56 protein-coding genes and 1 pseudogene (2 of these 57 only partly in view) are annotated in these 57,295 nt (G+C 58.2%); 12 read left to right on the top strand and 45 right to left on the bottom strand.

From position 1 onward, the window contains the following. The 4 genes from aceF to ampD form a co-directional block, all read right to left on the bottom strand. A protein-coding gene (aceF, locus tag ACW5XD_RS11110; protein ID WP_456494934.1) for a pyruvate dehydrogenase complex dihydrolipoyllysine-residue acetyltransferase crosses the window boundary here: on the bottom strand, positions 1 to 1,863 show its 5' portion. 21 nt of this gene lie to the left of the window's left edge; the window shows 1,863 of its 1,884 coding nt (coding positions 1-1,863); it begins with the start codon at positions 1,861 to 1,863; its stop codon lies off the left edge, out of view. A gap of 85 nt (positions 1,864 to 1,948) precedes the next feature. Next, on the bottom strand, positions 1,949 to 4,609 hold the full coding sequence (gene aceE, locus ACW5XD_RS11105) for a pyruvate dehydrogenase (acetyl-transferring), homodimeric type (RefSeq protein WP_042868032.1): 2,661 nt from the start codon (positions 4,607 to 4,609) through the stop codon (positions 1,949 to 1,951). Positions 4,610 to 4,677: 68 nt separating this feature from the next. Then, on the bottom strand, positions 4,678 to 5,442 hold the full coding sequence (gene pdhR, locus ACW5XD_RS11100; RefSeq protein ID WP_456494933.1) for a pyruvate dehydrogenase complex transcriptional repressor PdhR: 765 nt from the start codon (positions 5,440 to 5,442) through the stop codon (positions 4,678 to 4,680). Positions 5,443 to 5,718: 276 nt separating this feature from the next. Beyond that, positions 5,719 to 6,291 carry a 1,6-anhydro-N-acetylmuramyl-L-alanine amidase AmpD gene (gene ampD, locus ACW5XD_RS11095; protein WP_456494932.1) on the bottom strand — a complete coding sequence of 191 codons (573 nt, stop codon included), beginning with the start codon at positions 6,289 to 6,291 and terminating at the stop codon, positions 5,719 to 5,721. Between the two features lie 148 nt (positions 6,292 to 6,439). Here ampD and ACW5XD_RS11090 point away from each other — a divergent pair, with 148 nt between their 5' ends. From ACW5XD_RS11090 to yacG, 9 genes are all read left to right on the top strand, one after another. Then, complete coding sequence (locus ACW5XD_RS11090) at positions 6,440 to 6,910, top strand: retropepsin-like aspartic protease family protein (RefSeq protein ID WP_181003660.1); 471 nt, start codon at positions 6,440 to 6,442, stop codon at positions 6,908 to 6,910. 5 nt (positions 6,911 to 6,915) lie between these two features. Beyond that, complete coding sequence (gene nadC / locus ACW5XD_RS11085) at positions 6,916 to 7,773, top strand: carboxylating nicotinate-nucleotide diphosphorylase (protein ID WP_456494931.1); 858 nt, start codon at positions 6,916 to 6,918, stop codon at positions 7,771 to 7,773. Between the two features lie 321 nt (positions 7,774 to 8,094). Next, the gene (locus ACW5XD_RS11080) at positions 8,095 to 8,529 is read left to right on the top strand and encodes a pilin (RefSeq protein WP_456494930.1); all 435 of its coding nucleotides are present in this window, start codon (positions 8,095 to 8,097) and stop codon (positions 8,527 to 8,529) included. Between the two features lie 6 nt (positions 8,530 to 8,535). Beyond that, entirely contained in the window at positions 8,536 to 10,242 is a 1,707-nt protein-coding gene (tapB, locus tag ACW5XD_RS11075) for a PilB family type IVa pilus assembly ATPase TapB (protein ID WP_456494929.1), read from the top strand. 132 nt (positions 10,243 to 10,374) lie between these two features. Beyond that, positions 10,375 to 11,616, top strand: a complete 1,242-nt coding sequence (locus ACW5XD_RS11070) for a type II secretion system F family protein (protein ID WP_456494928.1) — start codon at positions 10,375 to 10,377, stop codon at positions 11,614 to 11,616. Positions 11,617 to 11,710: 94 nt separating this feature from the next. After that, complete coding sequence (tapD, locus tag ACW5XD_RS11065) at positions 11,711 to 12,511, top strand: type IVa prepilin peptidase/methyltransferase TapD (protein ID WP_456494994.1); 801 nt, start codon at positions 11,711 to 11,713, stop codon at positions 12,509 to 12,511. A gap of 17 nt (positions 12,512 to 12,528) precedes the next feature. Further along, entirely contained in the window at positions 12,529 to 13,143 is a 615-nt protein-coding gene (coaE, locus tag ACW5XD_RS11060) for a dephospho-CoA kinase (RefSeq protein WP_456494927.1), read from the top strand. Positions 13,144 to 13,180: 37 nt separating this feature from the next. Beyond that, positions 13,181 to 13,903: a cell division protein ZapD gene (gene zapD / locus ACW5XD_RS11055; RefSeq protein WP_456494926.1), complete on the top strand. Its 723-nt coding sequence runs from the start codon at positions 13,181 to 13,183 to the stop codon at positions 13,901 to 13,903. Between the two features lie 9 nt (positions 13,904 to 13,912). Further along, on the top strand, positions 13,913 to 14,107 hold the full coding sequence (gene yacG / locus ACW5XD_RS11050) for a DNA gyrase inhibitor YacG (protein ID WP_042039030.1): 195 nt from the start codon (positions 13,913 to 13,915) through the stop codon (positions 14,105 to 14,107). Positions 14,108 to 14,178: 71 nt separating this feature from the next. Here yacG and mutT read toward each other — a convergent pair whose 3' ends face one another. The 20 genes and pseudogenes from mutT to ACW5XD_RS10950 form a co-directional block, all read right to left on the bottom strand. Next, the gene (gene mutT / locus ACW5XD_RS11045) at positions 14,179 to 14,586 is read right to left on the bottom strand and encodes an 8-oxo-dGTP diphosphatase MutT (protein ID WP_456494925.1); all 408 of its coding nucleotides are present in this window, start codon (positions 14,584 to 14,586) and stop codon (positions 14,179 to 14,181) included. 8 nt (positions 14,587 to 14,594) lie between these two features. Continuing rightward, a pseudogene (locus ACW5XD_RS11040) lies at positions 14,595 to 15,780 on the bottom strand (tetratricopeptide repeat protein). A 67-nt stretch (positions 15,781 to 15,847) separates the two neighbouring features. Beyond that, the gene (secA, locus tag ACW5XD_RS11035; protein ID WP_456494924.1) at positions 15,848 to 18,571 is read right to left on the bottom strand and encodes a preprotein translocase subunit SecA; all 2,724 of its coding nucleotides are present in this window, start codon (positions 18,569 to 18,571) and stop codon (positions 15,848 to 15,850) included. A 59-nt stretch (positions 18,572 to 18,630) separates the two neighbouring features. Next, complete coding sequence (locus tag ACW5XD_RS11030) at positions 18,631 to 19,536, bottom strand: peptidoglycan DD-metalloendopeptidase family protein (RefSeq protein ID WP_456494923.1); 906 nt, start codon at positions 19,534 to 19,536, stop codon at positions 18,631 to 18,633. A gap of 140 nt (positions 19,537 to 19,676) precedes the next feature. Beyond that, positions 19,677 to 20,600 carry a UDP-3-O-acyl-N-acetylglucosamine deacetylase gene (gene lpxC / locus ACW5XD_RS11025; protein ID WP_456494922.1) on the bottom strand — a complete coding sequence of 308 codons (924 nt, stop codon included), beginning with the start codon at positions 20,598 to 20,600 and terminating at the stop codon, positions 19,677 to 19,679. Positions 20,601 to 20,701: 101 nt separating this feature from the next. Further along, positions 20,702 to 21,853, bottom strand: a complete 1,152-nt coding sequence (gene ftsZ / locus ACW5XD_RS11020) for a cell division protein FtsZ (RefSeq protein ID WP_005305686.1) — start codon at positions 21,851 to 21,853, stop codon at positions 20,702 to 20,704. Positions 21,854 to 21,893: 40 nt separating this feature from the next. Next, positions 21,894 to 23,153 carry a cell division protein FtsA gene (gene ftsA / locus ACW5XD_RS11015; protein WP_005314183.1) on the bottom strand — a complete coding sequence of 420 codons (1,260 nt, stop codon included), beginning with the start codon at positions 23,151 to 23,153 and terminating at the stop codon, positions 21,894 to 21,896. Further along, positions 23,134 to 23,886, bottom strand: a complete 753-nt coding sequence (locus tag ACW5XD_RS11010; RefSeq protein ID WP_456494921.1) for a cell division protein FtsQ/DivIB — start codon at positions 23,884 to 23,886, stop codon at positions 23,134 to 23,136. The genes ftsA and ACW5XD_RS11010 overlap by 20 nt, the downstream gene beginning before the upstream one ends. Before the next feature lie 97 nt (positions 23,887 to 23,983). Next, positions 23,984 to 25,438, bottom strand: a complete 1,455-nt coding sequence (gene murC, locus ACW5XD_RS11005; protein ID WP_456494920.1) for a UDP-N-acetylmuramate--L-alanine ligase — start codon at positions 25,436 to 25,438, stop codon at positions 23,984 to 23,986. Then, positions 25,435 to 26,520, bottom strand: coding sequence for an undecaprenyldiphospho-muramoylpentapeptide beta-N-acetylglucosaminyltransferase (gene murG / locus ACW5XD_RS11000; RefSeq protein WP_456494919.1), 1,086 nt, complete (start codon positions 26,518 to 26,520; stop codon positions 25,435 to 25,437). Before murG ends, murC begins: the two co-directional genes overlap by 4 nt. After that, entirely contained in the window at positions 26,517 to 27,701 is a 1,185-nt protein-coding gene (ftsW, locus tag ACW5XD_RS10995; RefSeq protein ID WP_456494918.1) for a cell division protein FtsW, read from the bottom strand. Before ftsW ends, murG begins: the two co-directional genes overlap by 4 nt. Beyond that, positions 27,698 to 28,981 (bottom strand): UDP-N-acetylmuramoyl-L-alanine--D-glutamate ligase, encoded by a 1,284-nt coding sequence (gene murD, locus ACW5XD_RS10990; protein WP_456494917.1) that lies wholly within the window; start codon positions 28,979 to 28,981, stop codon positions 27,698 to 27,700. The genes ftsW and murD overlap by 4 nt, the downstream gene beginning before the upstream one ends. A 3-nt stretch (positions 28,982 to 28,984) precedes the next feature. Then, on the bottom strand, positions 28,985 to 30,067 hold the full coding sequence (gene mraY, locus ACW5XD_RS10985; RefSeq protein ID WP_319918954.1) for a phospho-N-acetylmuramoyl-pentapeptide-transferase: 1,083 nt from the start codon (positions 30,065 to 30,067) through the stop codon (positions 28,985 to 28,987). Next, positions 30,061 to 31,416 (bottom strand): UDP-N-acetylmuramoyl-tripeptide--D-alanyl-D-alanine ligase, encoded by a 1,356-nt coding sequence (murF, locus tag ACW5XD_RS10980; protein ID WP_456494916.1) that lies wholly within the window; start codon positions 31,414 to 31,416, stop codon positions 30,061 to 30,063. Before murF ends, mraY begins: the two co-directional genes overlap by 7 nt. Beyond that, the gene (gene murE / locus ACW5XD_RS10975; protein WP_456494915.1) at positions 31,413 to 32,897 is read right to left on the bottom strand and encodes a UDP-N-acetylmuramoyl-L-alanyl-D-glutamate--2,6-diaminopimelate ligase; all 1,485 of its coding nucleotides are present in this window, start codon (positions 32,895 to 32,897) and stop codon (positions 31,413 to 31,415) included. Before murE ends, murF begins: the two co-directional genes overlap by 4 nt. 198 nt (positions 32,898 to 33,095) lie before the next feature. Next, the gene (locus ACW5XD_RS10970; RefSeq protein WP_456494914.1) at positions 33,096 to 34,847 is read right to left on the bottom strand and encodes a penicillin-binding transpeptidase domain-containing protein; all 1,752 of its coding nucleotides are present in this window, start codon (positions 34,845 to 34,847) and stop codon (positions 33,096 to 33,098) included. Next, entirely contained in the window at positions 34,844 to 35,158 is a 315-nt protein-coding gene (ftsL, locus tag ACW5XD_RS10965) for a cell division protein FtsL (protein ID WP_456494913.1), read from the bottom strand. Before ftsL ends, ACW5XD_RS10970 begins: the two co-directional genes overlap by 4 nt. Before the next feature lie 3 nt (positions 35,159 to 35,161). After that, entirely contained in the window at positions 35,162 to 36,100 is a 939-nt protein-coding gene (gene rsmH, locus ACW5XD_RS10960; protein ID WP_043139960.1) for a 16S rRNA (cytosine(1402)-N(4))-methyltransferase RsmH, read from the bottom strand. Next, positions 36,101 to 36,559, bottom strand: a complete 459-nt coding sequence (mraZ, locus tag ACW5XD_RS10955; RefSeq protein WP_043139962.1) for a division/cell wall cluster transcriptional repressor MraZ — start codon at positions 36,557 to 36,559, stop codon at positions 36,101 to 36,103. A gap of 239 nt (positions 36,560 to 36,798) precedes the next feature. After that, a complete protein-coding gene (locus ACW5XD_RS10950) occupies positions 36,799 to 37,095 on the bottom strand; it encodes a hypothetical protein (RefSeq protein WP_456494912.1) in 297 nt (98 codons plus the stop codon). A 257-nt stretch (positions 37,096 to 37,352) separates the two neighbouring features. Here ACW5XD_RS10950 and ACW5XD_RS10945 point away from each other — a divergent pair, with 257 nt between their 5' ends. Beyond that, the gene (locus ACW5XD_RS10945; protein WP_456494993.1) at positions 37,353 to 38,207 is read left to right on the top strand and encodes a lytic transglycosylase domain-containing protein; all 855 of its coding nucleotides are present in this window, start codon (positions 37,353 to 37,355) and stop codon (positions 38,205 to 38,207) included. 380 nt (positions 38,208 to 38,587) lie between these two features. Here the strand turns inward: ACW5XD_RS10945 and lafU are convergent, their stop codons facing one another. The 21 genes from lafU to lfgB form a co-directional block, all read right to left on the bottom strand. Next, positions 38,588 to 39,535, bottom strand: coding sequence for a lateral flagellar motor protein LafU (gene lafU, locus ACW5XD_RS10940; RefSeq protein ID WP_456494992.1), 948 nt, complete (start codon positions 39,533 to 39,535; stop codon positions 38,588 to 38,590). After that, on the bottom strand, positions 39,535 to 40,392 hold the full coding sequence (lafT, locus tag ACW5XD_RS10935) for a lateral flagellar motor stator protein LafT (RefSeq protein ID WP_374993763.1): 858 nt from the start codon (positions 40,390 to 40,392) through the stop codon (positions 39,535 to 39,537). The genes lafU and lafT overlap by 1 nt, the downstream gene beginning before the upstream one ends. A 47-nt stretch (positions 40,393 to 40,439) precedes the next feature. Further along, the gene (gene lafS, locus ACW5XD_RS10930) at positions 40,440 to 41,153 is read right to left on the bottom strand and encodes a lateral flagellar system RNA polymerase sigma factor LafS (RefSeq protein WP_456494911.1); all 714 of its coding nucleotides are present in this window, start codon (positions 41,151 to 41,153) and stop codon (positions 40,440 to 40,442) included. 7 nt (positions 41,154 to 41,160) lie between these two features. Beyond that, entirely contained in the window at positions 41,161 to 41,619 is a 459-nt protein-coding gene (gene lafF, locus ACW5XD_RS10925; RefSeq protein WP_456494910.1) for a lateral flagellar basal body-associated protein LafF, read from the bottom strand. 38 nt (positions 41,620 to 41,657) lie between these two features. Continuing rightward, on the bottom strand, positions 41,658 to 42,743 hold the full coding sequence (gene lafE / locus ACW5XD_RS10920) for a lateral flagellar hook-length control protein LafE (RefSeq protein WP_456494909.1): 1,086 nt from the start codon (positions 42,741 to 42,743) through the stop codon (positions 41,658 to 41,660). Then, positions 42,734 to 43,072, bottom strand: a complete 339-nt coding sequence (locus ACW5XD_RS10915; RefSeq protein WP_456494908.1) for a LafX — start codon at positions 43,070 to 43,072, stop codon at positions 42,734 to 42,736. The genes lafE and ACW5XD_RS10915 overlap by 10 nt, the downstream gene beginning before the upstream one ends. Positions 43,073 to 43,196: 124 nt before the next feature. After that, on the bottom strand, positions 43,197 to 43,589 hold the full coding sequence (gene lafC, locus ACW5XD_RS10910) for a lateral flagellar export chaperone LafC (protein WP_456494907.1): 393 nt from the start codon (positions 43,587 to 43,589) through the stop codon (positions 43,197 to 43,199). Positions 43,590 to 43,639: 50 nt separating this feature from the next. Continuing rightward, positions 43,640 to 44,926 carry a lateral flagellar capping protein LafB gene (gene lafB / locus ACW5XD_RS10905; RefSeq protein ID WP_456494906.1) on the bottom strand — a complete coding sequence of 429 codons (1,287 nt, stop codon included), beginning with the start codon at positions 44,924 to 44,926 and terminating at the stop codon, positions 43,640 to 43,642. 119 nt (positions 44,927 to 45,045) lie between these two features. Then, on the bottom strand, positions 45,046 to 46,161 hold the full coding sequence (locus ACW5XD_RS10900) for a flagellin N-terminal helical domain-containing protein (RefSeq protein WP_456494905.1): 1,116 nt from the start codon (positions 46,159 to 46,161) through the stop codon (positions 45,046 to 45,048). 215 nt (positions 46,162 to 46,376) lie between these two features. Continuing rightward, positions 46,377 to 47,231: a hypothetical protein gene (locus ACW5XD_RS10895; RefSeq protein WP_456494904.1), complete on the bottom strand. Its 855-nt coding sequence runs from the start codon at positions 47,229 to 47,231 to the stop codon at positions 46,377 to 46,379. 169 nt (positions 47,232 to 47,400) lie between these two features. After that, the gene (gene lfgL, locus ACW5XD_RS10890) at positions 47,401 to 48,318 is read right to left on the bottom strand and encodes a lateral flagellar hook-associated protein LfgL (RefSeq protein WP_456494903.1); all 918 of its coding nucleotides are present in this window, start codon (positions 48,316 to 48,318) and stop codon (positions 47,401 to 47,403) included. 11 nt (positions 48,319 to 48,329) lie between these two features. After that, on the bottom strand, positions 48,330 to 49,667 hold the full coding sequence (gene lfgK, locus ACW5XD_RS10885) for a lateral flagellar hook-associated protein LfgK (protein WP_456494902.1): 1,338 nt from the start codon (positions 49,665 to 49,667) through the stop codon (positions 48,330 to 48,332). Next, complete coding sequence (locus tag ACW5XD_RS10880; protein WP_456494901.1) at positions 49,667 to 50,065, bottom strand: rod-binding protein; 399 nt, start codon at positions 50,063 to 50,065, stop codon at positions 49,667 to 49,669. Before ACW5XD_RS10880 ends, lfgK begins: the two co-directional genes overlap by 1 nt. Positions 50,066 to 50,073: 8 nt before the next feature. After that, positions 50,074 to 51,180 carry a lateral flagellar basal body P-ring FlgIL gene (fgIL, locus tag ACW5XD_RS10875; protein ID WP_456494900.1) on the bottom strand — a complete coding sequence of 369 codons (1,107 nt, stop codon included), beginning with the start codon at positions 51,178 to 51,180 and terminating at the stop codon, positions 50,074 to 50,076. An 8-nt stretch (positions 51,181 to 51,188) separates the two neighbouring features. Continuing rightward, positions 51,189 to 51,860, bottom strand: a complete 672-nt coding sequence (gene flgH, locus ACW5XD_RS10870) for a flagellar basal body L-ring protein FlgH (protein WP_005314257.1) — start codon at positions 51,858 to 51,860, stop codon at positions 51,189 to 51,191. Beyond that, entirely contained in the window at positions 51,860 to 52,645 is a 786-nt protein-coding gene (gene lfgG, locus ACW5XD_RS10865) for a lateral flagellar basal-body rod protein LfgG (RefSeq protein ID WP_005314259.1), read from the bottom strand. Before lfgG ends, flgH begins: the two co-directional genes overlap by 1 nt. Before the next feature lie 78 nt (positions 52,646 to 52,723). Beyond that, entirely contained in the window at positions 52,724 to 53,458 is a 735-nt protein-coding gene (gene lfgF / locus ACW5XD_RS10860) for a lateral flagellar basal-body rod protein LfgF (protein ID WP_456494899.1), read from the bottom strand. Between the two features lie 10 nt (positions 53,459 to 53,468). Continuing rightward, a complete protein-coding gene (gene flgEL, locus ACW5XD_RS10855; RefSeq protein WP_456494898.1) occupies positions 53,469 to 54,668 on the bottom strand; it encodes a lateral flagellar hook protein FlgEL in 1,200 nt (399 codons plus the stop codon). A gap of 18 nt (positions 54,669 to 54,686) precedes the next feature. Beyond that, entirely contained in the window at positions 54,687 to 55,382 is a 696-nt protein-coding gene (locus ACW5XD_RS10850) for a flagellar hook assembly protein FlgD (protein WP_456494897.1), read from the bottom strand. A 3-nt stretch (positions 55,383 to 55,385) separates the two neighbouring features. Continuing rightward, on the bottom strand, positions 55,386 to 55,811 hold the full coding sequence (flgCL, locus tag ACW5XD_RS10845) for a lateral flagellar basal body rod protein FlgCL (protein ID WP_042867929.1): 426 nt from the start codon (positions 55,809 to 55,811) through the stop codon (positions 55,386 to 55,388). Positions 55,812 to 55,813: 2 nt separating this feature from the next. Continuing rightward, positions 55,814 to 56,203, bottom strand: a complete 390-nt coding sequence (gene lfgB, locus ACW5XD_RS10840; protein ID WP_456494896.1) for a lateral flagellar basal body rod protein LfgB — start codon at positions 56,201 to 56,203, stop codon at positions 55,814 to 55,816. A 57-nt stretch (positions 56,204 to 56,260) separates the two neighbouring features. Between lfgB and lfgA the strand changes: the two genes are divergently transcribed. Next, positions 56,261 to 57,055, top strand: a complete 795-nt coding sequence (gene lfgA, locus ACW5XD_RS10835) for a lateral flagellar basal body P-ring formation protein LfgA (RefSeq protein ID WP_456494895.1) — start codon at positions 56,261 to 56,263, stop codon at positions 57,053 to 57,055. 76 nt (positions 57,056 to 57,131) lie between these two features. Next, positions 57,132 to 57,295: the 5' portion of a flagellar biosynthesis anti-sigma factor FlgM gene (flgM, locus tag ACW5XD_RS10830; protein WP_456494894.1), read on the top strand. 112 nt of this gene lie beyond the right edge of the window; the window shows 164 of its 276 coding nt (coding positions 1-164); its start codon is at positions 57,132 to 57,134; its stop codon lies off the right edge, out of view.

The following is a 57,295-nucleotide window of genomic DNA, read 5'->3' as shown; positions in this document are numbered from 1 at the left end:
GTCGGACAGCACACCACTCATGGTGGTGATGAAGCGAGCGCCATCGGCACCATCAATGACACGGTGGTCATAGCTCAGGGCCAGCGGCAGCATCAGGCGCGGCACGAACTCCTTGCCATTCCACTTCGGCTTCATCTCGGACTTGGATACGCCCAGGATGGCCACTTCCGGCGCGTTGACGATCGGGGTAAAGCTGGTACCACCGATGCCACCCAGGCTGGAGATGGTGAAGCAACCGCCCTGCATGTCGGCAGCGGTCAGCTTGCCGGCACGGGCCTTCTTGGAGATCTCGGCCAGATCGCGAGACAGCTCGTAGATGCCCTTCTTGTTGACGTCACGCACCACCGGCACTACCAGGCCCCCCGGGGTGTCTACCGCCACACCGATATGGATGTACTTCTTCATGATCAGCTTGCTGCCGTCTTCGGACAGGGCGCTGCAGAAGCGTGGGTGGGCTTCCAGGGCCTTGGCGGCGGCTTTCAGGATGAACACCAGCGGGGTGATCTTCACATCCAGCTTCTGCTTCTCGGCCAGCAGGTTCTGCTCTTTGCGGAACGCTTCCAGATCCGTGGTATCGGCTTCGTCGAACTGGGTGACGTGCGGGATCATGGCCCAGTTGCGATGCAGGGCAGGACCGGAGATCTTCTGGATCCGGGTCAGTTCCAGCTCTTCGACCGGGCCAAACTTGCTGAAGTCAACCTTGGGCCACGGCAGGACGCTCATGCCGTTGCCAGTGCCGGCTGCCGGGGCGGACTCGGCGCGCTTGACCGCATCCTTCACATAGGCCTGTACGTCTTCTTTGACGATGCGACCCTTGCGACCTGAGGCTTTCACCTTGGCCAGGTTGATACCAAACTCACGGGCCAGGCGACGTACGGCCGGGGCGGCGTGCACGTAGGCGTCGTTGGCAACGAAGTCGGAGGAGGCAGCAGCCTGGGCAACCGGAGCCGGAGCCGCGGCAACAGGTGCAGCAGCGACCGGGGCGGCGGCCTGAGCAACCGGAGCGGCAGCGGCCGGAGCGGCGCCAGCCACTTCGAATACCATGATCAGGGAACCGGTGGAGACCTTGTCACCCGCCTTCACCTTGATCTCTTTGACGATGCCGGCGAACGGTGCAGGCACTTCCATGGAGGCCTTGTCGCCTTCCACCGCGATCAGGGACTGGTCGGCGTCGACCTTGTCACCCACGGCGACCATGATCTCGGTCACTTCGACTTCGTCACCGCCGATGTCGGGTACATTGACCTCTTTGGCAGCGGCGGCCACCGGGGCAGCAGCCACGGGAGCGGCAGCCTGAACCGGCGCGGCAACGGCGGCAGGAGCGGCACCGGCCACTTCAAATACCATCACCAGAGAACCGGTGGCAACCTTGGCACCGGCGGCAACCTTGATCTCGACCACGCGGCCCGCGAACGGCGCCGGTACTTCCATGGAGGCCTTGTCACCTTCCACCGCAATGATGGACTGATCAGCTTCAACCATGTCGCCCACGGCAACCATGATCTCGGTCACGTCCACTTCGTCGTCACCTATGTCAGGGACATGGACGTCTTTGCGAGCGGCGGCCACAGGGGCGGCGGGAGCAGCGGCAACCGGGGCGGCAGCCTGAACCGGCGCCGGCGCGGCAGCGCCTTCCGCTTCGAAGATCATGATCTGGGAACCGGTGGCAACCTTGTCGCCCACCTTGATCAGGATCTCTTTGACGATACCGGCAGCCGGTGCCGGGACTTCCATGGAGGCTTTGTCACCTTCCACGGCGATCAGGGACTGGTCGAGCTCGACCTTGTCACCCACGGCCACCATGATCTCGGTGACTTCAACTTCATCGGCGCCGATATCCGGAACCATAATCTGTTTGGACATAGTGCTTTATCCTCTTACGCGTCTGTCGCGTTAACCTTTGCAAGGCAGTGCCGGGCAATGTGTCCCGGCACTGCACTCGATCCTCTTACGCGTACAGCGGGTTAACCTTGTCGGCATCGATGCCGTACTTGGTGATGGCATCGGCCACAACTTGCTTGTCGATCTCGCCGCGCTTGGCCAGTTCGGTCAGGGCAGCAACCACCACGTAGAATTCGTTCACTTCGAAGTGACGACGCAGGTTGGCACGGCTGTCGGAACGGCCGTAACCGTCGGTACCCAGCACGCGGTAGTTCTCGGTCGGTACGAAGGCACGCACCTGATCGGCGAAGGACTTCATGTAGTCGGTCGCGGCTATGGTGGCGTCGGAACCCAGTACGGTGGCGATGTAAGGCACGCGAGCCTCAGCAGTCGGGTGCAGCATGTTCCAGCGATCCACGTCCTGACCATCACGGGCCAGCTCGTTGAAGGAGGTGACGCTGAACACGTCGGAACCCACACCGTATTCGCTGGCCAGGATCTGGGCGGCGGTGCGCACATGACCCAGGATGGAACCACAGCCCAGCAGCTGTACCTTGGCCTTGTTACCGGCCACGGTTTCCAGCTTGTAGATACCCTTGCGGATACCCTCTTCAGCGCCTTGTGGCATGGCTGGCATCGCGTAGTTTTCGTTCAGGGTAGTGATGTAGTAGAAGACGTTCTCCGGCTTCTCACCGTACATGCGACGCAGACCGTCCTGGACGATCACTGCCACTTCATAGGCGTAGGACGGGTCATAGGAGACACAGTTCGGGATGGTGTTCGCCAGGATATGGCTGTGACCATCTTCGTGCTGCAGACCTTCGCCGTTGAGGGTGGTACGACCCGAGGTCGCACCCAGCAGGAAGCCACGGGCTTGCTGGTCACCGGCGGCCCACGCCATGTCGCCGACGCGCTGGAAGCCGAACATGGAGTAGTAGATGTAGAACGGGATCATCGGGCAGTCGTTGGTGCTGTAAGAGGTCGCAGCAGCCAGCCAGGAGGACATGGCGCCCAGCTCGTTGATACCGTCTTGCAGAACCTGACCCTGCTTGTCTTCCTTGTAGTAGGAGACGATGTCGCGGTCTTGCGGGGTGTACTGCTGACCGTGCGGGCTGTAGATGCCGATCTGGCGGAACAGGCCTTCCATACCGAAGGTACGGGCTTCGTCAGCCAGGATCGGGACTATGCGCTTGCCGATGGACTTGTCTTTCAGCAGCACATTCAGGGAACGCACGAACGCCATTGTGGTGGAGATCTCGCGAGCCTGCTCGCCCAGCAGGGGACCAAAGGTCTCCAGCGCCGGGATTTCCAGCTGAGTGGTGGTCTCACGCAGACGGGTCGGTACATAGCCCTTCAGCGCGGCACGGCGGGCGTGCAGGTACTTGTGCTCTTCGGTACCTTCTTCAATCTTCAGGTACGGCAGCGCTTCCAGCTGCTCGTCGGTGACCGGCAGGTTGAAACGATCGCGCAGGTGACGCACGGAGCCCAGATCCATCTTCTTGACCTGGTGAGCGATGTTCTTGCCTTCGGCCGCTTCGCCCATGCCGTAACCCTTGATGGTCTTGGCCAGGATGACAGTCGGCTTGCCCTTGGTTGCTGCGGCCTTGGAGAAAGCGGCGAACAGTTTACGGGGGTCGTGACCACCGCGATTCAGGGCGAAGATCTCCTCGTCGGTCATGTCTTTGACCAGCGCGGCGGTTTCCGGGTAACGGTTGAAGAAGTGCTCACGCACGTAGCCGCCATCGCGGGACTTCATGGTCTGATAGTCGCCGTCCACGGTTTCGTTCATCAGCTGGATCAGCTTGCCGGACGTGTCTTTCTTCAGCAGCTCATCCCACTTGCGACCCCAGATAACCTTGGTGACATCCCAGCCGGCACCTGCGAACAGGCCTTCCAGCTCGTTGATGACCTTGCCGTTACCCACGACCGGACCGTCCAGACGCTGCAGGTTGCAGTTGACCACGAACACCAGGTTGTCGAGCTTTTCACGCACGGCAACGGTCAGGGCGCCCTTGGCTTCCGGCTCGTCCATCTCGCCGTCACCCAGGAAGGCGTAAACGGTCTGCTCGGAGCAATCCTTGATGCCACGGTCGGTCAGGTACTTCAGGAAGCGAGCCTGATAGATGGCGGCGATGGGGCCCAGACCCATGGAGACGGTCGGGAACTGCCAGAAGTCCGGCATCAGTTTCGGGTGCGGATAGGAAGGGATACCCTTGCCGTCCACTTCCTGACGGAAGTTGTCCAGCTGATCTGCGGTCAGACGACCTTCAGCGAACGCACGGGCATAGATGCCCGGAGAGATGTGACCCTGGAAGTAGACCAGATCACCACCGTCCTTCTCGCTGCGAGCGCGGAAGAAGTGGTTGTAGCAGACTTCGTAGATGGTCGCGGAAGAAGCGAAGGAAGACATGTGACCGCCGAGGTCCAGGTCTTTCTTGGAGGCGCGCAGCACTATCATCATGGCGTTCCAGCGGATGATGGCGCGGATGCGACGTTCCATCTCCAGATCGCCCGGGTAAGCCGGTTCGTCACTGGACGGGATGGTATTGATGTAGTCGCGATTCGCCTTGGCAGCCACGTCCACGCCGCTTACGCGGGCTTTTTCGGCAAGCTGTTCAAGAATGAACTGAGCGCGTTGTGGACCCTCTTCACGCAGCAGGGATTCCAGAGAGGCAAGCCACTCCAGCGTTTCTATCGGGTCCACATCGTTCTTCAGGATATCAGACATGGCTGGTTCCTATTGTTATTGCACGGCGGTTAAGATGCGCAAGAATTCGACAATAAAGCCTTGTGGGATTAGTTTTCCTGCTGACGGATCCGACGCATGGATCGCTGGATCCGGCTGTCTTCCCTCTGCATATCCAACAAGGTGTCCTCGATAAAGGCCAGGTGCTCATGACAAGCAGCCCTGGCCCGCTCCGGAGCCCCCGACAGGATAGCCTCGATCAGATGCGCGCGATGGCGACGGATCTTGGCGACCACTCCCGGACGGCGATTCAAAATTTCGTTATTGCGTAAAATGTTCTGCTCGAGCATGGGGCCCATGGCCCGCAGCAGGTGCAGCAGCACCACGTTGTGGGACGCCTCGGCCACCGCCAGATAGAACTGGGTCACGGCGGCGGATTCGCTGACCAGCGAACCTTGCTGGCCGGCCTCCTCGATGGCGGACTGCGCCTGACGAATACGCTCGGCATCGGCTTCCGTCCCCCGCAACGCAGCATAGTAGGCACATATGCCTTCCAGCGCGTGACGAAACTCCAGCAGGTCATACTGGGCTTCGGGGTGGGTGCTGAGCAGCTCGAACAGGGGATCTGCGATCCCCTTGCTCAAGGCATTTTGTACATAAGTGCCACCGCCCTGACGGCGATACAAGAGTCCTCTGGCTTCCAGGCGCTGGATGGCTTCGCGCAGGGAGGGGCGCGATACCTGAAACTGGATGGCGAGTTCCCGCTCGGGCGGCAACTTCTGGCCCGGTTGCAAACTGCCTTCCAGAATCATGCTTTCCAGCTCGGCGACGATGGCGTCAGCCAGCTTGGGTTGAGTTATCTTGAGATAGGGCATGAGGCTACTTTGTTAAATTGGTATTACCAATTTCATGAATGGGGCGAAAATTAGCAGAGGACTTGGGAAAAGTCCACCCAAAATATGATCTGAATCAAGGTTCAACCTTGCCACTTAAGGGGTAAAGAGAGGGATTTATGATTTAGCTCATAGAAAATGGTCTGACCAATATTTTTGAGATGGCTCACAGGCAACATTTGATCAACAGCAGGAAAAAATGGCCTGCCATAAAGACAAGCCATTGATTTTAAAAACACTAACTTATTTTTAGACTATTTACTTAAAGTTGAGCATTTTCCGATATCGCTGCCATTCGAAACTACCCCCCGGATCTGTCTTGCGCCCTGGCGCTATATCGCAATGGCCGACAATTCGTTGCGCAGTAATGGCCGGATAATGACGGGATATGGTTCGGCTGAGCCCTGCCAGCACCTCATATTGCGCATCGCTGTAGGGCAGCTCATCGGTCCCCTCCAGCTCGATGCCGATGGAAAAATCGTTGCAGGCCTCCCTCCCCTCCCAGCGCGATATCCCGGCATGCCAGGCTCGTGCGCCAAACGGCACGTATTGCACCAGCTCGCCATCACGCCGGATCAGGCAGTGGGCCGAGACCCGCAGCTGATGAATGCCGGCGAAGTAAGGGTGCGCCTCGGGGTCCAGCCGTCCCATGAAGAGATCGTCGATCCAAGGCCCGCCGAACTCCCCCGGCGGCAGGCTGATGCCGTGTACCACCAGCAGGGAGATATCGTCCAAACTGGCCCGCTCGTTGTGGTGCGGTGACGGCACCTTGCGGGCCTGTACACACCAACCGTCTGAATCAATGGAAAAAACTGTTTTAGGCTGGGTCATCATCTACTCGATCTGCAATGGAATGACGCATGTGATAGAGCCGGATGGGCAACAAGGCGATCCGCCTCTCAGGCTCATCGCAATCGTCTCAATCCACCCAGGCAACTGTGATAGGCTGAGCCATCTTCTGCTCAATTCTGGAAAGGATATGCACCCGATGGCGCGCCGCTTCTGGTTGCTGGCCTGGCTCTCTCTGATGGGGCTGCTGACCCTCTACTTTCACGCCCGCTCGCAACCCACAGTCACCGCCAGCGGTGAACTGCTGCTCAAGGCTGATGCCAGCGGCCACTATCGACTGGAGGGTGCCATCAACGGCCAACCGGTGCAACTGCTGCTGGACACGGGGGCAACCCGGGTCACGGTGCCACGTCAGGTGGCCGAGCGCATCGGGCTGAGCCCCAACGGCAACAGCCTGGTCAACACGGCAGCAGGTACTATTCAGGTACAGACCGGCCAGATTGAAACGCTGGTGATGGGTCCGCTGACCTTGTACGATTTGCCCATCTATATCAATCCGGCGGCCGACGGGGACGAGATCCTGGTGGGCATGAATGCCCTGGGCCGGCTGGAATTGCGCCAGAAAGACAGACAGTTGCTTCTCAGACCCTTGCAGGAATAACAGGCATGTTACAACAGGACATCCGCCGCGCCGTGCGCGCCGCACTACTCGAAGACTTAGGTCAAGCCCTCACCACGCTGGACCAACCGGATGCCAGCGCCGATATCACGGCCCAGCTGATCCCGGCGGATCGCTTGGCCAGCGCCCGGGTCATCACCCGCGAAGCTGGCGTATTCTGTGGCCAACCCTGGGTGGATGAGGTGTTCGTCCAGCTCGGTGGCGAAGTGAAGGTGGAGTGGCTGGTACAGGATGGCGAGCTGCTCTCCCCCAACCAAGAGCTGTTCCGCCTGCATGGCCTGGCCCGCGTGTTGCTGACCGGCGAGCGCAACGCACTGAACTTCGTGCAGACCCTCTCCGGCGTCGCCACCCTCACCGCTCGCTACGTGGCCGAGCTGGCGGGCACTGACTGCCGCCTGCTCGACACCCGCAAGACCTTGCCGGGGCTGCGCGCCGCCCAGAAATATGCCGTGACCTGCGGCGGCGGCAAGAACCATCGAATCGGCCTGTTCGATGCCTACCTCATCAAAGAGAACCATATCCTCGCCTGCGGCGGCATAAGCGAAGCCATCAGCGAAGCGCGCCGCCTCAATCCGGGCAAACCGGTCGAGGTGGAGGTTGAATCCCTGGCCGAACTGGAACAGGCACTGCTTGCCGGCGCCGACATAGTGATGCTGGACAACTTCGATGTGCCCATGATGCGTGAAGCCGTGGCTCTCAATCAGGGCCGTGCCAAGCTGGAGGTCTCCGGCAATGTCACCCTGGACACGCTTGCGGGCTATGCCGCCACCGGCGTCGATTTCATCTCGGTCGGGGCGCTGACCAAGCACGTGCGGGCACTGGATCTCTCTATGCGCTTTATCTAGCCGGGGAGGTGTCACGATCGCAGTATGATGCCGATGACAGATAACAGGATGAAGGACTTGCAAAAGGCGCCACGGGCGCCTTTTCTTTATGCAGGATCCCTCAGCAAAGGAGTGTGATGATGGACCCAGTCCCACCAGTAAAAAAGAGTCGATAGAGGCTCTTTGTCTATGATTTATATCACGTTATCAGCAAATGACAGAAAAGTGTTCAACAAAGGCCACAACCTCTGTTGCCAAGCCGGACAGCTCGGATAAGATATTGACGTGTGGATAGTTTTCCACCGGCACTTCCCAGGAACCAAGGACAAAAGGATATTTGAAATGAAGAAACAATCAGGCTTTACCCTTATCGAATTGATGATCGTGGTCGCGATCGTCGCCATCCTGGCCGCCATTGCGCTGCCGGCGTATCAGACTTACACCAAAAAAGCGAAATTCACCGAAGTAGTTGCTGCAACCGGTGCGGCTAAAACAGCGTTAGAAGTATGTAGTCAAGCAGGCAATGCTCCTGCTACATGTGTAACTTCAGCGACAACAGCTGTCAGTGGCAGCGTTGCAACAACAATCGTAGACAAAGTTGAAGTACGAGCAACTAACTCAACACAAGGCTCAGCAGTCTATGAAGTAAAAGCAACAGGCCTAGCACCAGTAGCAGAAACTTATTACATTATTGGCACAGAAGAGGCTGGCAGAGTTAAATGGGAGGCAAATCCAAGCGGCTCCGTTGGATCTTGCGTAAATGCTGGGATTTGCTAATCCAGCATGACCTCTAGCCCCAATAGCGGCCTGGCGTTAAGCCTGGCCGCTTCTTCCCTGCTCAGTGAGTCCGACTCACAGCGCTACCTGAGCCAAGCCAAGGCCCAGCGCAAGCCCTTTGTGACCTTTCTGATAGAGAACGAGATCCTCGACAGCAAGGCGCTGGCGGATTTCTGCGAGCTGGAGTATGGGGTACCTCTGCTGGATCTTGCCGCCTTCGACCTGGCCGAGATCCCGCAGAAATACCTCAATCAGAAGCTGATTGAGAAACACCATGTGCTGCCCATCTATACCCAGGGCCATACCCTCTATATCGCCATGTCGGATCCGACCAACGTCTCGGCGCTGGAGGATTTCGGCTTCAGCTTCGGGCTGCATACCGAGGCGCTGCTGGTCGAAGAGAACAAGCTGACGACCGCCATTGGCAAGCTGCTGGAAAGTGATCATGATGCCCTCGGCATGGAGGACATCGACGAATCCGAGATCTCAGAGCTGGAAGTCTCGGACGAAAACTCGCGGCTCGATGAGAGCGTCAACACCGCCGATGACGATGCCCCCATAGTCAAATACATCAACAAAATCATGATGGATGCCATCAAGCGTGGCGCATCCGACCTGCACTTCGAACCCTATGAAACCAAATACCGCATCCGCTTTCGGATCGACGGTATATTGCACGAAATCGCAACGCCACCGGTCAATCTGGCCAACCGCTTCTCCGCCCGCCTCAAGGTCATGGCACGGCTCGATATCGCCGAACGGCGGCTGCCGCAGGATGGCCGCATCAAGCTGAAACTGTCCCGCAACAAGTCCATGGACATGCGGGTCAACACCCTGCCCACCATGTGGGGCGAGAAGATCGTCATACGCTTGCTGGACTCTTCGGCGGCGCGGCTCAACATAGAGCAACTCGGCTTTGACGACCGGCAGAAGGCACAATATCTGCGCGCCCTCTCCAAGCCGCAGGGCATGATACTGGTGACCGGTCCCACCGGTTCGGGCAAGACAGTCTCCCTCTATACCGGTCTCAATATTCTCAACACCACTGAGGTGAACATCTCCACCGCCGAAGATCCGGTGGAGATCAACCTGCCCGGCGTCAACCAGGTACAGGTCAACCCCAAGGCGGGGCTGACCTTCGCCAGTGCCCTGCGCTCCTTTCTTCGTCAGGATCCCGACGTGGTCATGGTGGGGGAGATCCGGGATCTGGAAACCGCCGAGATCGCCATCAAGGCTGCTCAGACAGGCCACCTGGTGCTCTCCACACTGCACACCAACTCGGCTGCCGAAACCCTGACCCGCATGATGAACATGGGGGTGCCCGCCTTCAACATTGCCTCCTCGGTGACCCTGATCATGGCCCAGCGACTCGCCCGCAAGTTGTGCGATCACTGCAAGGCACCCGAGGTGGTACCCGAAGCTGAGTTGCTGGAACTGGGATTCACCCAGCAGCAGCTGGCCGCCGGACTGCGCCTGTTCAAACCCGTGGGTTGCAAGGATTGCTCGGGCGGCTACAAAGGGCGGGTCGGTATCTACGAAATCATGCTAATGTCTGAAAACATTGCAAAATTGATCATGCAAGGTGCCAACTCTCTGCAAATTGCAGCCATTGCTCAAAAAGAGGGGATGCGCACTCTGCGTATATCCGGCCTTGAGAAGGCTCGTCTGGGAGTGACCAGCCTGGCAGAAATCAATCGAGTGACCACCAACTGACAGTGCATATCGATCAAGCTGATTCATCCAGGTGTCGCCAAGCTGGTGCGCCTGAGGATTTCCATCAGGCCAAGGCGACCCGCATAGCAAGGTATTGAGCGGGATACCAGAGCCCAATTGCAGGACGCAGTGATGGCAACGCTAACGCAGAAACAGAATGCCCCCAAAAAAGTCTTCGCCTTCCGCTGGAGCGGAGTGAACCGCAAGGGTCAGAAGGTCTCCGGTGAGCTACAGGCCGACAGTATCAACACGGTCAAGGCTGAACTGCGCAAGCAGGGCGTCAACGTCACCAAGGTGAGCAAGAAGAGCCAGGGGTTGTTTTCCAAGGGGGGCGCCAAGATCAAGCCGATGGATATTGCCATCGTCTCCCGTCAAATCACTACCATGCTTTCCGCCGGCGTTCCCCTGGTGCAGAGCCTGCAGATCATCGCCCGCAGCCACGAAAAAACCGCGATGCGTGAACTCATGGGGCAGATAGCCGCCGATGTGGAAACCGGTACTCCCATGTCCGAGGCGCTGCGCCGCCATCCCCGCCACTTTGACGACCTCTACTGCGATCTGGTGGAAGCAGGAGAGCAATCCGGTGCGCTGGAGACCATCTATGACCGCATCGCCACCTATCGGGAAAAGTCGGAAGCACTCAAGTCCAAGATCAAGAAGGCGATGTTCTATCCGACCATGGTCATCTTGGTCGCCATTATCGTCACCTCCATACTGCTGCTGTTCGTCATCCCGCAGTTTGAGGATATCTTCAAGAGCTTCGGCGCCGAGCTGCCCATTTTCACCCAGTTTGTCATCGGTATCTCCCGCTTCATGCAGAACTGGTGGTATGTCATCTTTGGTGGCACCGCGCTCGCCATTTTTCTCTATGTCCGGGCATGGCGCGCCTCCCAGAAGGTCAAAGACAACACCGACAAGTTCATCCTCACCATACCCGTGGTCGGCATGATACTGCACAAGGCGGCCATGGCCCGTTTCGCCCGCACCCTCTCCACCACCTTCTCCGCCGGTATCCCGCTGGTGGATGCACTGATCTCGGCCGCCGGCGCCTCCGGCAACTATGTCTATCGTACCGCCGTCATGGCCATTCGCAACGAGGTGGTCGCCGGCATGCAGATAAACGTGGCCATGCGCACCGTGGATCTCTTCCCCGACATGGTGATCCAGATGGTGATGATCGGCGAGGAGTCCGGCGCCATCGATGATATGCTCTCCAAGGTCGCTACCATCTTCGAGCAGGAGGTGGACGATCTGGTCGACGGCCTCACCAGCTTGCTCGAGCCTCTCATCATGGTGGTGCTGGGGGTACTGGTTGGCGGTATGGTCGTTGCCATGTACTTGCCTATCTTCAAGCTAGGGTCAGTTATTCACTGATCCTTTACAAATTCGAGACCTAACGTTGCAGCTCACCGATATACTCCATAGCCTGCCCTGGCTCTATTTTTCGCTGGTATTTCTCTTTTCCCTGATGATCGGCAGTTTTCTCAACGTGGTGATCCACCGCTTGCCCATCATGCTGGAACGGGAGTGGCAGGCCGAATATCGCAGCTACTTCAACCCTGATGACGAAGTGAGTGACGAACCGCCCTACAACCTGATGGTGCCTCGCTCCTGCTGCCCCCACTGCGATCGCCCCATAACGGCACTGGAGAACATCCCCCTGTTGAGCTGGCTCTGGCTCAAAGGACGCTGCCGAGGCTGCCAGGCTCCCATATCTGCTCGCTATCCGCTGGTCGAGTTGCTGACAGCGCTGCTTTCGGTAGTCGTTGCCATGACACTCACGCCGGGCTGGGGCACGCTGGCCGCACTGCTGCTGACCTGGGTACTGGTGGCCCTCACCTTCATCGATCTCGACAAGATGCTGCTGCCGGACCAGCTCACCTTGCCCCTGCTGTGGGGTGGGCTGTTGTTCAACTTGCTGGGCGGTTTTGTATCGCTTGGCGATGCAGTGATCGGCGCCATGGCCGGTTATCTGGTGCTATGGAGCCTCTATTGGGCCTTCAAGCTGCTCACCGGCAAAGAGGGCATGGGCTATGGCGACTTCAAGCTGCTGGCCGCGCTGGGCGCCTGGCTGGGCTGGCAGGCGCTGCCCATAGTGCTGCTGCTCTCCTCCCTGGTCGGTGCCTTCATGGGCATAGGCCTGATCCTGTTGCGCAATCACCATCAGAGCAAACCCATTCCCTTTGGCCCCTATCTCGCCATCGCAGGCTGGATCGCCCTGCTGTGGGGCGATAACATCACCCGCTGGTATCTCGCTACTGTTCTCTGAAAAGGGTGTTCTGACCCATGTATGTTGTTGCAATCACAGGTGGCATTGGCAGCGGTAAAACCACCATAGCCAACCAATTTGCCGAACTGGGCATAGACGTAGTGGATGCGGACGTCATCGCTCGCGAAGTCGTAGAACCCGGCGCCCCGGCCCTTGCTGCCATCGCGGCCCATTTTGGCCCGGATGTCATCACCCCTGATGACCAGCTCGATCGACGCCGTCTGCGGGAACGAGTGTTCAGCAACCCTGATGCCAAGGCCTGGCTCAATGCCCTGCTCCACCCTCTGATCCGCCAGGAGATGCTGCGCCAGTGTGCCGCCGCCCGCTCCCCCTATTGCCTGCTGGTGGTGCCGCTACTGGTGGAGAACAAGCTAACCGGCCTTGCCAATCGGGTGCTGGTGATCGACGTGGATGAGGCGACCCAGATTGAGCGAACCTGCCGTCGGGACGGCGTCAGCCGGGCCCAAGCGGAGGCCATTCTGGCCGCCCAGGCGAGTCGGGCGGAACGGCTCGCAGTCGCCGATGACGTGCTGGACAACAAAAATGGCGCACCCGAGACCATAAAGCCGCGTATTTTAGCGCTGCACGAGACATATATGGCATTTGCCTCTCAACAAGCCAGCCAAGTGTGAGTACACTAGGCCGGTTTATGGCTGGCCAGGATTAGGCATGATTTACGATTTCCCCCTCAATGAAAAAAGCCGGACCTATCTTCGTCTGGAGTCCTTGTTTTCCCAGATCCGCGACAATCTGGAGAGTGACCAGTCCTGGGCACACATCGCCTTCTTCAAGGGGTTGTTCGATCTGCAGGAGCTGCTGGAACGTGGCGATCTGCGCGCCGATCTCATCAAGGATCTGGAACGTCTAGGACAGCGTCTGAGCCACTGGGCCAGCCTGCCGGATGTCGACCTGGAGCAGATCAAACAGATGCAGCAGGAGAGTACCCAGCTCTCTCGCAACCTGCTCAGCGCCCCGCGTCCCGGCGCCAAACTGAAAGAAGATCGGCTGCTCGGCTCCATCCGCCAGCGCTTCTCCATCCCTGGCGGTCTGTGCGCCTTTGATGTACCGCAGCTGCACCACTGGCTCGGCACCCCGGCTGTTGCTCGCCATCAGCAGATGCAACTGTGGCTCAGCGACATCAACCTGCTGATGAATGCCATCTCCCTGCTGCTGCGGCTGTGGCGCGAATCCGGCAACTTCAGCGATCAGATCGCCACCAACGGTTTCTTCCAGGACACCGCCGAGAGTGCCGAACTGATCCGGATCCGCCTGCCCGGCGCCCAGCAGTGCTATCCGACGCTGAGCGGCCACAAGAACCGTTTCGCCCTGCGCTTCCTGCCAACCACAGAGCAGCAGATTGGCGATGTCCCCTTCCAGCTTGCCTGCTGCTAAGGAGCAAGAATGGTCACCAAGATAAAATGCCCGACCTGTAAAACCGAGCTGGAGTGGGGCCCCCAGAGCCCGTTTCGGCCCTTCTGCTGCAAGCGCTGCCAGCTGATCGATCTGGGCGAGTGGGCCAATGAGGAGAAACGCATCCCGGGCCCCATCAATCCGGATTTGCTACCTTACCCGGAAGAGGGTGAGCAGTGGCAATGAACCGCGCACAAAAAAGGGCCCGCAAGGCCCTTTTTTAATCGTCGTCATACGCACGACCCAGCTACACCGCATCAGGCGGTCAGAGAGGCTTGCAGCCGCGCCACGATAGGACCGTTGGCATCCGGGAACCGGTATTCATGCAGCGACGCCAGCGGGACCCACAGACACTCCTGCCCTTCTTTGCCGAACGGCTCGCCGCTGAAACGGGTCACTTTCCAGATATCCAGCAACACCTGCTTCTCGGGGTAGTCGTGATGCAGCTCCATGAAGGGGGTACAATCCAGCACCCGGATGCCAATCTCTTCCCACAGCTCCCTGTCCAGTGCGGTGAGCAGATCTTCCCCCGACTCCACCTTGCCACCCGGAAACTCCCAGCGATCGCCCTGATGGCGATCTGAAGAGCGCTTGGCGATGAAGATGTCGCCCCGTTCATTCTCGATGACGCCCACCGCCACCCAGAGCCGTTTTTTCTGTTCCATCATTATCCTCAGCGTAAACACGGCAACTTGGTCATCCAGGGGGCCAAGCGGCTAGCCTGGCGCTCCCCTTGTGCCGTAAAGATATCCTGCCCCACATGCTCGTTTCCGGCGGGAGCGGGATGCGGCCAGGGGAGCGCCCCTGGCGGGGTGAAACAGCGATCATGAACCAGACAGCTCTGGGCCAGATAGCCCCAAAGCATGTCGCGCAGAAACCATTGATCTATGTTCGGCGTTTCCATCGCCTCAGGTTGATAGGCATTAAGCAAGGGGGTCAACGGCGGCAGAACGCCAGCGATCCCTCCCCACATGCCCGCCAATACCAGATCGGTATGGCTCCACCAGTCCCGCATGATATGAAACCAGCGGACCGATGCAAGCCAGTCATCGACGGCAACGCGTTCTCGCACGCTCAGCACTGAATCCACATCCCGCACCAGAAAACGGCCCACCCGCGGATCGTTGGCCACCTGGAAGCGCCAGCACAGACGCTGGCGCTGGGATTGACCAGACGCTTGCACCAGCACCTCGGCCCCCAGCTCCCGCAGACAAGCCATCAGTGCCGACGGCACGCTCTCATCCACATAGAAGCGCACACGCCACCCGGGATAGAGATAGGCGGCCGCCAGCACGTTGTCGACAGCCCCTCTCTAAGATAGCGAGGTGCCTTGCCCCACAGGGAGAAGGCAATGACATCTGGCTGGTTTTCGTGGCTCGCCAGCCAGGTTTCCGGCCCATCGCCGGGTAACGACCAGCCACCGGGCTGATATCGGGCCGCGCGCTCTTTCAGGGTCAGTGCCCTGGTGCCTGCCACTGCTGCCTCGGCATGACGTCCCAGCTTGGCCAGCGAGGCACAAAGCGCGTCCAGCGCATGGAAATCCTCCGGAGCTCGCACCAGCAGGATCTGCAACCTCTCGACCGCACGTTCGTATGGTCCCGAGCGCGATAGACTGATGCAGAGATTGCGCAGCACCTCGTCATTCTCGGGTGCCATCTGGTAAGCCATCTCCAGCACTTGTGCGCAGAGGCCGGGTCATCACACAGGAAGAGGTAATAGGCAAACTGCAGCTGCCATTCCACCGATTTGACTGCGGTACCATTCAGTCGCACCAGCAACTACTAGATCGCCGCCTGCCGCTGACCTGCGAGCCAGCACTCATGGGCACCGTTATCCCATCCTGTCGGTATCTTGCTCATGGCACTCCTTCGCCGCCCTTAAATGAATGCACCGCCCGGAGGCGGTGCATGAAGCGTCACTGACAGATCAGGTCAACTGACCGTGGCAGTGCTTGTATTTCTTGCCGGAGCCGCAAGGGCAGGGATCGTTGCGACCGACCTTCTGCTCGTCCCGCACGAAGGTGGTGTGACCCTGTTCGGCCGCAGCCTCTTCATCGGCCAGCTGACTCTCTGCGGCGGCATGGGTATAGGTGTGGGGAGCGGCTTCCGCCTGCTGGCGCTGCTGTTCTTCCAACGCCTCCACGTCATCACGCCCCTGCACCTGCACGCGGCTCAGTATGCTGACCACGTCGCGCTTGAGGGTTTCCAGCATCTGGGTGAACAGATCGAAGGATTCGCGCTTGTACTCCTGCTTGGGATTTTTCTGGGCGTAACCACGCAAATGAATACCCTGACGCAGGTGATCCATGGCCGCCAGATGTTCCTTCCACAGGCCATCCAGGGTTTGCAGCATCACGGCCTTTTCGAAGTTGCGCAGCACCTCTTTGCCGACCAGCTCTTCCTTGTGGACATAGAGCTTGGTGGCTTCTTCCAGAATGCGCTCTCGCAGCTTCTCTTCATACAATTTGTCATCTTCCGCCAGCCACTGCTGCAGCGGCAGATCCAGCGCGAAGTCCGCCTTCAGGCGCGCTTCCAGACCCGGCACATCCCACATCTCTTCCAGAGACTGGGGCGGAATGTATTCGTCGATCACGGCGCCGTAGACGTCGTCACGAATAACGTGAATGGTCTCGGAGATGTCGTTGGTGTCCAGCAGCTCGTTGCGCTGCTCATAGACCACCTTGCGCTGGTCATTGGCCACGTCATCAAACTCGAGCAGGCTCTTGCGGATGTCGAAGTTGCGACCTTCCACCTTGCGCTGGGCGTTTTCGATGGCCTTGGTCACCCAGGGGTGCTCGATGGCTTCGCCCTCTTCCATACCCAGCTTCTTCATCATGCCGGTGACACGATCGGAGGCGAAGATACGCATCAGGGTATCTTCCATGGAGAGATAGAAGCGGGAAGAACCCGGGTCACCCTGACGACCGGAACGACCGCGCAGCTGGTTGTCGATGCGACGGGATTCGTGGCGCTCGGTACCTATGATGTGCAAACCACCGGCGGCCAGCACGGCATCGTGGCGTATCTGCCAGGCGGCCTTGATTTCACTGATCTGCTCGTCGCTCGGATTTTCCAGCTGGGCAATCTCTGCCTGCCAGTTGCCACCCAGCACGATGTCGGTACCACGACCGGCCATGTTGGTGGCGATGGTGACGGCACCGAGTTGACCCGCCTGAGCGACTATCTCCGCTTCCATGGCATGGAACTTGGCGTTCAGTACCTTGTGCGGGATCTCTTCCTTGGTAAGGATGCCGGAGAGCAGCTCCGAGTTTTCGATGGAGACGGTACCGACCAGTACCGGCTGGCCCTTGGCCACGCACTGACGAATATCTTCGATGATGGCGGTGTATTTCTCATTGGCGGTCAGATAGACCAGATCGCCCATGTCTTTGCGCACCATCGGCTTGTTGGTCGGGATAACAACGGTATCCAGGCCATAAATCTGCTGGAATTCAAAGGCTTCGGTATCCGCAGTACCCGTCATGCCCGCCAGCTTGTCATAGAGACGGAAGTAGTTCTGGAAGGTGATGGAGGCCAGCGTCTGGTTCTCGTTCTGGATCTTGACCCCTTCCTTCGCCTCGACGGCCTGGTGCAGACCATCGGACCAGCGACGGCCCGGCATGGTACGACCGGTGTGCTCGTCGACGATGACGATCTCGTCTTTTTGCACTATGTAGTCGACGTTGCGCTCAAACAGGGTATGGGCACGCAAGCCGGCGTTGACGTGGTGCAGCAGGCTGATGTTGGTGGCGGAGAACAGGGAGTCCTCTTCTGCCAGCAAACCTTCCCGCTTTAGCAGCTCTTCCACGAAGATCTGGCCGTTTTCAGTCAACAGGGCCTGACGATTCTTCTCGTCGACCGTGTAGTGGCCTTCACCCGTGTACTCCTCTGTGTCTTCCTTGTCCTGCTTGATCAACTGCGGGATCAGCTTGTTGACCTGGATGTAAAGGGCGGAGCTGTCTTCGGCCGGGCCCGAGATGATGAGCGGGGTACGTGCTTCATCGATGAGCACGGAATCCACCTCATCCACCAGCGCGTAGTTGAGCGGGCGCTGCACGCGCTGTTCCGGCGAAAACGCCATGTTGTCGCGCAGGTAATCGAAACCGAATTCGTTGTTGGTACCGTAGGTGATGTCGGCGGCGTAGGCGTCACGCTTCTGGGACGCATCCATGCCAGGCACGTTGCAATCGACCGTCATGCCAAGGAAGGTGAACAGGGGGCGGTTCGCCTCGGCATCACGCTTGGCCAGATAGTCGTTCACCGTCACCACGTGCACACCACGACCGCTCAGGGCATTCAGATATGCCGGCAAGGTGGCCGTCAGCGTCTTGCCTTCACCGGTTTTCATTTCGGCGATGCGGTTGGAGTTCAGTACCATGCCACCGATCAGCTGCACATCAAAGTGACGCATGCCAAACACCCGGCGAGAGGCTTCACGCACGGTGGCGAACGCTTCCGGCAGCAACTGCTCCAGCGTCTCACCCTGCTCCAGACGCTGACGATATTCAGCTGTCTTGGCCTGCAACTCCTGATCGGAGAGGGCCTCGAACTGAGGCTCCATCGCATTGATCTGTTTTACAATTTTGCGCAAAGCCTTGAGCGTTCTGTCGTTCCGGCTGCCGATAATCTTGGTGAGCAGTGTGCTAATCATGGGTACCAACTATTTCTGGTTATATAAGTGTTCCGTCACTGGAACCTGGAGAAAAAAACCTAACCCCGTCTGGCGTTAAGAAAGCGTGCGGGGTTGACCTGACGACCGTCTTTCAACACTTCGTAATGCAAATGGACCCCGGTCGCGCGACCGGTGCGTCCCATCAAGGCAATCTTCTGGCCCTCATCGACCAGAGTGCCCACTTCGACCAGCAACTTGGAGTTGTGGGCGTAGCGGGTCACCAGACCATTGCCATGGTTGATCTCCACCATGTTGCCAAATTCCGGATGGCGGCCTGCCCAGCTGACGACGCCCGGGCCTGTAGCCAGGATGGGAGTGCCGGACTTGCCACGGAAATCCACTCCTTTATGCATCTTGGCACGACCGTTGAACGGATCGACCCGACCACCGAAGCCAGAGGAGACCCAAACTCGCTCCTGCTTGACCGGCGAACCGGAAATAAAACCGGCATCGGTTATATGGTGATTCATGATGAAAGATTCAAGTACCGACAGCTGCTCTTCACGACTGCTGAGCTGCTGGCTGAGATGCTTCATGGAGTCCTGCAGCTCATTGAGGCTGACTTCCAGATCCGCATCATAGGAAGGACCGCCCATGGGGGGCAACTCCTTGAAATTGAACTCCTCGGGATCGAGGTCTGCCTTTTCGGTCAGCCGCTCGCCGAGCGCATTGAGGCGACCCAGCTGCCCCTGCATGGTGCCCACCTGGGCAGCCAGCATGGCAAGCTGTTCGCGGGCTTCATCGGCCCCTTGCGTGGATTTTTGCTGTTCGGCCATGGCCAGCGCGACTTCCAGCGCCTCCATTTTCTGGTGCCAGCTCTGCCAGAGCCAACCACCACCCAGGGCCAATACAGTGAAGAGGATACCGCCGACCCAGGCCAGACGTTGTTTGGGTAAGTGCAACTTGCGTCGCTGCTTGCCGTTGAGGATCAGGGTAATGCTCATAGAAATCAGTCTGCTCGGTCAGGTGAGGCCAGGAGCCAGCACGGGGAATAAAACCGGGAGATAATCGGTATTAAAGGATGGAGTAAACAAATGACGGAACGTCGGTGCGGAGAGAGGACCGACGTTCCGTTGCACAGCTATCAGGCCAGAACCAGACCGTTATCGTAGTAAGCGATGGGCGCTTTGTCGCCCTCACCCTCGAAGGTCACCAGTTCCCAAGCCTCCTGCTCAGCCAGCAAGGCACGCAGCAGCTTGTTGTTCAGGGCATGACCCGTCTTGTAGGCACGGAATTCGCCAATGATGCTGCGGTTGCACATGTACAAGTCACCGATCGCATCCAACATCTTGTGTTTGACGAATTCGTCCTCATAACGCAGACCATCTTCGTTCAGTACCCGATAGTCATCCAGCACCACGGCATTTTCCAGGCTTCCGCCCAGTGCCAGGTTCTGGGAACGCAGGTACTCGATGTCACGCATGAAACCGAAAGTACGGGCACGACTGATCTCTTTCACGAAAGAGGCACCGGAGAAATCCAGCACACAACGCTGATTGCGTCCTTCAAATACCGGATGCTGGAAATCGATCTCGAGATCCATCTTGAAGCCGTTGCGATAGGGGTGGAATTCCGCCCACTTGTCGCCGTCTTCAACCCGGATGCTCTGCTTGATCCGCACAAACTGCTTGGCCGCATTTTGCTCACGGATACCGACTTCTTGCAGCAGGTAGATAAAGGGGTGCGCACTGCCGTCCATCACCGGGATCTCGGGCGCGTCAACCTCGACATAGAGGTTGTCGATCCCCATCCCGGCCAGCGCGGCAGAGAGGTGCTCAATGGTAGAGACACGGACACCGGCTTCGTTGACCAGAGCGGTACAAAGCACGGTATCGCGCACCTGATCGGCATTGGCTGGCAGCGCGACCACAGGATCAAGATCGGTACGCAAGTAAACGATCCCTGTGTTAACAGGCGCCGGACGGAACGTCATTGTGACTTTCCGGCCCGAATGCAGGCCCACACCGGTGGCCTGGACACTCGTTTTCAAGGTTCTTTGTCTAATCATGGGCGTATCCGCTTAACAGCTCATATTCCGGACCAGATGGTCGTTGGCAGGCCATCTTAGCACATTCCTTAAGCAACAAACAAACTAGTGCCATTGGAGGCTTAGTCGGCTTGCTTGCGCAGGAACGCAGGAATATCGAGATAATCCGGTTCGCGACGAGCTTGCGGCTCGGCGTTGACCACCTTGGCCGGGGCCTCTTCCATCACGCGAGACTGCAGAGCTTCGCTGATCAGGGGCTGACGGGCCGGACGCTCTTGTACCATGTTGTTCTTGACCAGTGTGATGTCGGGCTTGCGCTCGGCACCGATACCGGTGGCAACCACGGTCACACGCAGTTCGTCGTGCATTTCCGGGTCGATTACGGTACCCACCACCACGGTGGCGTTCTCGGAGGCGAAGGCCTTGACCGCGTTACCCACGGTTTCGAACTCTTCGATGGTCATGTCCATGCCGGCGGTGATGTTGACCAGGATGCCACGGGCACCGGCCAGATCCACGTCTTCCAGCAGCGGGCTGGAGATGGCTTTCTCGGCCGCTTCTTCGGCACGGTCATCACCGGAGGCGGAACCGGTACCCATCATAGCGGTACCCATTTCACGCATCACGGTACGCACGTCCGCGAAGTCGACGTTGATCAAGCCCGGACGGGTGATCAGCTCGGCAATACCCTGTACCGCACCCAGCAGCACATCGTTGGCAGCCTTGAAGGCGTCCAGCAGCGAGATGCCACGACCCAGCACCTTCAGCAACTTGTCGTTGGGGATGGTGATCAGGGAGTCGACGTTCTTGGACAGCTCTTCGATACCGTGGGCGGCGAAGCCCATCCGCTTCTTCCCTTCGAAGGAGAACGGCTTGGTTACGACAGCAACTGTCAGTATGCCCATCTCGCGGGCCACTTCGGCCACGATCGGCGCAGCACCGGTACCGGTACCACCACCCATGCCGGCGGCGATGAACACCATGTCGGAACCGGTCAGCAGCTCGCGCAGCGCTTCCCTGTCTTCCATGGCCGCATCACGACCCACTTCCGGATTGGCTCCGGCACCCAGACCCTTGGTGATGCCACCACCGATCTGCAGGGTTGTGTTGGCGCTGGAGTTACGCAGAGCCTGAGCGTCGGTGTTGACGGTAATGAACTCGACACCTTCGATGTTTTGACGAACCATGTGCTCGACTGCGTTGCCGCCGCCGCCACCCACACCAATCACTTTAATGACGGCTTCGTCAGTGTGGCTATCCATAAATTCAAACATGTTGTCTCTCCGCTTTATTTGCCTGACTCAGCAAAATCTTTTAGAACTCGCCACGCAACCAGTTGCTGACCCGTTTGACCAGCCCACCTACGCTTGCCTTGGCGGCATATTCCTTGCTACTACCTGAAGATTGATGGGTGCGGCCGTACTGCAACAACCCGACCGCAGTCGAGTACACAGGCGCCTGCACATAATCACTCAATCCCCGTATATTCATGGGCTCTCCTACCCGGACCTGGCTCTGGAAGATCTGCTCTGCGCACTCCACAATGCCTTCGATCTGGGCAGCGCCGCCGGTCAAGACCACACCGGCTGCAAGCTGATGCTTGACCCCCTGCGCTTTCAATTCGCTTTGTACCCGCACCAGCTCATCATTCACCATGGAGAGCAACTCGGTGTAACGGGGCTCAATCACTTCGGCCAGTGTCTGCCGTTGCAGGCTGCGCGCCGGACGACCGCCGACACTGGGTACTTCAATATTGTCTTCCTTGCTGACCAGACGGCCGAGGGCGCAGCCGTAGCGCACCTTGATCGCTTCTGCGTCCAGCGGCGGGGTGCCGAAGGCGTAGGCAATGTCGCTGGTCACTGTACTGCCGGCGTACGGGATCACCTTGGTGTGGCGCAGGGCACCGCCGGTAAACAGCGACATATCCATGGTACCGCCACCGATGTCCACCACGCAGACACCCAACTCTTTCTCGTCTTCGGTCAGCACCGCATAGCTGGAAGCCAGCGCGGAGAAGATCAGCTGATCCACCCGCAGACCGACCTTCTCCACACATTTCTCGATGTTGCGGGCCATGTCGTTGTGGCAGGTGATCAGGTGCACCTTGGCGGCCATCCGGACCCCGGACAGACCGACCGGGTTCTTGATGCCTTCCTGATAGTCGATGGCAAACTCCTGGGGCAGCACATGCAGCACCCGCAGCTCATCGGACAAGCGCACCGATTTGGCGGTGTGGATGACGTTGTCCACGTCCTCCTGGGTCACCTCCTCATCGGAGATGGGCACCATGCCGGTTTCGTTGCGACAATCGATGTGCTTGCCGGACAACCCCAGATACACGGAGCTGATCTGGCAGTCTGCCATCATCTCGGCCTCTTCCACCGCACGACGCAGGGACTTGACCACGGAATCAAGATCGTTGACCCCGCCCTTGTCCATGCCACGAGAAGCGTGACTGCCCATGCCGATGACATTGAGCTCACCGTCTGGCAGCACTTCGCCAACCAGAACCGCCACCTTGGTTGTGCCGATATCCAGTCCGACAATCAGATTTCTATCTGCGGTTTTGGTCATTCACTTTCTCTTCGTTCTTCTTCCAGCCAACTGCCATTCCGGTGTCATATCGAAGATCCACATAAGCAACCTGCTCACGGGGTTCGATGATCGGAAAAGCATCGATAAACCGCTGCAGTCGAAGCGCGATATCCGCGCGCCCCAAAAACAGCTGAATGTTGCCATCCAGGGTCAGTTCCCAGGCATGGCGGGGAGTCAGATTCACTCCCAGCAGCTTGTATCCCTTGGCCGCCAGCTGCGCCTCGTACTGACGGCTGGCTTCCAGTACCTTGACGGCCTGATCTTCCGGCCCGGATAGCTGCATCAGGGGAGTCTTCACCCTGTCCGGCGCACTGAACACCTCACCCTTGGTGTTGACGAAGCGGTTGCCATTCCAGCGTGCCGCTACCGCCTGCTCGGTGAGATAGACCTTGATCTTGTTGGGCCACTTCTTGCGTACAGAGACTTGGGCCACCCAAGGCAAGGCGTTCAATCGCGCCTGTAATTCGTTTACATCCAACTCGAAGAAGTTACGCAGCTCGGCACCATCCAGCACGGCACTACGCAACTCGTCGGTCTGCAAATACTGGTGTTGCCCCTGCAGCAACAGCTCGCTCATGGGCAACCGATTGGCATCCGTCAGCCAACCTTTAACATCCAGCGCTGTCTGGTAGAAGCCCCACATGACCAGGATGAAAAATGCCACCCCTGCAATGAAGCCACCCTTGGTGCGCCCTTGTGCCCTTGCCTCCACCCGATCTTTCCCCGTTTAACGCGCCATGCCGGCCCTTTGCAGACCGGTCCGCCATTATATAGGCCCCGGCTTGGCGGTCAAAATACTCATTGGGCCCTCAGGCGCCGGATTTCATGCTCTCTACGCTCAATTTCATCTCGCCGAGACGGCGTGCCAGTGCGCCAACGTTCCCTGCACCCTGGGTCAACACCAGATCCCCCTCTCCGACCAGTCCTGCCAGCACGGCGGGAACGTCGTCCGGCGTCGCGACAAAGATGGGTTCCAAGCTGCCACGGGAGCGGATGGAGCGGCACAGGGCACGGCCATCGGCCCCCGGAATGGGTTCCTCACCGGCGGCGTAAACCTCCAGCATTACCAGCACATCTACCTTGGAGAGCACGTCGGCGAAATCTTCATAGAGATCGCGAGTACGGGTGTAGCGGTGCGGCTGGAATACCATGACCAACCGCTTCTCGGGCCAACCGGCGCGAGCAGCATTGATGGTCACCTTCACTTCGCTCGGGTGATGACCGTAGTCGTCCACCAGCATGGCCTTGCCACGGCCGGTCTCGAACTCGCCATATTGCTGGAAGCGGCGACCCACACCTTCAAACTTGGCCAGCGCACGGATGATGGCATCATCGCCGATCCCGTCCTCGGTAGCGACCGCAATCGCTGCGGCCGCATTGAGCGCATTGTGGATACCTGGCAGGTTCAGGGTCACTTCCAGCTCACCGGCGCCCGCGCGACGGACCCGGAAACGGCTGCGATTGCTGGTCTGCACGAAGTCCAACACCTGAACGTCGGCATCATCACTCAGGCCGTAGGTGATGGTGGGGCGGGCGATCTCGGGCAACATGCCACGGATAACGGGATCATCCACACACACCACGGCCAGACCGTAGAAGGGCAGGTTGTGCAAAAAGTCGATGAAGGTGGCCTTCAGGCGGGAGAAGTCACCGCCATAGGTGTCCATGTGATCCGCTTCGATGTTGGTCACTATGGAGACCATCGGCTGCAGATGCAGGAAGGAGGCATCGCTCTCGTCCGCTTCGGCTATCAAATAACGGCTGCTGCCAAGGCGGGCATTGGTGCCGGCACTGTTGAGCAGGCCGCCGATGACGAAGGTCGGATCACGATCGGCTTCGGCATAGATGCTCGCCACCAGACTGGTAGTGGTGGTCTTGCCATGGGTGCCAGCGATGGCGATACCATGGCGGAAACGCATCAGCTCGGCCAGCATCTCGGCACGGCGCACCACAGGAATGCGCAGCTCGCGGGCAGCCAACAGCTCGGGGTTGTCCTGCTTGATGGCGGTAGAGACCACCACCACGCTCGCCTCGCTCACATGCTCGGCGCTGTGGCCTACGAAAATGTGGGCACCCAGGGAGGCCAGCCGCTCGGTCACCGCATTGCGGGCCAGATCCGAGCCGGTTACCTGATACCCTTCGTTGGCAAGCACCTCGGCGATCCCGCCCATGCCGGCGCCACCTATGCCGATAAAGTGGATGCGACGCACGCGGCGCATTTCAGGGATCACGGTACGCAGTTTTGCCAGTTCAACCTTGGTCATAGTTCTCTCTCAGTCTGCCCAACAGCGAGCCGTTTACACTCATCGGCAACCCGCTCGGCGGCATCGGTAATAGCGACGCGACGGGCCGCCTGGGCCATGTTCAATAGGGTTTCCCTGCGCCCGGCAAGCCAGGAGAGACGCGCGGCCAAGGAGGCCGTCGTCAGCTCGGATTGGGGCAGGAATTCAGCACCGCCGCCATCGACCAGAGTCAGGGCATTGCGGGTCTGGTGATCATCCACCGCATGGGGCAGTGGTACAAAAATGGCGGCGACCCCGGCGGCAGCGACTTCGGAGACCGTCAAGGCCCCCGCGCGGCACACCACCAGATCGGCCCAGGCGTAGGCATCGGCCATGTCCCTGATAAATTCGCTCACCTCGGCCTCGAGACCCTGCTCGGCATACGCCTGCGCGACAGCGTCCCGGTTACCCTTGCCGCACTGATGACGCACAGCAATGGGAACCCCGGCAGCGGCAACGGCTGGCGGAACCTGTTCGTTGAGCACGCGAGCCCCCAGGCTGCCACCAACGATCAGCAGGTGCAGCGGCTCTGCGCTGCTGCGCAGTTGCGGATCCGGCAGGGCCACCACTTCGGGGCGCACCGGGTTGCCCACCACGGCGGTACGATGACTCGGTGCAAACGCCCCCGGAAACGCCATCAGCACCCGCTTGGCGAGGCGCGCCAGCAGCTTGTTGGTCAGGCCGGCGGCCGCATTCTGCTCGTGCAACAGCAAGGGAATGCCGGACAGCCAGGCCGCCACACCGCCCGGGCCGGAGGCAAAGCCCCCCATGCCGAGTACCACGTCGGGCCGTATGGTCCTGAGCACACGGCGCGCCTGCAGCACGGATTTGACGATGCGATACGGGGCAGCCAGCAGACGCTTGATGCCATTGCCGCGCACTCCCTGAATGTCGATGAAGGAGATGGGATAACCGTGGGCAGGTACCAGTTCTGCCTCCATCCGGTCGGCGGTGCCGAGCCAGTGAATGGTCCAGCCCTGGGCCTTGAGGCGATCGGCTACGGCCAGGCCGGGGAACACATGGCCCCCGGTACCGCCCGCCATCACCAACAGAGTCTTGCTCACGAAACCTCCCGCACACGCGCCTGGGCACTGGCCTGGCGCAACTCGAAATCGATACGAATCAACATGCTCACCGCCACCATCATGATGATGAGACTGGAACCACCGTAGCTGACCAACGGCAGGGTCAGCCCCTTGGTCGGCATCATGCCGCTGGCGGCACCGACGTTGACGAAGGTCTGGAAGCTGAACCAGATGCCGATGCCAATGGCCAGATAGCCTTCATACAAGCGCTCGGCCACCAGTGCCTGATGCCCCAGCTTGAGCGCCTTGAGTGCCAACGAAAATATGAGGAAGAGCGCGCCCAGCACGCCCACATAACCCAGCTCTTCACCCAGGATGGCAAATACAAAGTCGGTGTGGGCCTCCGGCAGGTACTCCATTTTCTGGATGGAGTTGCCAAGCCCCTCGCCAAACCAGCTGCCACGACCGAATGCCATCAGCGACTGAGTCAGCTGGTAGCCGCTGCCGAACGGATCGGCCCAAGGGTCGAGGAAAGAGGTCACCCGCCGCATCCGGTAAGGCTCGGCAATGATCAAGGTCACCACCGCGCTCACCCCGACCAGGATGAGGCCGATGAACTGCACCAGCCGCGCCCCCGCCAGGAACAGCATCCCCAGTGAAGTGACGAACATTACCACCACGGATCCCAGGTCGGGCTGGGCCAGCAGTAGTACGGCCACCAGGAAGAGCACTGCCATCGGTTTCATGAAGCCGATGAAGCGCTCGCGCACCTCGCTCTGACGGCGCACCAAGTAGCCCGCCAGGTAGACGAACAGTGCCAGCTTGCCGAACTCGGCCGGCTGCAAGTTGAAGGGACCGAGTGGCAACCAGCGAACAGAACCATTGACACTGCGCCCCACCAGCAACACCAGCACCAGCATCAGGATGGCGAGCAGCAGCATGGGGCCGTTGTAGTGCTGCCATCGCGCCATGGGCACCTGCAACACAAACCAGGAGATGCCAAGCGCCATTACCAGAAACAGGCCGTGGCGCTTCACGAACATGAAGGGATCGTTGTTGATGGCGATCCCCTCAGGGATCGAAGCCGAGGCCACGATCACCAGACCCACCGCCATCAGCGCCAGTGCCAGCACCACCAGTTGCCGGTCGTAGAGACCCGCCGGGCGCGCCGGTAACAACCAGCGTTGCAGCAGACCTGCGACGGTGCGAAAGGCGTTCATAACATTTGTACCAGCTCGGTGAAACAATCACCGCGCGCTTCAAAAGACGTGAACTGATCCAGGCTGGCGCAGGCCGGTGCCAGCAGCACCCAGTCACCCGGTCTGGCATCGGCAGCCGCCTTGGCGACTGCGGCATCGAGATCCGCGACCCGTTCGGTCTGCTCGCCCAGCGCCAGCAGCACCTCAGCATCCTGGCCGAAGCAGTACATGTGATCGATCTGGCTGCCGAGCAGTGCCTGCACAGGACCAAAATCCTGGCCCTTGCCCTGGCCACCGGCCAGCAGCAGCAGGCGGCCCTTCACCGATTCACGCACGCCGGCCACGGCGGCCAGGGTCGCCCCCACGTTGGTGGCCTTGGAATCGTTGATCCAGCGCACCCCGTTCACCTCGCGCACGAAGCGGGCGCGATGGGGCAGGCCTTCGAAGCGGCGCAGCACGGCGAGTTGCGGCCCGCGGGGAATGCCCACCGCATCGCACAGGGCCATGGCGGCCAAGGCATTGGCCTGATTATGGGCACCGACAATTTTCATTTCGTCGACTGCGAGCAGTGGCTCCCCGTGCAGAGTCAACCAATGGCGCCCCTCCAGCAGGCAGCGGCCATAGCCGTTGCAATCGAGGCCGAAGCTCTGCCACACCTGACCCACATCGGGCAGGGTCTGGGCATCGTCGCGATTGATCAGGATGTGCTGGGAGTGCTGATGGATCTCCATCTTGGCGGCGCGGTAGTCGGCCATGCCCTGATAGCGATCCATGTGATCTTCACTGAGGTTTAACACCACGGAGGCGGCGGCGCGCAGGCTGTGAGTGGTCTCCAGCTGGAAGCTGGAGAGCTCCAGCACGCAGAGATCCATCGGCTGCTTGAGCAGCGCCAGCGCCGGGGTACCTATATTGCCACCGACCCCGACCTTGAGGCCCGCCTCGGCGATCATCTCACCCACTAGCGTGGTGACTGTGCTCTTGCCATTGGAGCCGGTGATGGCGATGACAGGCACCTGGGTCTCACGCACGAACAGCTCGATATCGCCGACGATACGCACCCCAAACTCGGCGGCGGCTTTCAGCTCGGGGGTCGCCAGGGCAATGCCAGGGCTCGCCACTATCATGTGCGCCTGCTTGAGCAGCTCGCCATCCAGACCATGGATGAGTTCCACCTCGGCAGGCAGTTGATCCTTGCCCGGCGGATTGGCGCGGGTATCCATCACCAGAGGCGTGACGCCACGGCCGAGGAAGTAATCGACGCAGGAGAGTCCGGTTTTTCCGAGTCCTATGATGATGACCATGGCTTACCTCACCTTCAGGGTGGCGAGTCCGAGCAGCACCAGCATGAGGGTGATGATCCAGAAGCGCACTATGACGCGCGGCTCCGGCCAGCCCTTCTTCTCATAATGGTGATGGATCGGGGCCATGCGGAAGATCCGCACGCCGCGCAGCTTGTAGGAACCTACCTGCAGGATCACCGAGACAGTCTCCATCACGAAGACACCACCCATGATCACCAGCAGGAACTCCTGACGCACCAGCACGGCTATGGTGCCGAGCGCGCCGCCGAGGGCCAGGGAGCCTACGTCCCCCATGAACACCTGGGCCGGATAGGTGTTGAACCAGAGAAAGCCCAGACCCGCACCGACGATGGCGGTACAGACGATCACCAGCTCGGAGGTATAGGGCACGTAGGGAATGTGCAGGTAGTTGGCGAAGTTGACGTTGCCGGTCGCCCAGGCGATCAGGGCGAAGCCCCCCGCCACCATCACGGTCGGCATGATGGCCAGCCCATCCAGACCGTCGGTCAGGTTGACCGCGTTGGAGGTGCCGACGATCACGAAGTAGGTCAGCACGATGAACATCAGGCCGAGCTGCGGCATCACATCCTTGAGGAAGGGCACCACCAGCTGGGTCTGACCGTCGTGGGTGGCCGTGGCGTAGAGGAACACGGCCACGCCCAGCGCCACCGCCGACTGCCAGAAGTACTTCCAGCGGGCGATCAGACCGTCGGTATTCTTGCGCACCACCTTGAGGTAGTCATCGGCGAAGCCGATGGCACCGTAAGCTCCGAGCACGAACAGCACCAGCCACACATAGGGGTTGTCGAGGCGGCACCAGAGCAGCACAGAGGTGAAGATGGCGGCGATGATCATCAGGCCGCCCATTGTCGGGGTGCCTTTCTTGCTGAGGTGAGACTCGGGACCGTCGTTGCGGATCACCTGACCGAACTTCATGATCTGCAGACGGCGGATGAGGCGCGGCCCCATCCAGAGCGCTACCACCAGACCCGTGATGATCGACAGGATGGCGCGAAACGTCAGGTAGGAGAAGACGTTGAAGAAGGTGAAGTGCGGGGTGAGCAGTTCCGCCAGCCAGACTAGCATGTGGCCGACTCCTGACGGTCAACGACCATCTTGACGATATCTTCCATGCGGGAGCCGCGGGCACCCTTGACCAGAATCGAAATTTCTTGATGTGTATTTATCATTTGCGCAAGCACTTCAAACAACGACGCCTTGTTATCGAAATGTCGACCAGCCGCGGCATCTGCGGTGTGGCGACTCTGTTCCCCTACTGTCAGCACGGCATCCAGACCGCGCTCACGGGCATGGCGTCCAACCCGGGCGTGTTGCTCGGCGGACTCCTCACCCAACTCCTTCATGTCACCGAACACCAGCACCTTGTAGCCGCTCATGGCGGTCAGGGCATCGATGCCCGCCAGCACGGACTCCACGCTGGCGTTGTAGGTGTCGTCCACCAGGGTGAGGCCACCCCAGCGCTGGACGCAGAAACGGCCCTTGACCGGTGCCATCTGCTCGAGCCCGGCCTTGACCGAGGCGAGCGAGGCGCCGAGCGCCAGCGTGCCAGCGGCGGCGGCCAGGGCGTTCGCCACGTTGTGGCGGCCCGGAATGGCCAGGGTCAGGCTCACTTCGCCCTGCGGGGTCACCATGACGAACTCGGCACAACCCTGCTGGTTGATCACCACATTTCTGGCGTGGAACGGCTGACGCTGATCCTCGATGGAGAAGGCGCAGTGGATCCCGCGCGCCTGCCACTTCGGCCAGAATTCGTTGTCGGCGTTGACGATGGCGCAGCCACCGTCACTCAGCCCCTCGAAGATTTCGCTCTTGGCGTGGAACACCCCTTCCAGCGAGCCGAAGCCCTCCAGGTGGGCGGCCGCCACGTTGTTGATGATGGCGGCATCGGGCTGGGCCAGTGAGGTGGTCCAGGCGATCTCGCCCGGATGGTTGGCACCCAGTTCCATCACTGCAAACTTGTGTTGTGGCTCAAGGCGTAGCAGGGTCAGCGGTACACCCACTTCATTGTTGAAGTTGCCGGCGGTGGCCAGCACCTCGCCTTCGTGACGCAGGATGGCGGTGGCCATCTCTTTGACCGTGGTCTTGCCGCAGCTGCCGGTGATGGCCAGCACCTTGGGGTTGATGCGCTCACGCACCAGCCTGCCGAGGCGACCCAGCCCCTTGAGGCTGTCGGTGACCACCAGCTGGGGAATGGCCAGTGGCAGTTCCCGTTCGACCAGCAGGGCAGAGGCCCCGGCGGCAACCGCCTGCGCGCAGAAATCGTGGGCGTCGAAACGCTCGCCGCGCAGCGCGACAAACAGGGCGCCCGCGCCCAGGGTGCGGGTGTCGGTACTGACAGCCGTGATCTCGCCGTCATTACCGATCAGACGGGCATCGAGTACCTGCGCCAGCTCGGCAAGCCTGAGGGTCATCATGCGAATGACTCCAATAATGTGTGCAAGGCGGCCGCGACGGTTTCCCGGTCGCTGTAGTGCCGCTTGTCGGTTCCAATGATCTGATAATCCTCGTGACCCTTACCGGCCACCAGGATGATGTCCTGTTTGCTCGCCTGACCGAGGGCCAGGGTGATCGCCTTGACCCTGTCGTGCTCGATCTGCACGGCAGCAGGATCGCGAAGGCCCGCCACCATGTCGGCCATGATCTGGGCCGGCTCCTCGGTACGGGGGTTGTCGTCGGTCAGGATCACGTGATCCGCATGCTGCTCTGCCATGGCGGCCATCATGGGACGCTTGCCGCGATCCCGGTCGCCACCACAACCCACCAGACACCAGAGCTTGCCTTCACAGTGCACCCGCAGGGCCTGCAATGCCTTCTCCAGCGCATCCGGGGTATGGGCATAATCAACCACGGCGAGCGGCGCATTGCCGCCCCCGAAGCACTCCATGCGACCGGTGACCGGCTGCAATTGAGGCGCAGTTGCCAGCAACTCCTGAAAGTCATAACCGAGTACCAGCATGGCGCCCATGGCCGCCAGCACATTGCTGACGTTGAAGCGGCCGAGCAAGGGGGCGGATAATACACCATTCCCCCAGCTGGAGTTAATCTGCGTGCGAAAACCTTGCTGGTGGAAATGGGGATCCTGCGCCGTCAGCTGTCGTCCCGGGTGATCGGCCACCGGGCCGTGCACACTGAACGCCACCGCAGCCGGATAGGCGGCCAGCCACTGGCGGCCCAACCTGTCGTCGGCATTGAGCACCGCGCACGGTTCGTCCACCAGTTTCAACAGCTCTTCCTTGGCGGCGCCATAGGCCTCCATGGTGCCGTGATAGTCCAGATGATCCCGGCTCAGGTTGGTGAATACGGCGGCCGCAAACGGCAAGGCCGCCACGCGATGCTGCACCAGACCGTGGCTGGAAACCTCCATCGCTACCAGATCTGCCCCCTGCTGCTGCAGGGCGGCCAGATTGGCCTGCACCTGCACGGCACTGCCGGTGGTGTTTTCGGCTTCAACCAGCTCACCGAACAAGCCATTGCCTATGGTGCCCATCACCCCGGCCCTGCCACCCAGCAGGGTACGCCAGTTGGCGACCAGCAGCGCAGTGGTGCTCTTGCCATTGGTGCCCGTGATGCCGACCAGTTCCAGCCTGTTGGCTGGCTGCTGGTAGAAGTAGCCAGCCAGTTCGGAGAGTCTGGCGGGTAGATTAGGGATACCTATGCAGGGCACAGCCAGCTGAGGCGCGACGAATTCCCCGTCCTCCTCAAACACGATGGCGGTCGCTCCCTGAGCCACCGCCTGTTCCATGAAACGTCTGCCATCCACCTGGTGACCCCGAATGGCCACGAAGAGACAACCGGGCCCGACCCGCCGGCTGTCCAGCTGGATATCGGTGAGGGCGAGCGCCGGGGCTCGGATGCCGAAGGGGCGCAATAATGAATCAAGTGCGCGGTGCAACATGGGAAGCCTCCGTATGGGCAGGAATGCAGACGCTCACACCGCGAAACAGCATGGAATACGCCCCGGAACAGATGGGATGGAGGGCCAGGTCAAGTACGCGGTGCAACATGGGAAGCCTCCGTATGGGCAGGAATGCAGATGCTCACACCGCGAAACAGCATGGAATACGCCCCGGAACAGATGGGATGGAGGGCCAGGTCAGGTGCGCGGTGCAAGGGGGGCCTCCGTACGGGCGAGTTTGGCGGGTACTGCAGGCGGTACCGCATCGGGACGAATATTGAAGAGTTGCAGCACGCCCCCCATGGCTTCGGCAAAAGGCGGAGTCGCAACGGCACCACCGTAGTAGGCATCACCCTTGGGCTCGTTGATCACCACCACCATGACGAAACGGGGGTTGCTGGCCGGAGCGAAACCGGCAAACCAGGCCATATAATCCTTGCCGTAGCCACCCGCGACGGCGACCTTGGCGGTGCCACTCTTGCCGCCAACCCGGTAACCGGGGATCTGCGCTTTCGGGATGGCATTGCTCACCACGTACTCCAGCGCCTGCAACATGGCGGTGGCGTTGTTGTGGTCGATGACCTGCTCACCCTTGGGCGGTGTGGTCACCTTGACGATGGAGAGCGGCACCCGCTTGCCCTTGTTGGCCAGGGTGGCGTAGGCGGAGGCCAGCTGCAGCGGGGTAACCCGCAGGCCATAGCCGAACGACAGAGTCGCCCGCTCGATATCGGACCAGCGCCGGCGCTGGGGCAGCATGCCGCTGCTTTCACCTACCAGACCGCTGCCGGTATCCATGCCGAAACCGACCATGCTGAGGGTGTTGATCATCTCCTGCGCCGGCATCCGCAGTGCAATGCGCGACATGCCGATGTTGGAGGAGTAGCGCAAAATGTCGTACAGGTTGGTCGCCTTGTGAATGCTCACGTCACGAATCTGTTTGGCGCCAATATAGAGAGGCCCACCCGGAATGGTGTCTTTCCAGCTGGTGACCCCCGCCTGCAGAGCACTCAACAGGATCAGGGGCTTGATGGTCGAACCCGGCTCATAGGTATCGGTCACGACCCGGTTGCGTACCCGGAAACTCTGGTACTGACCGCGGTTGTTCGGGTTGTAGGAGGGGGTGTTGACCATGGCGAGCACCTCGCCGGTCTTCACATCCAGCATCACCATGGAGCCCGAGGTCGCCTTGTTCTCGTCAGTAGCTCTTTTGAGGGCGCGGTAGGCCAGCGCCTGGACCCGCTGATCGATGCTCAGTTGCAGATCATTGGAATTCTTGCCCTCCTTGACCAGACCGAGTCGCTCGATGACCCGCCCCTGCCTATCCTTGCGCACCCGCATCTCACCTGGCGTCGCGGTCAACCACTCGTTATAGCTGCGCTCTATCCCTTCGATCCCGCTGCCGTCAATGTTGGTGACCCCCACCAGATGGGCGCTGATCTCGCCGGTTGGATAGAAGCGGCGCGCCTCTGGGCGCAAATAGATGCCGCCCAGCTTGAGACCCTTGATGTATTCCGCTACCGCAGGCGTCACCTGCCGCTGCAGGTAGACAAAGCGTTTGCTTGGGTTGGCGATGCGACGCTTGAGGGTGTTGATATCGAGCTTGAGCACGGCGGAGAGCGCCAGCCAGGCGCGCTCGTTATGGATGGCGCCGGATTCGTGCACCGTCTTGGGATCGGCCCAGACGGCCTCCACCGGCACAGACACGGCAAGCTGTTCGCCGTTGCGGTCGGTGATCATGCCGCGCACCGCCTGGGTAGCAGTGGTACGCAGCGAACGCATGTCCCCTTCCTGGCGCAGCCGATCCGGATCGATCACCTGAATCCAGGCCAGACGCAGGATCAAACCAGCAAACGCAATGCCGATGAAGAACACCAGCGTGCGAAAGCGCCACGGATAGAGTGACGGTGCTTTCGCCTTGGGTGGGGCCTTGGCAGATGCCTTGCGTTTCATGGTTGTGTTATTACCTTCTCGGTGGTCACCAGCGGGCGCGCCATCTGCAATTTATCCATGGCCAGACTCGCGACGCGGGAGTGCTCGGCCAGCGTCCCCTGTTCCAGCAGGAGGTGACGCCATTCGATATTGAGCCGATCTTCTTCCGCCATCAGATCGTTCTGCTTGGCGGTCATGCCACGGGTCATGTTGGTGACCAGGATCACGGCAAAGGCGGTGATCAGCACGGCAACGGCCAGCACGACCTGCAGCTTGTGCCGCCAGAGATCGCTGAGGATCTCCTTGGCCAGATGAACACGCACCTCGCTCATGACTTACTCCGCCAGTCGCTGGGCGACCCGCAGCACAGAGCTGCGCGATCGGCTGTTTTCGGTGACTTCATGCTCGGAAGGCTTGAGCGCCTTGCCGACCGACTTCAATTTGCGGCCGCCCGCCAGCTGGGCCTCGGTCAACGGAATGCCGCGCGGTACCTCGGGGCCTTTCTCGTGCTTGCGGATGAAGTGCTTCACCAACCGATCTTCCAGCGAGTGGAAGCTGATGACGGAGAGGCGCCCCTCGGGAGCCAGCGCCTGCAGGGCACCGTCCAGCGCAGTCTCGATCTCGTCCAGCTCGCTGTTGATATAGATGCGGATGGCCTGGAAGCTGCGAGTGGCGGCGTGTTTGCCCTTCTCCTTGCTCGGATTGACCCGGGCAATCATCTCCGCCAGCTGACGGGTACGCACATAGGGCTCGGTTACCCTATCGTGGACGATGGCGCGGGCAATCTTCTTGGCGAAACGCTCCTCGCCGAAGGTCTTCAATACCCAAGCGATGTCATCCACATCGGCGCGGGCCAGCCACTGGGCGGCGCTCTGGCCTGAGGTGGGATCCATCCGCATGTCGAGCGGGCCGTCTTTCATGAAGCTGAAACCGCGCTCGGCATCATCCAGCTGGGGGGAAGAAACACCCAGATCCAGCAGGAAGCCGTCGACCTTGCCCAGCAGACCGCGCTCGGCCAGATAGGTGGTAATGCCGGAGAAGGGGCCGTGCACGATTTCGAAACGGGGATCCTGGATCTTGGCCGCCTCGGCAATGGCCTGTGGATCCCGGTCGATGGCGATCAGCCGGCCGTTCGGGCCAAGGTGCTGGAGAATGAGACGAGAGTGACCACCCCGGCCAAAAGTACCGTCGACGTAGATGCCGTCCGGCTTGATGGCCAGCCCTTCAACGGCTTCGTGCAACAGCACTGTGATGTGTTCAGCGGCTTGGGTCATTTATAAAGAAAAATCCTGTAGTCGTGGCGAGCTTGCCCAGTCGTCCTCGGGCAGGCCCTGAATGTCGTCATTGACCTGTTGTTGCCAGCGGGCTTCATCCCACAGCTCAAACTTGTTGAGCTGGCCCACCAGCATGATCTTCTTGTCCAGCCCGGCGTGGCTACGCAGTGGCTGGCTCAGCAGCAGACGGCCATTGCCATCCAGCTCGCATTCGGTCGCATGGCCGAGCAACAGCCGCTGCAGACGGCGCTCTACGGGGTTCATGCTGGAGAGCATCTTGAGCTTGCGCTCTATCTCTTCCCATTCGTTCAGGGGGTAAAGCAGCAGGCAGGGATGGGCAATATCTATGGTGCAGACCAGCTGGCCCTCGCTTTCGTCGCGCAGCCAATCACGGTACTTGGTCGGAATCGCCAATCGCCCTTTGCTGTCCAGGCTGATGGCGTGAGCACCACGCAACAAATTGCAGTCCCTGAAAATGAGTTAAGGGGGCAAATTGCCCGATAAAAACCACTTTGATCCACTTTTCCCCACCTTGAAGTTTAAGGACGTGCTGAGGGCTTTTCAAGCGAGGATATCGGGCATGGGGAACATATTGACGCAGTGTTTGGGCACCGCCGATTAAATGAGTTGATTTTCCACAAGTTATTTGTGCAGAAATAAAATCGATTAATTAGGGACTGGGGTATAAACCACCATAATCAGGGAGAAATAATGAAACGGTACAATACAACAGCGCACAGAATGATGCTGACGCCTATCACGGGGTAGATGATGTAGTCATCCCCTGCTCGCCGTGCCCGCAAGCATACTAGTTGGCACAGCAGCAGGTTGTAGATGATCAGCAAAAATGTCAGCAGGAGATTCATCCCCAAAGCCAGCTCCCCAGCGTGCATGACATAGAGCCCCATCAACACAAAATTGGCGAGGATCAAATAAAGTAAAAATTTCTGGATCGCCTTGCCCGCTGTCGGGGTCTTTTTTACTCGTGTTATCATGCTTATCACGTCCTGGATTCCACATGGACAGTCGACAAAAACTGTCAAAAACTGTTGAGATACATCATGTTTTTATTGTTCAGCTCTCCTTGCATCCCCCTGAAATCATGACTCGAGTACTCTGTTGGCTAGTTGGCACCCTGTTAGTGACCTCTCCCTATTGTTATTCCTATCATAACTATCATTGGCAGACTGGTTTTCCTACCCCTGTGAAAGGAAAAGGAGCCGAATTAGTCACTCAACAGACTCAGTTTCTACTGCAGCAACGTGACCATCTGCAGAAACGGATCACTCAGTCACAGCCAATGATCCGGTGGGTAGAACAACAGATTCGGGCACGCAAACTGCCCGCCATGCTCGCTTTCCTTCCCTTGATTGAGAGCAGTTATCGACTGGATGTGGTATCTGCAGCAGGAGCTGCCGGACCTTGGCAGTTGATGCCCGCTACGGCGGCGCGCTTCTCCATTCCCATGATGTCGGGTTTCGATGGACGCTACTCGCTACCACTCGCAACCGATGCAGCACTTGCCTATCTCAGTTGGCTCTATCAATTTTTTGGCCAAGATTGGCTACTAGCTCTAGCGGCTTACAACGCGGGAGAGGGGCGGGTGCTGAAGGCTGTACTCGATGCAGGTAGTCGCAATGTGTGGGAGCTATCGCTCCCGACAGAAACGCGGCTATATGTGGCCCGGTTCATTGCACTATCTCAACTACTGGATCGTGCGGAACAATACCAATTCGTATTGCCATCTTGGCAAGAAGGGGAAAATTTGCAGGTGATACGGCAGCCGGATGGCTGCTCATTGCTGGATTGGGCAATGGCAAAAGGGGTGGCTATGAATGAGGCCAGCAGCTGGAATCCTGCCTGGCAGCTAGCCAACGCCCCCGGATTAACCAACTGTCCCATCGTCTATAGCCGTGGAAAAGCCCCTATCCCTGTCACCAAAAAGGGGCAGACCCTGCTGCAAAAAGCCATTTCATTGGAAAGCTTGCACGACCCCTTGCTGCTGCAAGCAGCAAGGGGTTTGGATATGAGTCGTGGCGCTATCAGACTGGAGTCGTTAACGGATCCACTGGAACTGGAGACGAAGCGACCCCTCCTGACACCATGAAACAATGTCGCCAATGACTGAGCACTGGCGACAGGTCTACTGATTCTGGATCTGACCAACGAGCGCCATAGAAGCTCAGGTATTGGCCAATCGAACGTCGATGGGTGATTTGGCAAGCCAGCACAATACACGGGGAGAGCGACAGACTGACAATTTCGGGCAGGATAAAACGCGCAGGGGCCAGAAAACCAACGCCTCCCGGTCCTATATCCTTGATCACAGCCCGGCCTATACGCTTATCGAACAGAAGACCCGACACCATGAGGCGGGCAGCAATACCACAACTTTGTGACTCCAGCGGAGTATTGCCATCATGCAGATACCAGCGGGGGACCTTACGACGAGGATCACTCAGCGTATCCGATCCCGGCAGGTCCATTTCAAGGTTGCCCATGAGAAGTGTCGTCCTTGGCTTGCTTCACTGCAGTTTGCGTTTGCGCACTGAATAACTGTTCCAGATTTTTTTCCGCCTGGCTTGTCATCACCAGCAGCTCGATGCGGCGGTTTTGGCTGCCTCGTGGATCGGCTGTATTCTCCAGCATGGTATCTGACATGGCCACGACCTGCCCCACCCGTTCCGGGGGCATGCCTCCGGCAAGCAAGACTCGCCTTGCCATCATGGCACGATCAGACGAAAGCTCCCAGTTGCTGTAGTTGTCACCTGCAAAGGGGGTGCTATCGGTGTGGCCCGAGATCATAACCCGGTTTTCGACTCGCTGAAATATGGGAGCCAACGCCATCAGCATATGCCGGAAAAAGGGGCTGATCCGGGCACTACCACGGCTGTACATCTCGCGCTTATCATCATCACGAATGAGGATCCTCAAGCCTTGTGGTACCAGTTGCAGCTCAAGGTTGTTCTTGGCTTGCATCTGATCGGCCAGCGAGCCAATGAACCCGGCCAGTTGCTTCATCTGTGCCTCACCTTCAATTTTCCCCACCAGTAGGTTTTCGTAACCGCCGCTGGCCCCATCAGAAAAGATGCTGCGATTCCGCTCCATATGCTTTGGCATCCGCTGCCCTTCCTCGACAAACTTGGGACTGAGCTCTTCCAGCACGGATGGGTTGCCTCCCAGATCCACCGGGTAGGGGCTATTGCGGATATCGAACGGGTTTGCTTCGCTGTCCATGATGCTGTAGTCACGCAGGCGGCTGGCGACGACCTCACGCTCTTCCTGACTTGAGACAGCCAGGATCCATAGCACCATGAAAAATGCCATCATCGCCAGGGTGAAGTCGGCAAAAGCCACTTTCCAGGCTCCACCGCCCTTGGGCGCACTGTTACGTCGTTGCTGACGTTTGATGATGATCTGTTCGTGGTTGCGCATTACATGGCCCTGTTCGTCACCCATTCTTCCAATTCAAGGAAGCTGGGTTTAACGTCAGGCTCCAGCATCTTGCGGCCTGAATCAACCGAGATGAGCGGGGTCTTGCCACGAAGCTGGGCGATCAGAATAGATTTGATGCACATCAGCAGCCCTATCCGACGCTTGACCATCTCCTCCATGGCGTTGCTGATGGGCTCCAGCAAGCAGTAGCAGAGGAAGATGCCGATGAAGGTTCCCACTAACGCGGCCGCGACATGCACGCCGATATTGCTCAAGGGGCCATCCAGCTGCTGCATTGTGATGATAATCCCCATCACCGCAGCCAGAATACCGAAACCCGGACAGGCCTCACCCGTCTTGTGCAGGGCGTGTGCCGGTTTGAGCATGTCTTCTTCAATCGCCATGATCTCCTGCTCCAGCATGGTATCCAGCTCATGAGGCGTGATCTTACCCATACCCAGCAAACGCAAGTTATCGATGATGAAACCGAGCAGTTGAGGATCTTCCGATATCTGGGGATACATCAAGAATACGGAGCTCTGCTGTGGGTTCTCGATATGCTCATCGAGCGCTTTCATGCCCTTATTGCGGGTCTCCTCCAGCAATTGGTGCATCAAGGTCAGCAGCTCACGATAGATCTCCTTTTCATTCTTGTTGGATTTGAAGCACTGCTTCATCTGATGCCACATCTCATGCATCACCTCTTTCGAGTTACCCAGAAACATGGAGCCGACCGCGGCACCTATGATGATGATCAGCTCGGCGGGCTGCCACAAGGCGATCGGTTTACCGCCCGCCATCATGAAACCACCCAGCACACAAATGAAAATGACGCCAAGACCTATCTGTTTTTGCATGAACGCTCCCGCAGAATTCAAGGAGCCTCACCACGAGTGGTGAAGCATTAATATATGGAGTCGACCAAACGCTGCTTGAGCTGAAGGACGCACTGCTTGTGCAATTGGCAGACCCGTGATTCGGTCAGACCCAGCACCAGCGCGATCTCTTTCATATTCAACTCTTGCTGGTAATAGAGGGCGAGCAGCAGTTGCTCTCGCTTGTCCAGTGAGGTGAGCACCTTGCTGATGGTCATGGCCATATCGACGTCATCAGACTCGCTGGCCAGCGCCTTGCCCCCATTCTCCAGCCACTCTTCCAGGCTCTGCAGCGCTTCGGCTTGACTGGCATATGCCAGCTGGCGCACGTCCGCTATGGTGCAATCTAGGGATGTAGCCAATTCCTGCTCGGTCGGTGATCGCCCCAAGCTGTTATACAACTCTCGCTGGGCTTGATTGTGTCTGTGCACCTGCTGGCGTAGTTGGCGAGGCCGCCAATCCAAGCGCCGGAGCTCATCGAGCATGGCACCACGGATCCGCTTGAAGGCGTAGCTTTCAAACTGCGCATCCGGTTCGCTGTCATAACGACGCCAAGCCTCCAGCAGCCCCATCATGCCAACCTGCTCCATATCCTCCTGATCGAAGCTGGCGGAGACCTGACTGCGCAGGTGGCTGGCCGCCCGTTTCACTAACGGCAGATAACGAGTCAATATTGCCTGCTCCCCCGTGCGAGAGGGGGAAGTGGCAAACTCAGGCGGTGTATCCCAGTCGGCATCCATCATGTCGGTGTTATTGCACCAATACCTTGGTGATCAGCACTTCATCCAGATAGGTCTTGTAGCCGTAGCCCTGCAGTGTCATCACCAGTTTGCCGAGCAGGGAGCCTTGCAATACTGTGATGTTCTGCAGCTCTTTTTTCACATCATCGTGCGTGCGATGACTGAAATACTGCACCATCGCATTGCGGATAAGCGGAGTCAGCTCATTGAGCGTCTCTAATTGCTTGGGGTTATGGGTTACCAGCGCCAACTCCAGTACGAGATAATGAGACTCGGCCCCCCCTTCCAGACTGATGACAAAACGCTCCATTGGCTTGAACAACGGGGTCGCACTCAATTCGGGTTTTGGCTCAGCCAGTCCCAGCCACACGGCGACCAGATCACGCTTCAGATAAACGCCATAGGCCAGCACGGCTAATAGACACAGGGCCATCACGACCACCATCAACCACTTCATGACACGCCGCATAATATGAAATCACTCTCGCTATTGCCGGGTAATAAAAATCAGACCAGGGTATTCAGCCAGTCCCGCATGGTGCCATCCGTTGGCTCGAGCTCCTCTTGCCACTGCCGCCTGCCAGCCATAATTTGCTGCTGCCATTTTTCCTGCTGCCCCTGCTCGCTTCCCTGACCGACATTGACCTCGACACCACCGGCATGGTGAGGTGCCAGGCTCATTCGCAGTCGCTCCATTGACTGGATCAATGCATCTCGCACCGCCGGATTGGTTACGTTGAGCTGAACGTTGAGACGATCACCATCGATCCGAACGGTCAATTCAAGCCGGCCCAACTCGGGTGGGTCAAGACGGATATGTGCTTGCTTGATCTGTTGATTGACCTGGAGCTCGACCTTGTCCTTCAACACATCGACCAGTTGCTGGCCCCACTGCGCAGGGTTATCGGCCAACTTGGCGGGGGCCCATTGATACTCCGCCGGCCTGGAAACAGGCGATGACAACAGGTTTCCCACCAACCCCTTGAGCTCGGATACCCCAGACTCATGCTCTGCTGGCACCTCACCGCCCAGCAAGGGTTGCAAACTTGCTATCAGTTTGTCGCGTAATGGCAGATCGCCGCTCTGGGCAGCTTGCTGCCCCACCATCATTCGGGATAAATCGGTCACGGAGAACGCAGGTTTATCCTTGCCCAACGGGGCCTGCTCAACAACATGGCCCCGTTCCGTCTCCGGCCGCCCATAGGCCGACAATGAACGCAATGCCGCCGATATGGCGGGGGCACGATCATGCACTGCGCCCCCTTCCTTCCCGCTGTTCATCACTGCATCAGGTTGAGCAAGTCGCGCAGCGGATAGCCTCGTTACTTCATCATTCAGGATGAAGACGGGTGGCATGTTGGTGAAAGACTCCAATTGTTCAGTCGCAGCTTCTGGCGCCGCATCAACCACATCAGTGTCAACCTCAGCGTCGTCAACACCCTCTGCTGGCAACGCCGTGAGTTCTTCTGTGAACGCAAGGTCCAGGGGGTGGTACATTTCGCCTTGCTCGTCAGGCTGACGGGCGAGGCGGTTGAACCCGGTCGATTCGAGGTTAGCTAAGCTATCGACGCCGGCAAACTGGATCATGCCCACTCTTGTACCTCACCATAAGCCTGCAGCCCCTCCCGTTGCCGGGACAGATCGTGCCATTCCTGCTTGCGCAGTGCCGTTTCTTGCTGACATAACAGCAAGGCCTCCTGATGCCAGTTGCGCACCTGTTCACGGGCGGGTTTCAATGAGAACCACAAGTCCGGTTGCTTTAGGATGTGTTGAATGAGTTGAGCCAATCGGCTATCGGTCAGCCGCACAGCGTCCCATTGGCCAGCACGCGCCTGTTGCAAGATCAGGCGACCCAACCCCAGCAGCTGACGCTGGCGAGTCTCTTGTTCCGCGCCAAGCAGCTTAGATCCGGTCATCGACATGATAATGGCCCCTATAAATAAGACGACCTTGCCAACAAGCAAGGAGCGGGCCAGATATGGAATTGAGGGATGTCAGATAATGATGGCGATAGCGGGCTAGAACAGGGGAAGGATAACTTCCGCCCTAGCGAGGATGGCGTGCCATCGCTTCCCAACCCTCTTTCAACTCCAGCAGAATGCGACGTACCTCGGCAAACCCGGCTACGTCGTTGGCCACGCTGATCTCGAACAACCGCTGGCCACAGTAGTCGTAGAGGCGATGCAGGTTGGCGGCAAGCTCCCCGCCCTTCGCCATGTCCAGAGCACTGTCGAGCCCCCCCAGAATTTGCAGACATTTGTTGACAGCCTGCCCCTTGCGCTCAAACTGCTTGGCCAGAATATGGCCCTCCGCCCTGGCCATCTCATCGAGCAGACCATCTATCAGCATCAGCACCAGCTGATGGGGATCGGCGCTCGCGGCCTTGGCGTCGGTGGCGGCAAATCGATAGGCATCATAGCCATCTTGATGTTCAAACATGGAAGCTCACTTTTGATCAACGGAAGGGACAGAAAATGGCAGGCATATTGTCACAATGCCCCCATGGTCTGCATCATCTGATTCATGGTGGTGAATTGATTGAGGTAACGCGTGTAAACAGACTCCATCCGTTTATCCAGCGACTCCATTTTAACATCGAGTCGCTTTTGATTGGCTTCCAGTGTGCTCTTGCGTGTTGCCATCATACCGTTGGTCTTGGAGAACGGATCAAGCACCTTGCTCATCCGCTTGAGCAAGCCATCATCGCCCATCAGGGCCTTACCCAGCAGTTCTGGATCTTTCTCGATCGATTTCTTGAAATCCGAGTCGCTAAACGCCAACTTGCCCGACTTATCGGTCTTGATACCAAGCTGACTCAGCGTCATGCCTGCTGGCAGGTTGCGGACCGCATTGGCAAGCGATCCTTTCAGGCCACGTACGGTCGTATCCGATGCCAGTACGCCTTTTGCCTTGGGGTCTGTTGATGTCTCTTTATTCAGCAGATCCAGCAACTCGTTGTAGCTATCAACAAATTTTTTTAGCGAACCGGTTACGGCTTCGTTGTCATAAGCCACCGTCACCTGCATAGGGCCATCACCGGGCTTTTGTACCTTGGTCAACTCAAGCGTCAACCCTTCCACCACGTTTTCAATCTTGTTGGTCGGCGATTTAATCTCCAGCGCGCCTGTGCCCACTCCCATCTTGATGATGGAGTCCTGACCCGGGGTGATCACCTTTCCGCCGACAAAAGCCTTGCCGAATTCGGAGGTAGCGTCGCCATCATAAATGGGGGTAAAAACCTTGTCTGCGCCACTCTCTTTGCTGGTTAACACCAGGTTGACCTTGCCATCCGAGCGAATGAGACTCGCTTTAACCCCTGGATTATCGGCCGCATCATTGATGGCAGACACCAACTCACGCGCGGTAGCGCCAGCAGGCAATGTGGCCAGATCGACAGCAAATGCCTTGCCGCCGACAGTAAAGGAAACCTTACCAGATGTGGGTAGGAGTGCCTTTTCATCTGCGAGTTGCACCCCGAACTGATGCGCTTGCGCCAGTTGATTGACCTGAAAGTTATATTGACCGGGGGTCGCCTTGCCATCGCTGGTCACCGTCATGATGCCATCCTGTGACAGGCTGGCTTTCTGCGCCTGCAAAGCCGCCGGCTTGTTCAGATCTTTCAGCTGAGTCTGGAAGCTGGAGAGCTTGGAGTTGATGGAGGCCAGTGAACTCTGCTGCGCCTTGACATTGGCTAGCTGCCCTTTCAGCAGCTTATCCATATTCTTGCGCTCATTGGTCACCATTTGCATCGCGGCAGAAGCGGGATCGACCTTCATATATCAACTCCTTCAATATCACGGCAAGACTTGCTTGTTGCAAAACTCTGTTGTGCCAGAACTTTGCAACCGGCAAGCGTGAAAAATAGGCCGCCACGATAGCGGCGGCCATGGCTTGATTAACGCAGCAGGCTGGTCACCATGCCAGTCATCTCGTTGGACTTGCCCAACACAGACATGCCAGCTTGCATCAGCATCTGGTTCTTGGTCATGCTGGTGCTTTCGGTAGCGAAGTCGGCATCCATGATGCGGCCCTTGGCGATATCGGTGTTCTCTTTCATGTTGGAAAGGTTGTTAACGGTGTGCTCCAAACGGTTGATATTGGCACCGAAAGAGGAGCGTACGCTGGTGATGTCTTGCATAAACTCTTCCATCTTGCCCATGGCAGTCTGGGCAGATTTCTGATCGGTCAAACCATTGCTCAGAATGACTGCATCCAGACCAGTACCAACATCTAGCGCGGCTTCATTCAACGGTTTCAGACCTTCGTCAAATGTCTTCTGCGCACCTTCAAGGTCTGTTTTTGCTGCAGCTACTGCAGCCAGTTTCGCGGCATCGGCGGGTGCGGTTGCCAAGTCAGTTTCTGCTGTCACCAAAGTTGCTTTTTTCGCTTTTAGATCCTTGGCCTCAGTACCGCCAGTGGCCGAGTCATCTTTATAATCTTTAATTGCATCCAGTTTTGTTTGGTCCGCAGCACTCACCGGAGCACCGCCAACCACCTTCTTCAGGCTATCCCCGATATTGAGGGCCAGTCGCTCGCCATCGGTACCACCGATCTGGAAGGTCACTTCGCCCTTGGCAAATTTGCCGCCAGTCTTGTCCAGCAGGTTGTCACCACCGAAGGTGGTATTGCTGGCGATGTTTTTCAGCTCTTTGGTCAGCTCGCCGAATTCGGCGTTCATGGCGGCGATATCTTTGTCGCTGCTGGTGCCGGTGGCCGCCTGGGTGGCCAGATCTTTCATGCGCTGCACAATGTTGGTCATCTCGTCCATGGCGCCTTCGGCGGTCTGCATCATGGAGATGGCATCCTGGGCGTTGCGCATGCCCACTTTCTGGCTGTTGGACTGGGATTGCAGACGGGTGGCGATCTGCAGGCCGGCAGCATCGTCAGCGGCAGAGTTGATGCGCAAACCTGTGCCCAGACGCTGCATGGCGGTACTGGCCATCTTGTTGGTGGCAGTCAGCTGGTTCTGGGTGACCATGGCGGCAAAGTTGGTGTGGATTGACAGACTCATTTTCGTTTCCTCGAAATAGATGCTGCCACAGGCAGCGTTTGGGTTGACCCCAATGAAGAACGACCATGACGGCCAAGAAATTAAATTTTTTTCGCACTTTCATCCGAAAAAACCAACGGACATCCTGAGCCAACTAGGCGTGCAACCACATGTCATAAAAACAGCAAAGCCGCACGGCAGACCCGGTGCGGCTTGTATCAGAGCAGAAACAGCGATCAGGTCAACAAGGCAACCACCCCTTGCCGGGAGACATTCGCCTGGACGAGCAGGCCAGACATGGTGCCCATAAAACCGCCCTCTTTAAGCTGAGTGCTGAGCTTGTCTTGCAACTGCTCGAGCTCTACTTGCTTGATGTTCTGGCTACGGGCTTTCACTCTGTCAAGCTGCTTGACCATCTTCTGGCGAAACTGCTTGAGCTCGCGGACCGACAGCTCGATCTCGCCAAGCAGACGTTTCAACCTTTGCTGTTCCTGCCGGATCTCGCCCTTGGCGATACCCTCCCCCAGTTGGCTCAACTGGCCGGGCTTGGCTTTGAACTGCACCGGCACCGGATTACCCGCCGGAATGCGGATCCCCTCCCCGCTGATCAGGACGGGTTCATCCAGTTTGCGGCGATGCGGGTCAGGAATGGAAAATTCAAGCTTACCGAGTTCATTCAAACTGGCCCGGATATGTTCCTTACGCAGAGCCTGATTGAGCAGTGCCACCACCTCGCCATCGCGAGCACCCGCAGGCAGCGTGACATCCACAGCGCTGCTGGTTTGCGGAAAGGAAAAGACCAGTCGCTCCGTAGTGCTCCTGGCGGCAAGCAAATCCAGCGGCTCAGCCCCGTAATGAAGGTGGTTGTCAGCGGGGGAGACCAACAGCTTGGATTTCAGTGCCATGGTCAATGGCCCCTGAGGTTGGGTCAATTTCTCTTCCAGCAGTTTGAGACGAGAAACGATCTCACTGCCGACAACGTCACGCTGGCCAAGCTGATGTTCGAGCCGTTTCAACTCGCCCCAGACCCGGCTGAGTGCTTGTTCCCCCCCTTGGGCGTGGGCAATCTTCTGCTGAGCTGTCCCGATCAACGCCCAACGATCCAGCCTGCTGATATTGGGATGTCGGTCTGGTTGGGCCTGCTTGCGGCCCGCCCCCGTCTGAGCAGTCAAACGCCCGCGTAGTTTAGGCTGAGCGGGCGTCTCAGCCACTCCGCCCAAACGGGTTTGTTGAATCTGCATCATGGCTCCTTAAACGGGTTTACGGCATGTAGTTGAACAGGCTAAGGCCATTGACCTTGGCAAAGACTTGTTGTTGTACCTGTAATGCCATCAACACATGAGCCTGCTGGGTGACGGCGCTGGCATAATCGAGGGACTCTATCTGATTGCTCACTTCCTTGCTATAGACCCCCTTCTCGGCATGACTTTCATCGATCTGATCCAGCAGGTTGATCCGGGCACCAATAGTGCTCACCGCCTGACTGATATCATCTTGCAAAGTTTGGCTACGGCCGAGCATACCTCTAGCTTGATCGGCTGCATCCGGCGCTACACGATTGATCGCATCGACCATGCTATCGAGCTGCTTGAAGAAATCACCCGAGGTCAGAAACAGCTGATCTGCGGTCTGGTTCAAACCAACCGTCACCCCTTTGGCAATGCTGACTTCGCGAACCAGGCTATCTCCCTTGTACTTATAACTACCAAAGTCGGCGTCTTTCGGGTCAGTCACCTTGACCAGTGCGGGCTGATCCACCTTGCTACCAGTAAACAGGCTGGAACCGCTCTCGTTACGGGCGTTAACCAAGTCCAACAGACCATCCCTGATGATGGCGACTTCACTGGCAACAGCCTTGCGATCCGTATCCGACAAGGAACCGGTTGCGGCTGTCTGAGTCAATTCCCGCAACCGCATCAGCATGTTGGTCATTGTATCCAACTGCTGTTCACCCTGAGATAGCTGACTCTTGGCATTGGTAATGTTCTGCTGGTATTGCTCCATCGCTACCTGCTCTTTTTGCAACCCTAAGAGACGCACGCTCCCGACCGGATCATCGGAGGGCTGCAAAATCCGCTTGTTGGTAGAAATCTGGCGATCGAGCCGGGCATATTCACCGAAACCCTGTTGCAGGTTGTCGAGCATGCTGAGTTGGATCTGGTTGGTACTGATACGCATGGTCATTCCCCTCAGAACATGTTTAGGATGGAATTGAAGAGCTGATCGGAGGTGCTGATCACCTTGGCATTGGCCTGATAGGCCTTGGTATAAGCCATGATCTTGACCCCTTCCTCATCCGTATTGACCCCACTGACACTACTCAACTTGGTGGCCAGCTGTTTCTCCATATTGGCATCCGCCGCCATGGTGGCCCTGGCCTGACCACTTTGTACCGCCATCTTGCCGAGGAGGGCACTGTAGGCGTCATACTGGCCATCCTTGATGGTCAGCAGCTCCTGCAAATTGCGGTTATCGCCCTTGCCACCGCCAACCTTAGCAAAGGCCAGATCATCGCCGGCAAAACCCGCGGCAACCCGCAATGTCCCTGCCGGATTTAGTTTGTCATAAGTGAACATCGCCTTGCACGGCGGCTTACCGGCTTCACCATTACCGTTAAGATCGACTCCTCCAACCTGCTTGGAATTAAAGTCATCGGCCAGTTTTTGGGCTATCTGGTTAAGATCATCTCGCAGTGGCCGCAATACTGTAGAGCGATAATCCATCACCCCCGCCAGCGAACCGCCATGCAGTTTGGGCACTTCAAAGGTCTGGCCGCCGAAGGCGAGGCTGAGTTGATCACCCGCCAGCGTCAAGGTACTGCTGCTTCCACCCAGCACCAACGGCTGCCCTTGGGGCAGGCTGATTGCGAAGGCACCGTCACTCTGGCGGTTGGCCCTAACTTCCATATAAGTCGACAGCTCACGAACAACCTGCTCGCGACTATCTTCCAGTACAGAGGTGTTGACCCCCTTGGAAGCCTGCTCACTGATCTGGGTATTCAGCTCGGCCACCTGCCTCAGATAGCTGTTGACCTGTGAGACGGTGCTGTTGAGCTGATCGTCGATCTGCTTCTCTTGCGTCAACATACTCTCATTCAACTGGCCAAAACGGTTGGCCAAGGCACCGGCAGAACTAACGATCTGGCTGCGCTGCGCTGGCGTCTCCGGGCTGTCGAGTGCAGCACTCAAGGAGGCAAAGAAACTGTCCAGTCCCTTGGCGATATTCATCGACTCGCTACCCAACAACTGCTCGGTGGTATTGATGTACTGATGAAAGGCATAGGAGGCACCAGTGGAAGAGCGACTGCGCCAATGCTGGGAAACCAGGTAGTCATCGGTGATCCTGCGAACACCGGTTACCTCCACCCCCATGCCGTTGTCCAGTCGACCAAAACCGGACAGGCTGCCCATCATGGCCTCCTGGCGGCTATAGCCTATGGTGTTGACGTTGGCAATATTCTGGGCTGTCAAATTCAATGCAATTTGAGCCGCGTTTAATCCACTAGCACCGATATTGAGCAGTGACATCAGTCAACCTTCTTCATTTTTGCCGAATTCAGAGGCTGGTTAAACGCAGCCAGGGTCTGTGGTTCTGAAGCGACCACAAGCTCGGCATTCTTTAACATCGGCGCCAATTGGCTGACCATCTGCTCTTTCAGCCCCATACCGCCACGCTTGACCAGACTCATAGCCAATTGACTGTCATACATGTCGCGGTATAGCTCTTCTCCTTTAATGATCTTGTCATCATCATCCTGCATGGCGTCAGAGGCTGAACGCATATGCTTGAGCACTGTCTGTAAAAAGCTCACTTCAAACTGGCCCGCAGCGGCATCCAGTGCGGCCCGTTGATCCGGATTGCTCTTTATCTGCTGCAATTCATTGAGATCCTGATAAAAACCAGGCTCCGACGTTATTCTGGTCATAGCGATCCTTAGATGACCACCAGTTCTCCCTCGAGGGCACCGGCCTCATCGAGAGCTTGTAAAATGGCCATGACATCATCGGGAGTTGCCCCGAGTGAATTAACTGCCTTAACGATCACCTCCAGCGAAGTGCCATCCGGCCAGACAAACATGTTGTTTCGCTCGCGATCCACCTGGATCTTTGAATTGGGTGTCGTCGTCGTTTGCCCATTGGAGAAGGCATTGGGTTGACTGACATTCTGGCTTTCGCCTATGGTCACGGTCAGACTGCCATGGCTGACCGCCGCCTTGTGTACCTTGACCCCTTGCCCCATCACCACTGTACCGGTCCGGCTGTTGAACACGACCCTTGGCCTCTCCTTGCCCATGTCGACCTGAATGTCCTGCAGCAGCGCCATGAAAGAGATCCGCTGACTCTCATCCTTAGGAGCCGCAAGCTGGATCCGACCAGCACTGACCGCTCGAGCGACAGGGCCCAGTTGGCGATTGATCTCTCGCTCCACATTGCGAGCTGTCTTGAAGTTGGGTTGGTGCAGGTTGAGCGTCACCTCAGGTTTATCCGCAAAGTTGCTGACGGCCTCGCGCTCAATGATGGCACCATTGGGAATAATGCCTGCCGTCGGCACATTGATGGTCACAGAGGAACCGGATTGCCCCTCAGCCTTGACCCCGGCGACCACCAGATTGCCCTGGGCAACGGCATACACGTCCCCATCGATACCACGTAATGGCGTCAACAACAGTGAGCCACCACGCAGGCTCTTGGCATCCCCGATGGAGGTCACGGTGACATCCACCAGCTGCCCCTTACCAGCCAGGGCCGGCAGCGTCGCCTGTACCGATACGGCAGCGACGTTCTTGAGCTTGGGGTCGAGATCATCGGGCAACTGTACGCCAAACTGCTTGAGCATGTTGGCCATAGATTGGCCGGTAAATTTGACCTGGCTGCGATCTCCCGTACCCGACAGGCCGACGACCAGGCCATAGCCCACCAGCTGGTTGGTTCGCATTCCCTGCACATCGGCAATATCCAGCAAGGCCCGCTTGGCAGGGGGCGCGGCATTAGCCCACCAGGGCAGGCTCAGGCAGAGCAAGGTGATAAACCATTTGTTCATGTAAACCCTCAAAAAGGTGCGAATGCGGAACTGAAGAAACGCCCCAGCCACCCCATCTGGTTACTGTCGGCAAGGGCACCACGCCCCGCATAGGTAATGCGGGCATCGGCAATTCGCTGAGAGGAAATACGGTTGCTCTGATCGATATCTTCCACTCTCACCATGCCGCCCAGACGGATATATTCGTCTCCTTGATTGAGCCGGATCCACTTCTCCCCCCGGATCCCCAGCACCCCGTTTGGCATCACTTCGGCAACCGTTACCGTAATGGAGCCGGCTAACGTATTTTGCTGGCTGGAGGTAGCGCCACCATCAAAGTCACGATCGGCACTCAGGCTGGCGCCCCAGTCGGAACGCACTTTTCCACCAATAGAGGGTGCTGGCACGTTCATGCTGCTGTTCTTGCTCATGCTGGTGTTGGCTTTCTTGCTCGACTGGGTACGTTCTTCCAGTACCACGGTCAGAATATCGCCGATACGATAGGCACGACGATCCTGAAACAGAGTCATCATGTAGTCGCCACGATAGAGGCTACCGTCTTCTCCCCGAGCCGAGACAGATAACTTGGGTCGGGAAGGGGCCCACTTTTCGTCACCTGGCTCGGGGGCCTTGAGTTCATAAGTGGCACAGCCACCCAGCAGCAACACTACCCAGAGATAACGCCACATCGCCTTCATCATCACAGCGCCTGAGTGACGAACTTGAGCATCTGATCTGCGGCGGATACCACCTTGGCGTTCATCTCATAGGCACGCTGAGTGGTGATCATGTCGACCATCTCCTCCACCACGTTGACGTTGGAACTTTCCAGCGTGAACTGCTTGATGGCGCCCATCGCCTCCTCACCCGGTACCCCTTCGATAGCTTCACCGGAGGCACCAGTCGCACGGTAGAGGTTGCCCCCAAGCGCTTCCAACCCAGCGGGGTTCGTGAAATTGGTCAAGGTAATGCGCCCCAGCTCCACATTTTCTTGCTGGCCTGGCAGCGTTGCGCTTACGGTCCCATCTGTACCGATGGAAACCTTGGTCGCATTATCGGGGATCTGGATCTGCGGCAACATGGGCAACCCATCCGAATTCACCAGCAAACCTTCGGCATTGCGATGCCACTGACCATTACGGGTATAGGCAGTTTCCCCATCAGGGCGTTCGACCCCAAAGAAACCAGCACCGACAACCGCCATATCCAATTCCTGGTTGGTATTCTGAAACTGCCCCGGTGTAAACACTTTCTGTGTTCCAACCACACGCACACCATTACCCATCTGAATGCCGATGGGTGACAGGTTCTGCTGATCCTGCTGAGCGCCTGGCTGGCGCTGTACCTGATAGAACAAGTCCTCAAAGGCCACGCGATCGCGTTTGAAGCCAACCGTATTCACGTTGGCCAAGTTGTTGGAAATGCTGGCCATCTTGGCATCTTGTGCCGACAAGCCCGTTTTACTCACCCAAAGTGCCGCATGCATCTTTGCTTCTCCACCTAATTCATTCGGGGCGCTATCGCGCATCTATCAAGGGTCTTGTGGCTCTGGCGAGCTAACCTGCTAGCCCTGACCGGAAATAAGTCTGGCCCCTTGCCGGGCCTGATCATCTGCGGTTTTCATCAACTTGACCTGAAGCTCGAAATTGCGGGTCAATGACATACTGCTGATCAGCTCGTCGACCGCATTAACATTGGCCCCCTCAAGAAAACCTGAGGCTAGTACCACCTGCTCGCTGGTCTCGGCATCACCCCCCTGGCGCAAACGGAAGAGGCCGTCCGGACCTTTTGCCAGTTCGACCGGATCCGGATTGACCAGCTTGAGACGACCCACATCCAAGCGGGCACCACCACCTGGGGGCGTGATGCTGAGGGAACCATCCTTGCCGAAGCTCAAATCCCGATAGGCAGGCAGTACCATTTCCCCACCATCTCCCAGCACGGGGCGACCATTGAGCGTCAATAGTCCTTCGGCATCCACTTCCAGGTTACCTGCCCGGGTATAGGCCTCTTTGCCATCGGCAGTTTGCACCGTGATAAAACCTTCACCACGCATCGCCACATCCAGTTTGCGGCCCGTTTGCATCAGGGCGCCCGCCTTAAAATCCGTGCCGGCCATCTCTTCGCGCGCCATGACCCGACTTGGGTAGCCATCACCGGTCAGTGCATAGGCTGAGACCCGCTCAAAATCGGCCCGAAAGCCGGCGGTATTGACGTTGGCCAGATTATTCGCCCGAATTTGCTGGGCCATCAGGGTATGTTGCGCCCCCGACATGGCGGTATAGATAAGCTTTTCCACGCATCAAGCCTTAGAAGGAGTTGAAGAGAACTTGAGTCATCTTGTCAGCAGAGCTGATGGTTTTGGCGTTGGCTTGGTAGTTACGCTGGGAAGTCATCAGGCTGACCAGCTCACCGGTCAAGTCCACGTTGGAACTCTCGTAAGCACCAGCAGTGAGTGAGCCCAGGGTCCCGGTTCCTGGCGCGCCCAACACCGGCTGACCTGAGCTGAAGGATTGCTGCCAGGTGGTGTTGTTGGTTTGCAACAAGCCATTCGGGTTGGTGAAGTTCGCCATCACCACTTGTCCTTGCCGCAAGCTCTGACCATTGGTGAAGGTGGCATACACACCACCATCGGCATCCACCTTGACCCCGGTCAGATCGCCAGCGGTATAGCCATTGGACTGGTTGCGGGTGGCGTTGAAGTCGGAGGCATACTGACTGACACGCGCCATATCGAACGTCAAGGAGATATCGGCAGCCCCAGCAGGCTTCAGATCCAGATTGGGGAAGGTTGTCGGTGATTTCAGCGTGCCGTTGGTATTGAACTCCATCTGCACGGGACCTCCCGCTACGCTACCGTTGAAGGTGTAATGTAGATCCCACTTGTTCGGTTCTGTTTTCACAAAATACTGGGTCACAGTGTGCTCAACTCCCAGCGAGTCATAAGCCTTGCTGGATTGGGAGTAGCTGAAGGTTTCCGACTTTTTAGGATCAAAAGCATTACTCGGTACGGCCTGGTCGATTTTGCTCGCATCCGCCTTGAGGTTGGCTACGAACTCCAGCTTGTCCGATGCCTTGGCGGGCAAGCTGCCAGCCTTGACCTGAATATCACCCACCACGCCGGATTGCAGCTCACCTGCATCATTGGTGGTATAGCCTTGCAGACGAGTGCCATTGGCTGTGGTCAGATAGTTGCTGGCATCCCGTTGAAACATACCCGCACGGGTATAGGAAGTCTGGCCGTTGCTGTCTTTCAGCACAAAGAAACCACTGCCGGAGATAGCCAGATCTAACCCACGACCGGTGCGTGTCACATCGCCGTTACGATCAAAGTTCTGGGAGACATTGTTCATCTCGACGCCACCGGCCTGCCCACCACCATAAATAGCGGCGAATTCGGCACGGCTCGACTTGAAACCAGCTGTGCTGGCGTTGGCCACGTTGTTGCTGATAACACTCAATTCTTGGTTCACGGCGCGCAGGCCGCTCAATCCGATACTGAAAGACACAATTTCGCTCCTATCTGATTACGCCGATTTGCCAAACTGGATAGCACTGAAGAGCGGCACATCACCCACTCCAGCCACCTGCAACATGATCTCGCCAGTACCGGGCAGGGTGACACGATCCACCTTGCTGGCCACAAAATTCTTGGTCCCGACCATGCTCTTGCCAGCCGAAGCCTTGACTTCGAAGCTGTATTCGCCAGCGGGCAGGGGAGGCAACTTGTAATCCAGCCCACCGGCCTTGCTTTCACCCCAGCTTTTGCTGGCCACCAGCACACCATGCTGGTCATACACCTTGAGATCTACCTGTTCTGCTGCGCCTTGCAGCTCAATTTGGCCGCGGACGGGCTGCTCCCGCTGCTGCCTGAGGGTCTTGCTCGGTACCATCACTTCCTTGTCGATGAGGGCGGTACTCTGCAACACTTGCTGGGTATCCATCATGTTGATGGATTTCTGTTGCAGCACCTTCAACCCCTCCACGCCTTCCACCATGCTGAACTGCGCCAGTTGGGCCACGTATTGGGCACCATCCAGTGGATTGGTCGGGTCCTGGTTCTGGATCTGGGCAACCATCATCTGCAAGAATTCGTTGCGCAGTTGCATGCCGCCCTGAGGGGCTTGGCCTGCTGCCACACTGTTGGGGGCTATATCCGGTGTTGCGGTACGCTGACTGGTGCTACGCGCAGTATCCAGGCTACTCACCTGAGGCAGGCTCATGGCTTACACTCCCTGGCCTAGGCGCAGCAGACCTTGCTGCATACTATTGATGCGATTGATCACTTCGACCGAGGTTTCAAAACCGCGTGAAGCGCTCATCATGTCGGCCATCTCTTCAACTGCGTTGACGTTGGAGTAGTAGACGAAGCCATCCTGATCGGCCAGGGGGTTGGTAGGCTCGAGGCGTTTATCTACCTGGCGATCAGACTGTACGATTCCTGCGATCTGCACCTGAGCCGCCCCCAGCGAATCAGCATCTTGTACCCGTTGATACAGTGTGGAGAACACCGGCTTGATGGCACGAAAAGCAGCCTCTTCACTGCCTGCGGCACTGTCCACGTTTGCCAGATTGGAGGCCACCGTATCCAAGCGTACGGTTTGCGCGCGCATGGCACTGCCTGCGATGTCATAGATTCGATTAAACGACATGATTAACGGCCCTCGATCGCTTTGGCGATCCCGGTGATTTTCATATTCAGGAAGGTGAGACTGGTCTGAAAGTCGGTAGCATTATTGGCAAACTTGCTTTGTTCAACACTGAGCTCGGCAGTATTGCCATCCATGGAGGCCTGATAGGGAATACGATACAGAGGATGTTGCATATCATTGGCCATGACGCCATGGCTGATGGCTGCACTCGCATCTCCCGCCGCAACTTGCTGCGCGACACGCCCCAAAATCGTCTTATAATCGACATCTCGGGCCAGATAGCCAGGGGTATCCACATTGGCCAGATTCCCTGCCAGAATACGCGCCCGATCCGCCCGCACATCTAGGGCATAAGGGTGTACACCAAGAGCGCTGTCAAATGAGATACTCATGCTTCATCCTTCTATGAATCTGTCAGACCGGTGCATTCTTTATCAAGACTCATGCCAATGATGAATATCCTCTATTCCCGCTGGTTACAGCGGCGACTGTGGCTGATAACACTGATAAAAGGGGAAGTGCTGTTTCCCGTGTGGAAGCGCATTGGCCTGTTGTGCCTGCTGATGCTGCCATACCCGCTGCAAGCCGCACCAACCGACTTGTCGCAGTATCTGGAGACCCTGCTGAAAGAGGATGCCAGTCAGGCGTTGAATGCTTATTTGCAGCAGCAAGGCTGGTCAGCCCCTGAAGTCGACTACCAAGTCTGGCTCTCTCCCGCCGTAACCCATTTGCCACCCTGCCAACAAGCCATTCGTCTGCAAGCAGGGGGGCAATATCGGCAACCCTGGGGACGGCGTCCCTATCTGGCTGAATGCACGGAACCTGCATGGCAGCTAAGGGCCCGTGTCGAAGTGACGCTCATGCTGCCGGTGTGGGTCACGGCACAAGAGATCCAGAAAGGCCAGACCATTCGTGCCGGAGATCTCGTCGAGAAATCTCTTGATATCAGTCGATTGCAACGCGGGTTTGTTCCAAGCTCCGAATCCCTTGTGGGGAGCAAGAGCAATCGGAATCTCAGGATGGGTCAGTTGATTGGTGAACTGGATTTACAGAAGACCTGGGCCGTTCGGGAAGGGGAAGGGGTACTGATCAGAGCCGGCCTCGACAGTTTTTCCGCAACCACCCGCGGTAAAGCATTGGCAAACGGCGCCATTGGCGATGGCATTAAGGTAAGAAACATCAGTTCAGGCAAAGAGATTCAGGCCTGGGTGATCGAAAAAGGCGAAGTCGAAACCCGTTTTTAACCCAAAGGGCTGGTTTGATTTAAGTTAGGCTGGCCTTGGGTCGCTTGTCAGAGATAGACCATCAGGAATTGACGTTATGAAAATCACACCCACCGACCCGCTCTATGTTCAAACCCAGCTGCAGCGCAAGCCGGAGTCTGCGACTGCACAGCCACAAGCACGCGCCAGCCAGGCTGATGCCCAGATAAGCGCCACGACGCAGTTTGTAAACCAGGCAAGATCGCAACTAGCAACTACATC

The organism is Aeromonas enterica (assembly GCF_054052465.1).
This window is presented reverse-complemented; position numbering and strand designations above follow the sequence as displayed.

Excerpts from the sequence above, each read along its gene's own strand:
- aceE (WP_042868032.1), bottom strand. The coding sequence starts at position 4,609 with ATGTCTGATATCCTGAAGAACGATGTGGACCCGATAGAAACGCTGGAG.
- pdhR (WP_456494933.1), bottom strand. The coding sequence starts at position 5,442 with ATGCCCTATCTCAAGATAACTCAACCCAAGCTGGCTGACGCCATCGTC.
- ampD (WP_456494932.1), bottom strand. The coding sequence starts at position 6,291 with ATGACCCAGCCTAAAACAGTTTTTTCCATTGATTCAGACGGTTGGTGT.
- ACW5XD_RS11090 (WP_181003660.1), top strand. The coding sequence starts at position 6,440 with ATGCACCCGATGGCGCGCCGCTTCTGGTTGCTGGCCTGGCTCTCTCTG.
- nadC (WP_456494931.1), top strand. The coding sequence starts at position 6,916 with ATGTTACAACAGGACATCCGCCGCGCCGTGCGCGCCGCACTACTCGAA.
- ACW5XD_RS11080 (WP_456494930.1), top strand. The coding sequence starts at position 8,095 with ATGAAGAAACAATCAGGCTTTACCCTTATCGAATTGATGATCGTGGTC.
- tapB (WP_456494929.1), top strand. The coding sequence starts at position 8,536 with ATGACCTCTAGCCCCAATAGCGGCCTGGCGTTAAGCCTGGCCGCTTCT.
- ACW5XD_RS11070 (WP_456494928.1), top strand. The coding sequence starts at position 10,375 with ATGGCAACGCTAACGCAGAAACAGAATGCCCCCAAAAAAGTCTTCGCC.
- tapD (WP_456494994.1), top strand. The coding sequence starts at position 11,711 with ATGATCGGCAGTTTTCTCAACGTGGTGATCCACCGCTTGCCCATCATG.
- coaE (WP_456494927.1), top strand. The coding sequence starts at position 12,529 with ATGTATGTTGTTGCAATCACAGGTGGCATTGGCAGCGGTAAAACCACC.
- zapD (WP_456494926.1), top strand. The coding sequence starts at position 13,181 with ATGATTTACGATTTCCCCCTCAATGAAAAAAGCCGGACCTATCTTCGT.
- yacG (WP_042039030.1), top strand. The coding sequence starts at position 13,913 with ATGGTCACCAAGATAAAATGCCCGACCTGTAAAACCGAGCTGGAGTGG.
- mutT (WP_456494925.1), bottom strand. The coding sequence starts at position 14,586 with ATGGAACAGAAAAAACGGCTCTGGGTGGCGGTGGGCGTCATCGAGAAT.
- secA (WP_456494924.1), bottom strand. The coding sequence starts at position 18,571 with ATGATTAGCACACTGCTCACCAAGATTATCGGCAGCCGGAACGACAGA.
- ACW5XD_RS11030 (WP_456494923.1), bottom strand. The coding sequence starts at position 19,536 with ATGAGCATTACCCTGATCCTCAACGGCAAGCAGCGACGCAAGTTGCAC.
- lpxC (WP_456494922.1), bottom strand. The coding sequence starts at position 20,600 with ATGATTAGACAAAGAACCTTGAAAACGAGTGTCCAGGCCACCGGTGTG.
- ftsZ (WP_005305686.1), bottom strand. The coding sequence starts at position 21,853 with ATGTTTGAATTTATGGATAGCCACACTGACGAAGCCGTCATTAAAGTG.
- ftsA (WP_005314183.1), bottom strand. The coding sequence starts at position 23,153 with ATGACCAAAACCGCAGATAGAAATCTGATTGTCGGACTGGATATCGGC.
- murC (WP_456494920.1), bottom strand. The coding sequence starts at position 25,438 with ATGACCAAGGTTGAACTGGCAAAACTGCGTACCGTGATCCCTGAAATG.
- ftsW (WP_456494918.1), bottom strand. The coding sequence starts at position 27,701 with ATGAACGCCTTTCGCACCGTCGCAGGTCTGCTGCAACGCTGGTTGTTA.
- murD (WP_456494917.1), bottom strand. The coding sequence starts at position 28,981 with ATGGTCATCATCATAGGACTCGGAAAAACCGGACTCTCCTGCGTCGAT.
- mraY (WP_319918954.1), bottom strand. The coding sequence starts at position 30,067 with ATGCTAGTCTGGCTGGCGGAACTGCTCACCCCGCACTTCACCTTCTTC.
- murF (WP_456494916.1), bottom strand. The coding sequence starts at position 31,416 with ATGATGACCCTCAGGCTTGCCGAGCTGGCGCAGGTACTCGATGCCCGT.
- murE (WP_456494915.1), bottom strand. The coding sequence starts at position 32,897 with ATGTTGCACCGCGCACTTGATTCATTATTGCGCCCCTTCGGCATCCGA.
- ACW5XD_RS10970 (WP_456494914.1), bottom strand. The coding sequence starts at position 34,847 with ATGAAACGCAAGGCATCTGCCAAGGCCCCACCCAAGGCGAAAGCACCG.
- ftsL (WP_456494913.1), bottom strand. The coding sequence starts at position 35,158 with ATGAGCGAGGTGCGTGTTCATCTGGCCAAGGAGATCCTCAGCGATCTC.
- rsmH (WP_043139960.1), bottom strand. The coding sequence starts at position 36,100 with ATGACCCAAGCCGCTGAACACATCACAGTGCTGTTGCACGAAGCCGTT.
- ACW5XD_RS10950 (WP_456494912.1), bottom strand. The coding sequence starts at position 37,095 with ATGATAACACGAGTAAAAAAGACCCCGACAGCGGGCAAGGCGATCCAG.
- lafU (WP_456494992.1), bottom strand. The coding sequence starts at position 39,535 with ATGCGCAACCACGAACAGATCATCATCAAACGTCAGCAACGACGTAAC.
- lafT (WP_374993763.1), bottom strand. The coding sequence starts at position 40,392 with ATGCAAAAACAGATAGGTCTTGGCGTCATTTTCATTTGTGTGCTGGGT.
- lafS (WP_456494911.1), bottom strand. The coding sequence starts at position 41,153 with ATGATGGATGCCGACTGGGATACACCGCCTGAGTTTGCCACTTCCCCC.
- lafF (WP_456494910.1), bottom strand. The coding sequence starts at position 41,619 with ATGCGGCGTGTCATGAAGTGGTTGATGGTGGTCGTGATGGCCCTGTGT.
- ACW5XD_RS10915 (WP_456494908.1), bottom strand. The coding sequence starts at position 43,072 with ATGTCGATGACCGGATCTAAGCTGCTTGGCGCGGAACAAGAGACTCGC.
- lafC (WP_456494907.1), bottom strand. The coding sequence starts at position 43,589 with ATGTTTGAACATCAAGATGGCTATGATGCCTATCGATTTGCCGCCACC.
- lafB (WP_456494906.1), bottom strand. The coding sequence starts at position 44,926 with ATGAAGGTCGATCCCGCTTCTGCCGCGATGCAAATGGTGACCAATGAG.
- ACW5XD_RS10900 (WP_456494905.1), bottom strand. The coding sequence starts at position 46,161 with ATGAGTCTGTCAATCCACACCAACTTTGCCGCCATGGTCACCCAGAAC.
- lfgL (WP_456494903.1), bottom strand. The coding sequence starts at position 48,318 with ATGCGTATCAGTACCAACCAGATCCAACTCAGCATGCTCGACAACCTG.
- lfgK (WP_456494902.1), bottom strand. The coding sequence starts at position 49,667 with ATGTCACTGCTCAATATCGGTGCTAGTGGATTAAACGCGGCTCAAATT.
- ACW5XD_RS10880 (WP_456494901.1), bottom strand. The coding sequence starts at position 50,065 with ATGACCAGAATAACGTCGGAGCCTGGTTTTTATCAGGATCTCAATGAA.
- fgIL (WP_456494900.1), bottom strand. The coding sequence starts at position 51,180 with ATGAACAAATGGTTTATCACCTTGCTCTGCCTGAGCCTGCCCTGGTGG.
- flgH (WP_005314257.1), bottom strand. The coding sequence starts at position 51,860 with ATGATGAAGGCGATGTGGCGTTATCTCTGGGTAGTGTTGCTGCTGGGT.
- lfgG (WP_005314259.1), bottom strand. The coding sequence starts at position 52,645 with ATGCATGCGGCACTTTGGGTGAGTAAAACGGGCTTGTCGGCACAAGAT.
- ACW5XD_RS10850 (WP_456494897.1), bottom strand. The coding sequence starts at position 55,382 with ATGAGCCTGCCTCAGGTGAGTAGCCTGGATACTGCGCGTAGCACCAGT.
- flgCL (WP_042867929.1), bottom strand. The coding sequence starts at position 55,811 with ATGTCGTTTAATCGAATCTATGACATCGCAGGCAGTGCCATGCGCGCG.
- lfgB (WP_456494896.1), bottom strand. The coding sequence starts at position 56,203 with ATGAGTATCTCATTTGACAGCGCTCTTGGTGTACACCCTTATGCCCTA.
- lfgA (WP_456494895.1), top strand. The coding sequence starts at position 56,261 with ATGATGAATATCCTCTATTCCCGCTGGTTACAGCGGCGACTGTGGCTG.